Raw genomic sequence first — 57,671 nt, 5'->3', positions numbered from 1 at the left:
GGCCTTGGTGTCCAGCGGCGTTCGATTTCGCGCGCCACTGCTGCACCGGCATTCCCCATCAACTCAAAAAACGACACTCCGGCAGCGACCGATAGCCGATCAGCCTCCGCCATCTGTTGGACCGTCAGCAAGGCAGTCTCGTGACTCGTCCGAACGGGTTCGCAATTCGATGTATTCATGCTTTACCACTCTTTCAGATCGAACTGAAAATGATCGCAGGCCGGATACCGCCAGGGGCGTCGAGAGCCCGCGCCTGCGAGGTAAATCAAGTTAGGCGTCTTGCCTGCTTATGAGTAGCCTCGGAAACTACCTAGGCAGATTTTGCAAGCGAGATATCCAAAAACGACCGCTTGTCGGAGACCCGTGGCGACCTCCATCGGTACGGAAAGACTTGCGGCTCAGCAAAAGCGGGTCAAGGTCCAGCCGGTCCGCTGTGGATACGACTGACAAACTCGTTGACCCTCGCGGCTCTGCAACAGTGGACATTGCGTCGCCACCAAAGGGGTGTAGGATCCAAAGACGCGTTCCTTTGGAATGCATTGCTGCGGAAAGTCACAATGCCTGTTCGCCTTCCACTCAACGTTGGAACGGCCAAGCCCAAGGTGATTACATCATCTCCTTCAGCCGGCGCTGCAATGCTGGTCTCAGAAGAGCGATCGGCCTCTCACGAATCGTCTGAATCCCTTGACCGGATGCGCTCGCTGAACGACGAGTTGATCGCGATGAACGTTCAGCTTCGTGCCTCGCTCGAGCAACAACGGGCGGCCTCGTGGGTTTCTCTGAACGTGCTGTACAGCCTGGACATCGCGACCATCCTGTTGGACGCCAATCTGAATATTCGCCTGTTCACACCCGCCAGCCAGTCATTGTTCAGCATCCTTGCCGGGGACATCGGGCGACCGTTGGCTGACCTGTGTCCGCTCGCCACTGATGCCAACCTCCTGGACGATGCCAGGACCGTCTTGCGCGAGATGACGGTTCTGGAGCGAGAAGTCGAGTCGTGCCGCGGGGTAAGCTTTACCCGTCGGATTTCGCCCTATAAGACACAAGATGGCTTGGTTGACGGTGTGGTCATCACCTTTACCGATATCAGCGACAAAAAGCAGGTCACTCAGGCGCTTGAGCAAGCCACGCAGAAAGCGGAAAAGGCCAGCGCTACCCGCTCACGCTTTCTCGCCGCCGCCAGTCATGATCTGCGCCAGCCACTACAGACACTCAAATTATTGCAAGGATTGTTGCTGGGGATTCTCAAGGATGAGCAACCCCGCAAACTAACGGTCAGGATTGGCGAAACCGTGGGCGCCATGTCGGGAATGTTGAATGCTCTTCTGGACATCAACCACATTGAAACCGGCACCGTATTGGCAAATCCCGTCAGTTTTCGACTCAGTGACCTGCTGGATCGACTCGTCGATGAGTTCAGCTACAAGGCCTGCGCCAAAGGCTTGAAGCTGAAGTTCGTGCCCTGTCATCTTTCGGTGGAAAGCGATCCGCGCCTGTTGGAGCAAATGTTGCGCAATGTGCTCTCCAACGCACTGAAGTACACCCATGAAGGTCGAGTGCTTCTGGGCTGTCGCCGCCATGGCGGATGGCTCAGCATTGAGGTCTGGGATACCGGCATAGGCATTGAGCCATTGGAGCAGGCGTTGCTTTTGGAGAGTCACGCGCCTATCGACAATACCGGCTTTGAGAACGGTTCAGGTTTGCTTATCGTTAAACGCTTATGCGCCTTGTTGGGGCACCAACTACGGGTGCAATCGAATGTTGCAAAGGGCTCGACATTCTCCATTGATGTCGCCTTGTCCCGTGAAAGCGCGGCGCCGAGAGGAATCGCTCAAGGAGTTGCATCAGAGCAGAATAACAGCGTTCCCCACCGAGGAATGATCCTGATTGTCGAAGATGACGCCGAACTGCTGGAGTTGCTGGCGGACCTGCTCAAATCCGCAGGCTATCAGGTGGCAACGGCAAGTGATGGGGTTAAAGCCTTTGAGAGCATTACCCATGGCGGCGTACAGCCCGATCTGATACTGGCGGACTTCAATCTGCCTGGACCGATCAATGGCTTGCAAATGATTTCCCAGTTGCGCAAAAAGCTTCGTCGCAACATGCCGGCCATTGTCCTGACGGGTGATATTTCACGACAGACTTCACGCGATGTGGCGTTTGAGCACTGTATCCAGCTCAATAAGCCCGCAAAGCTCAAGGAGATCACGTTCGTCATTGCCTCCCTGCTTGCGCAACTGCGCAGGGCTGTTGTCGAGGATGAGCCGCTCGATGCCGTCGAGCCCAGTGACGAAAGCACGCCGGTTATCTGGGTCGTCGACGACGACGATCTGTTTCGCGATACGATCCGAGGCGTACTTGAGTCCAGCGACTATCGGGTCCAGGACTATGCCTCATGCGAGGCCTTTCTCGAGGGCTACTCACCAGGCCCAAGGGCTTGTTTGCTGATGAATGCTCATCTGCCGGGAATGACAGGTCTTGAGCTCCTGCATCGATTGAGACGCAATGCTGAGGACTTGCCCGTCGTCATGATCAGCGGTAGCAGCGATGTTGCCGTCGCCGTCGATGCCATGAAGGCCGGCGCGTCGGACTTTATTGAAAAGCCATTTGGTCTTGGCGAGGTGCTTCAAAGCGTGGCGCGAGCCTTGGAGCACTCACGTGACGCGAATAAAAAGCTGGCCTGGACTCAGGAGGCCACTCATTGCATCGGCAACCTGACCCTCCGGCAGCGACAGATCATGGACATGGTACTGGCGGGCCATCCGAGTAAAAACATCGCGGTAGAACTCGGAATCAGTCAGCGTACCGTGGAAAATCACCGTGCTTCGATCATGACCCGCACTCATTCCAGATCCATTCCTGCACTGGCTCGTATTGCGCTTGCAGCCAATTCTCAGACTTCTGCCAAGCCTGCCTCCGATGTGAGCAGACCCTATAGATCCTAGCTCTCCCTGTGGTTGGCTGACGTATCTATGTTCGCTGACGCACAGACATCAACCCAGGCCAGGAACGACACTCCCAGATTACGCCCAAGCCCACGGCTGGCGGTGTTCGTCCTTGGTTCATCATCACTTGTCCAAGGCATGTATGCCAAGGAAACCATGGATAACCATTGGACCTTACGATTGCTTCGGCGCTGGAGATACCCTGCCCTTCAGTTTCAACGCTGGATAGAGTCTCGCCGCACCTTCTCCTACGAACCCATGTTGCGTTCGGAGTTGTTCAGCGCCGAGCAGATGGCCAGTCACGGGGCCCAGCTCGCCCGACAGCACCATCTGAACCTTCGTTCATCGAAAGAAGCCTTGCTCGCGCGACTGGCCGACAACGAAGCGACACTGGCCAGCACTTGTCGAGCCCTTACAACGGCGCCCATCTCCACCCGTAGAGCAACGCCGGCGGCTGAATGGCTGCTGGACAATTACTACTTGGTGGAAGAGCAGATCCGCACCACCAAAACTCACCTGCCGCGCGGTTACGCCCGTGAATTACCGAGCCTGGCCGATGGGCCATCGGCGGGGCTGCCGAGGGTGTACGACATCGCGCTGGAAACCATCGCCCACGGGGACGGGCGCGTCGATGCCGAGAGCCTGAGTCGGTTTGTCGGGTGTTATCAGAAGGTGACGCCCCTGACCCTCGGTGAGCTCTGGGCAATCCCGATCATGCTACGCCTGGCGCTGATCGAGAATCTGCGGCGGGTGGCGTCACGGGTGATGTCCAACTGGGTGGATCGCAACCTGGCCAACGACTGGGCCGATCATCTGATTGAAATCGCTGAGCGCGATGCTAAAAGTGTCGTGCTGACGGTGGCAGACATGGCCCGCTCCGAGCCGCCCATGACCTCCCCCTTCGTGGCCGAACTGGCACGTCGACTCCAAGGGCAGAATGCCGCGCTTATCCTGCCATTGGCCTGGGTTGAGCAGATGCTCGGCGAATCGGGATTGAATATTGAACGCCAGGTACAGATCGACGCCCAGAAGCAAGCAGCAGACCAGGTGTCGATCAGCAATAGCATCGCCAGCTTGCGGCTGCTGTCCGCAACCGACTGGAAAGCGTTCGTCGAGAGCCTGAGCCATGTCGAACAACAACTGCTCACCGACCCTTGCGGCGTCTACCCCCGAATGGATTTCTCGACCCGTGATCAATACCGGCATGTGATCGAGCGTCTGGCCAAAAGGGCCGACCACACGGAAGAAAGCATCGCACACACCGCGATCACCCTGGCCAACACCCGCGTTCTACCGCCGCTTCAGGATGACAGGGCCGGGCATGTGGGTTACTACCTCGTGGGGCCGGGGCTCAAGGTGCTGGAGCAGCGAATCGATGCTCGCATGCCCTTGGGCGAGCGCTGTCAGCGATGGCTGCTCGGAGCCCCCCTGACCTTTTTTCTCGGTCCGGTCATCGGGATCACAGCACTTCTGGCCTGGCCATTTGTTGGCGAACTCTATCGCGACGAACTACCCGACTATTCGGTGGCATTGCTCTCCCTTCCCGTTTTGCTGATCTGCAGCCGACTGGCAATCGGACTGGTCAACGGGCTGGTGACAATGACATTGCGCCCCAACGTGTTGCCTCGACTGGACTACAGCACAGGTATTCCAGCAGAGGCCCGCACCTTGGTGGTCATTCCCACCCTGATGGCCAACGCAGCCGACATTGAAGAACTGGCTGATAGCCTGGAAGTGCGTTTTCTGGCGAATCGCGACGCCCATCTGCATTTTGCCTTGCTGACGGACTTCATGGATTGCGCGACTGAGACCACGCCGCAGGACGATGCCCTTCTCGCCCAGGCCCAGGGATTGATCGGCGCGCTGAACCGCAAATACCCGGAACCCCATGCAGACAGATTCTTTCTGTTGCACCGACCCAGGCGCTGGAACCAGGTCGATCAAATCTGGATGGGATATGAGCGCAAGCGCGGCAAACTCGCTGAGCTCAATGCGCTGCTGCGCGGACAGGGGCTGGATCGGTTTTCGCTGATCGTCGGGAATATCCAGGCCCTTTACCCGGTGCGCTACGTGATCACCCTCGATACGGATACCCAACTCCCCCGTGATGTTGCCCGCCAATGCGTCGGTGCGATGGAGCATCCGTTGAACCATCCGCAGTTCGACCCTCACGATGGGCGCATTCACGGTGGTTATGCGATTCTACAACCCCGGGTGGGCATCAGTTTGCCGAGCACCGCCCGCTCAGCCTATGCCCGCCTGTTCGGCAGCGAAGCGGGGGTCGATCCTTATACCCGTGCGGTGTCGGATGTCTATCAGGATCTTTTCCTGCACGGTTCTTTCATCGGTAAAGGCATTTATGCCGTCGATGCCTTCGAACAGGCGCTGCAAGACTGCTTCCCGGAAAACCATATCCTCAGCCATGACCTGATCGAGGGGTGTTATGCCCGGTCGGGACTGCTGAGTGATGTGCAGTTGTTCGAGGAATACCCTGCCCGCTATACCGCGGATGTCAAACGTCGACATCGCTGGATTCGTGGGGACTGGCAACTGCTGCCCTGGTTGATGCCCTGGACCCCCAAAGCCTCGGGGGGACATGTGCGTAACCGCCTGTGTGCGGTGGCCCGCTGGAAAATTTTTGACAACCTGCGACGCAGTCTGGAGCCTGCAGCATTACTGGCTCTTCTGCTCTGGGGCTGGCTGGGATCGACACAATCGTTGTCCTGGACGCTGGCGGTACTGATGCTGGTCCTGATTCAGCCGCTGTCGAGCGCGGTGCAGGAATTGATGCACAAAACCACTGACGTGCCGGTTGAACAGCATCTGGTCGCCGCCGTAAGGCTCTGCGGCCAGCATCTGGCTCGAGCGATGCTGCCCCTGATCTGGCTGCCATTCGAAGCCCTCTACAGTCTGGATGCCGTGGCACGCACCTTGTGGCGCATGCTGGTGAGCCAGCGCAGGCTATTGCAATGGCAACCGTCTCGCGAGGTCGAGCGTAACCCTCATCACAGCTTGCAGGACCTGTATCGGGAAATGTGGATTGCTCCCGTGCTCGCTATCGGGGTATCGGCGCTGTTGCTGGCAACACCGGAAGTCCTTGCTCTGGCTTCGCCATTTATCCTGTCATGGCTGGTGGCCCCAGCCGTGGCCTGGTGGATCAGCCGCTCTTCGTCCCGTGCGCAGTTCCAGCCCTCGCTCCAGGAGTTACGGTTCCTGCGAGCGCTGGCCCGCAGAACCTGGGCGTTCTTCGATCAGTATGTTGGCCCGGCCGACCATTGGCTCCCGCCGGACAACGTTCAGGAAGCGCCGCGCTTTATCATTGCCCATCGTACTTCACCGACGAACATGGGCATGGCACTGCTCTCCCACCTGGCCGCTCATGACTTCGGCTATCTGAGCAGCACCCGGCTGCTGGAGCGGCTGGATCAGTCACTGACCACCATGATGGGACTGGATCGTTATCAGCGGCACTTCTATAACTGGTACGACACCCAGACGCTAAAGCCGTTGCCGGCGTTGTACGTCTCGACCGTCGATAGCGGCAACCTGGCGGCCCTGCTGCTCACCTTACGCCCAGGGCTGTTGGCGCTGGCCGATGTCCCGGTGTTCCATGAGCGCTTGTTCGACGGGCTGAACGATACTCTGGGGGTACTGCAAGACACACTCATCGCGGCAGGGCTCGATGACCCCTCGGTCAATATCCTGAGGGAAGATTCCTTGCTGGCCATGGCCCGGGCGATAGCCCAGCCAGATCAGCTACGCAGCCTCCTGCTGGAGACGCTTGAACAGACCATTCAGGTGGTGGCTACCCCGCGTTCAGTGACGACGGATGACTGCGAGTTCTGGTATGAGAGCACGCAGGCTCAGTGCATCGACCTGCTCACTGAAATCCGGCGTTTCGAGCTTCCCGATACGGCGCAGAATGCGCCTTTCACGCAGACCCGCCTGCGCCAGCTCGCGCAACTCGACGTTACGCAGTGGTTACCTGAGCACCAAGCCCGGGTCATGGCGGTGCGTGTTCTTGCTGTAGAACGTATCGCCACTCTGACGCGACTGGCCGACAGCGTCGCGCATCTGGCGGACATGGACTTCAGCTTCCTCTACGACAAGCATCGCGATCTCTTCGTCATCGGCTACAACGCCGACGAACGCAAACTCGACGCCGGCTACTACGATTTGCTGGCTTCTGAAGTGCGCCTGACCACATTCCTGGCGATCGCCCAGGGGCAGATTCCCCAGGAAGGCTGGTTTACCCTTGGTCGCCTGCTGACCAGCAACGGTGGCACGCCAGTGCTTTTGTCCTGGTCCGGATCGATGTTCGAGTACTTGATGCCCCTGCTCGTGATGCCCAATTATGAGGGGGCCCTGCTCGACCAGACCTGCCGCGCGGCGGTTGCCCTGCAGATTGAATACGGTCATCAGCTAGGCATTCCCTGGGGCATCTCCGAATCGGGCTACAACACCCTCGACGGCCACTTCAATTACCAATATCGGGCCTTCGGTGTACCGGGGCTGGGCCTCAAGCGCGGCCTGGGTGAAGACACGGTGATCGCACCTTATGCGACGGTACTGGCGCTGATGGTCGACCCCGGTGCTGCCTGCCGGAACCTGGAACGGCTCGCCGAACTGGGCCTGGCCGGGCGCTTTGGCCTGCATGAGGCCGTCGACTTCACCGAGGCGCGCCTGCCGCGAGGAAAGGGTTTTGCGATCGTTCAATCGTTCATGGCGCACCATCAAGGCATGAGCCTGCTGGCCTTGACCAGTGTGTTACTGGATCGCCCCATGCAACGCCGCTTCGAGTCCGATCCACAGTTCCAGGCCACTACCCTGCTCCTTCAAGAGCGCGTACCGAAAACCGCCGCTCAGTACCTGCATGCCTCCACTGCGCCAGCAGCCGATGAAGCCGCACGACTGCATGAAACCAAACTGCGAGTCTTCACCGACCCCAATCGCAAGCGGCCCGCCGTGCAGTTGCTGTCCAACGGCCGTTATCATGTGATGGTCAGCAGTGGCGGTGGCGGTTACAGCCGTTGCAACGAGTTGGCGATCACCCGCTGGCGCGAGGACGTTACCTGTGACAACTGGGGGATGTTCTGTTATTTGCGCAATGTCGAGAACGACGTCTTCTGGTCAGCGGCCCATCAGCCGACGCTGAGTCGGACCGAGAGCCAGGAAGCGATTTTCACCGATGCCCGGGCCGAGTTCAGGGTCCGTGAGCAGGACTTCGACACCCACACTGAAATCGTCGTTTCCCCAGAGGACGATATCGAGCTGCGCCGACTGCACATCACCAACCGAGCCCGGCTACGTCGCTGCATCGAGCTCACCAGTTATGCCGAGGTGGTGCTGGCTCCGGCTATCAGCGACGCCATGCACCCGGCCTTCAGCAACCTGTTCGTGCAGACAGAGCTGTTGCAACCTTTGCAAGCCGTTCTGTGTACCCGTCGACCTCGATCTGCCGAGGAAGCCACCCCCTGGATGTGTCATCTGTTGGCAGCCCATGGCGCGCACATCGATGAGATTTCCTACGAAACCGACCGCGCCCGCTTTATCGGTCGAGGTCGTACGGTGGTCGCACCGGCGGCCATGGGCGCGGATGTGCAGCGACTGTCCAACAGTGCCGGCTCGGTGCTCGACCCCATCGTTGCGATTCGCTGCCGCATTACCCTGGAGCCGGGACAGACGGCGACCATCGATCTGGTGACCGGAATGGCCGACAGCCGTGAGCACTGTATACAGCTGATCAGCAAGTACCGTGACCGGCATTTGGCGGATCGGGTATTCGACCTGGCCTGGACCCATAGCCAGGTGCTGTTGCGGCAGTTGAACGCCTCCCTCACCGACGCCCGGCTGTTCGAACAAATGGCCGCGTCGATCATTTACGCAAGCCCTTCATTGCGGGCTGAAACCAGCGTGTTAATTGCCAATCGCCGCAGTCAGTCCGGGTTATGGGGGCAGGCGATTTCGGGCGACCTGCCGATTGTGCTGCTGCAAATCTCGGAGTTGACCAACATCGAGCTGGTACAACAACTGATCAAGGCACATGCGTATTGGCGGCAGAAAGGCCTGTCGGTCGACCTGGTGATCTGGAACGAAGACCAGGTCGGTTACCGCCAGCAATTACAGGACCTGATCATGGGCCTGGTGACCTCAGGTAGTGAAGCGAGCCTGGTGGATCGTCCGGGCGGTATCTTCGTGCGACCGGCTCAACAGCTGTCCAGCGAAGACCGTACCTTGATGCTCTCGGTCGCCCGGCTGGTGCTGAACGACGACAAGGGCACCCTGGTCGAGCAGGTCCAGCGCCGGCACGCAGCGCCCCCTCTACTACCGCAACTCGAACCCCTGCAGCCACGTGCTGAACGCCCAGCCACGATGACTGCGCAACAGACCGCCGGGGCGTTGATACTGAGTACGCCTTATGGTGGTTTCTCCCCCGACGGTAACGAATATGTGATCACGTTGATACCTGGCCGGCCGACGCCCGCGCCATGGGCCAACGTTTTGGCTAATGACCAGTTCGGCACTGTGATTTCCGAAAGTGGGGGCGCCTACACCTGGAGTGAAAATGCCCACGAATACCGTTTGAGTCCCTGGAACAACGATCCGGTCAGTGACAGCAGCGGTGAAGCGATCTACCTGCGTGACGAAGAGACCGGACATTTCTGGTCGCCGACTCCGTTGCCCTGCCCTGGCAGTGGCCTGTACCGCACGCGTCACGGCTTCGGTTACAGCGTTTTCGAACACGAGGAAGATGGCATCCACTCTGAGTTGTGGGTCTATGTGGCGCTGCACGCGCCGATCAAATTCTCGCGTTTGAACATTCGTAATACCAGCGGTCGACCGCGGCGGATATCGGCCACCTGCTACGTGGAGTGGGTCCTGGGGGATCTGCGCAGTAAAACAGCCATGCATGTGGTGACCGAAACGGATCCGTTCAGCGGTGCCTTGTTTGCCCGCAACGCCTATTCGATCGAGTTTTCCAGTCGCGTAGCGTTTATTGACACCGACTCTCCCCAGCGCAGCTTCACCGCCGACCGTTCGGAGTTTATCGGCCGCAATGGTTTCTTGAGTGCCCCTGCCGGCTTGAAACATGCGCGTTTGTCTGGTCGCTGCGGCGGTGGTTTTGACCCCTGTGGGGCGATGCAGGTGGCTTTGGACTTGGCTGACGGTGAAAGCCAGGATGTGGTGTTCCGCCTGGGTGCCGAACAAAATGACAAGTCGGCATCCCGGCTCGTACAGAAATACCGAGGTCTCAGGGCGGCCGCGATCGAACTGGAGGCCGTGCGTGTCCACTGGCGCACCCTCTTGAGGGTGATTCAGATTCAGACCCCGGACCCCGCGATAGACGTACTGGTCAACGGCTGGCTGATGTATCAGGTCATCGCCTGTCGCTTTCAGGCGCGCAGTGGTTACTATCAGTCCGGAGGCGCTATCGGCTTTCGCGACCAGTTGCAGGACAGCATGGCGATGATCCATGCCGACCCGACGGCAGCGCGTAAGCACTTGTTGCTCTGTGCCGCCCATCAATACCCCGAAGGTGATGTTCAGCACTGGTGGCACCCACCGCAGAATCGCGGTGTACGCACCGCGTGCTCCGACGATTTCCTGTGGCTGGTGCTGGCGACCAGCCGTTATGTCATGGTCACGGGTGACAAGAGCGTGCTCGATGAGAGTATCGGGTACATCGAGGGGCGGCCGCTGAACACCGGTGAAGAGTCCTATTACGACTTGCCAGGCAGTTCTGCGCTCAGGGACAGCCTCTACCAGCATTGTGTGCGCGCCATCGAGCATAGCCTCGAACGGGGAACTCACGGTCTGCCCTTGATGGGGACGGGCGACTGGAATGACGGGATGAACCGGGTGGGTGACAGGGGCTTGGGCGAAAGTGTCTGGCTGGGCTTCTTCAGCTACGACGTGCTGCAGCAATTTGCCGAGACCGCGCGGGTTCATGAGGATGCAGATTTTTCCCTGCGTTGCAGGGAGCATGCCGCAGCCCTGGCGACGAGTCTGGAAAGTCAGGGCTGGGATGGTGCCTGGTACCGTCGTGCCTATTTCGATGACGGGCAAGTTCTAGGCTCGGCGAGCAATGACGAGTGCCGGATCGACTCCATCGCGCAAAGCTGGTCAGTGCTTTCGGGCGCCGCCAGCCATCAACGACAACGCACGGCGATGGCCGCCCTGGACCAGCATCTGGTCAAACGGGATATAGGGGTGGTGCTGTTGCTCGACCCACCGTTCGACAAGGGGAAGCTCGACCCTGGCTACATTAAAGGTTACGTCCCCGGGATCCGTGAAAACGGTGGCCAATACACGCACGCCGCCGTGTGGGCGAGCATGGCCTATGCGCGCTTGGGAGATGCCCCAAAAGCCTGGGAACTGCTGGACATGATCAATCCGGTCAACCGGCGTAGTGCCGCCCGGATCGAAACCTACAAGGTTGAACCTTATGTGATGGCCGCTGATGTTTATGGCACTGCGCCCTACGCCGGCCGGGGTGGCTGGACCTGGTACACCGGTTCGGCGGGCTGGATGTACCGCCTGATCGTCGAGTCATTGCTGGGACTGGTACGCACCGGCAGTCTGTTGCGCATCGAGCCCGTATTACCCGCAGATTGGGCCGGTTATACCCTGCACTACTGGTTCGGCGCGACGCTTTATCACATCGAGGTCAGTCAACAGGATGCAGGGATCAACAGCCTCAGCCTGAATGGCCTGCGGCTGGCCGATTCTGTACTGGAGTTGCACGACGATGGTGGTGAACATCAGGTGCTGGCCAACTGTTCCCGAGTCACTCCGCCCTCTGCTCTTGGCTCACCTACGGAGGTTGAGTCGTTCAAATGAAACATGACGCCTGCGATCCGTCTCTGCGTCGATTGAGCAGCTATTCTTTTCCCCTGTGCCATTGACTCCATTCATACGGACTGGCCTTACGCCGTGCCGGAATATGACCGAAGGTTGATAACCCATGTCGACAGAATCGAAATGCCCCTTCAATCACGCGGCCGGTGGCGGTACGTCAAACCGCGACTGGTGGCCGAATCAGTTGAATCTGAGCATTCTCCACCAGCATTCCTCCTTGTCCGACCCCATGGACAAGGACTTCAACTACGCCGAAGCCTTCAAGAGCCTGGACCTGGCGGCCGTGAAGAACGACTTGCGGGCGCTGATGACCGACTCCCAGGACTGGTGGCCGGCGGATTTCGGCCACTATGGCCCGCTGTTCATCCGCATGGCCTGGCATAGCGCCGGCACCTACCGCACCGGTGACGGTCGCGGCGGCGCTGGTGCCGGACAACAACGCTTTGCCCCACTCAACAGCTGGCCGGACAACGTCAGCCTGGACAAGGCGCGCCGCCTTATCTGGCCGATCAAGCAGAAATACGGCCGAAAAATTTCCTGGGCCGACCTGATCGTTCTCACCGGCAACGTGGCCCTGGAGTCGATGAACTTCAAGACCTTCGGTTTCTCCGGCGGACGCCAGGACGTCTGGGAGCCGGAGGTGGATGTCTACTGGGGGGCCGAGACCACCTGGCTGGGCGGCGATAGCCGCTATGGCAGGAGCCCGCCAGGCGACGGCGTGCTCGTCGCCCAGGCGGATCTGCACGGCAGCGAGCAGGATCGCATCGGCGGTCAAGGTCGCCAGCTGGAGAATCCGCTGGCGGCCGTGCAGATGGGCCTGATCTATGTGAACCCGGAAGGCCCCGAAGGCGAGCCCGATCCTGTGGCGTCAGCCAAGGATATCCGCGAGACATTCGCGCGCATGGCGATGAATGACGAAGAAACCGTGGCCCTCATCGCCGGCGGCCATGCCTTTGGCAAGACCCACGGTGCCGGACCGGCGTCCAATGTAGGACCCGAGCCGGAGGCTGCCGGCCTCGAAGAGCAGGGTTTCGGCTGGAGGAACAGCTTCGGCACGGGCAAAGGTGCCGATGCGATCAGCAGTGGTCTGGAGGTCACCTGGACATCGACCCCCACCCGGTGGAGCAACCAGTACCTGGAGAACCTGTTCGGCCACGAATGGGAGCTGACCAAAAGCCCGGCGGGCGCTCACCAGTGGGCTCCCAGGAATGGTGCGGGGGCTGGCACTGTTCCGGACGCCCACGACCCGGCGAAACGCCATGCCCCAAGCATGCTGACCTCAGACCTGGCGCTGCGCTTCGACCCGATCTATGAGCCGATTGCCCGGCGGTTCCTGAATAATCCCGAGCAGTTGACGGAGGCTTTCGCCCGCGCCTGGTTCAAGCTGACCCATCGTGACATGGGGCCACTTGCCCGTTACCTGGGCCCGGAAATGCCGGCAGAAGAACTGCTGTGGCAAGACCCGATTCCGACGTTGGATCACCCCCTGGTGGATGAACAGGACATCGCATTACTCAAAAGCAAAATCCTCGCGTCGGGACTGTCGGTGGCGCAATGTGTGACCACGGCCTGGGCGTCGGCTTCCACCTTCCGTGGCTCCGACAAACGCGGCGGTGCCAACGGTGCACGCCTGCGTCTGGCTCCGCAGAAGGATTGGCAGGCCAATCAACCGGAGCAACTGGCGCATGTCCTGAACACCCTCGAAAGGCTCCAGGACGAATTCAACCGCGCGCAGTCCGGCGGCAAAAAGATCTCCTTGGCGGACCTGATCATATTGGCTGGCGCCGCCGCCATCGAACAAGCCGCGAAGCATGCCGGTCACAGCCTGACAGTGCCGTTCACGCCGGGACGCATGGATGCCTCGCAGGCGCAGACGGATGTTGAATCCTTCGGCGTTCTCGAACCCATTGCCGATGGCTTTCGCAATTATCTCAAGGGACGATATAGCGTGTCGGCAGAAGCGCTGCTGGTGGACAAGGCCCAATTGCTGAACCTGACCGCACCGCAGATGACGGTACTCGTCGGGGGCTTGCGGGTGTTGAACACCAACGTTGGGCAGAGCCCACATGGCGTCTTCACGACGCGGCCGGAAACCTTGACCAACGACTTCTTCCGCAACCTGCTGGACATGAGCACCGAGTGGAAGCCTGTGTCGGCCGACAACGATCTGTATGAAGGGCGTGACCGCACAACGGGCGCCCTCAAATGGACCGGTACCCGTGTCGATCTGGTCTTCGGCTCCAATGCCCAACTGCGGGCCCTGGCTGAAGTCTATGCCAGTGCTGATGCGCAAGAGAAGTTCATCAACGACTTCGTCGCGACCTGGAACAAAGTGATGAATCTGGATCGCTTCGACCTGGCCTGATGCCTCTGGCCAAAAAGCAGGACACCTCCCTGGCGGAGGTGTTCTGCTTTACAGAATGATCAGGCGGTTGAGGTCCACACCTCTGCCTGGTAGATCGGGGTGCCTGGGTCAATGCCCTGATAACGCGTTCCATCGTGCGATGATCGCCACCTCGGGGTGGTGGGCATCGTAGGTGAGAATGCTCAGCGATGCCGTATCCAGTGGAAAATACTGCGCTGCAACCACCGGTAAACCCACCCATCGCATGGCCAGGACGGAAGAAAACTGACCATGGGAGAACAGCGCAATATTGCCGTCCAGCTCCTTCAGTCGGGCAATGAGCCGGTCAGCACGGTCGGCAATTTGCACTGGGCTTTCACCGTGCGGACAGCCGTCGCGGAAGAGATTCCAGCCCGGTCGCTGCTTGAGAATATCGACTGAACGCTGTCCTTCGTAATCACCGTAGTCCCATTCCACCAGGTCCGGGACGATCACGGCAGAAGCTCCCTGCCCTGCCAATGCACAGGTTTGTTGCGCGCGTTTTAGCGGGCTGGTCAGGACATGACTGAAGGGGATATCCCGCAGTTGCGGTGCAAGTGTCTTCGCCTCCTCCTCGCCATGTGCCGTCAACGGGATATCCGTGCGACCCGTATGCTGGCGGGAAAGCGCCCATTCGGTTTCGCCGTGTCTCATCAGATAAATATGAACGGGATCTTTCATACGGCCGGCCTTTCCTCAGTGGCGTCGTATTCACCCCGGCATGCTGCGTGGTTGCATTTGAGCCGGTGTAACAGCGCCTGCTGTGCGGCCGCTACATTGGCCGTCTCGCCGCGCCAGATCTCCAACGCCGGTTGCTGAACGGCACGCGCAAAGGAAAACGCCAAAGCCCAGGGCAACCGTGACTTGAACTGCAGATTCATGGCATTCAATCGTGCCGAGGCCAACTCTGCCGATTGCCCCCCTGACAAGAATGTAATGCCCTGGACAGCGGCAGGCACGGTTCGCAACAGACAGTTCACCGTTGCATCGGCCACCGCGGCCAGTGTTGTCGGTGTACTGCAAGCCAAGCCGGGAAGCACCATATTGGGCTTCAATATCATCCCTTCCAGCAGTACGCGTTGGGCGTGCAGTTGCTGGAAGACGATGCGCAGGACCTGCTCCGTTACGGCAGCGCATCGTTGCAGGCTATGTTCACCGTCCATCAGCACTTCCGGCTCGACGATGGGCACCAGGCCCGCCTCCTGGCACAACGCGGCATACCGGGCCAGGGCCTGGGCGTTGGCCTCGATGCAACCGGCGCTGGGAATGCCTTCACCCACGGTGATCACCGCACGCCACTTGGCAAACCGGGCGCCCATCTGAAAGTATTCCTTGAGCCGGCTGCGCAACCCATCCAGGCCCTCGGTGATTTTTTCTCCTGGATGAGCCGCCAGGTCTGTTGCACCGATATCCACCTTGATGCCCGGAATAACGCCCGCGTTGCTCAGGGCATCAGTGAATGAGAGGCCCTCCCCGGTTCGCTGGCGGATGGTTTCATCGTAGAGAATCGCACCATTGATGTAGTCACCCACCCCCGGCGTGGTCACGATAAGCTCCCGATAGAGCCGCCGGGCCTCCTCGGTCTGCGGGATACCCAGCGGGGCAAAGCGTCGGTTGCATGTGGGAGTGCTTTCGTCCATGGCCAGCAACCCTTTATGGTCGGCGACCAGCTTCCTGGTGGTGTCTATCAGTGCTTGCGCATTCATGTTCAACTCCTTGTCAACAACGGAATCAGCAGGGTCCTATGCCCCATCGCCATGTAGCTCAGGATTGCCCTTGCCTGAGTGCGCGATAGCGGCGGATCAGCGCATTGGTCGAGCTGTCATGGGTGAGCAAGGGATCGGCATCGGCGGTCAATTCGGCGAGTGTTTTCTGCGCCATCGACTTGCCGAGCTCGACGCCCCACTGATCGAATGAATCGATGTTCCAGATCGCGCCTTGCGTAAAGACGCTGTGCTCATACAGTGCGATAAGGCTCCCCAGCGTTTGCGGCGTCAATCGTTCGGCCAGCAGGGTGTTGCTGGGGTGGTTGCCTTCAAAAATACGATGGGGCACTTGCCAGCCAGGTATTCCCGTCGCTTTGACTTCAGCCTCTGTTCTACCGAAAGCCAGCGCTTCAGTCTGGGCAAACAGGTTGGCCATCAGCAGATCGTGATGCGGTGGCAAGCTGTTCAAGGCCTGGCAGAAACCGATAAAGTCGCACGGAATCAGCTGCGTCCCCTGATGGATAAGCTGATAGAACGAATGCTGGCCATTGGTGCCCGGCTCACCCCAATAGACCGGGCCCGTTGGATAGTCGACACGAGCGCCCTCCCGCGTGACCTGTTTGCCATTGCTCTCCATGGTCAGCTGCTGCAGATAGGCAGGAAAGCGCTTCAGGTATTGCTCATAGGGCAGCACCGCAACGGTTTGGGCGGCAAAGAAGTTGTTGTACCACACGGCGAGCAACCCCATCAGGACCGGCAGATTGTGCTCGAACGGGGTGCTGCGAAAATGCTGGTCCATGGCATGAAAGCCGGACAGCATGGCGCGGAAGTTTTCCGCTCCGACGGCCACCATAGTCGACAAACCAATCGCCGAATCCATCGAATAGCGACCACCATCCCAATCCCATAAGCCAAACATATGCTGGGTATCGATACCAAATTGGGCCACGGCCTCGGCATTGGTGGACACTGCCACGAAATGCCGGGTGATTGCCCGCTCATCTCCGAGCTTGCCCAGCAGCCAGGTGCGTGCGGTTTGGGCGTTGGTCAAGGTCTCGAGTGTCTTGAAGGTTTTCGAGCAGACAATGAACAGGGTTTCCGCGGGATCGAGATCCCGTGTCGCCTCGGCAAAGTCCGTCCCGTCGACATTCGAAACGAAGCGGAAGGTCAAATCGCGCTGGGAGTAATGGCGCAACGCTTCATAGGCCATCACCGGCCCGAGATCAGAGCCACCAATGCCGATATTCACCACGTTGCGGATCGGCCGGCCTGTAAAGCCCAGCCATTCACCCGCGCGAATCTTGTGGGCGAAGTCGGCCATTTTATCGAGCACCGCATGGACTTCCTGCACGACATCGATGCCATCGACGACAATTTGCTCGCTCCTGGGGGCGCGCAGTGCGACGTGAAGGACGGCGCGCTGCTCCGTCACATTGATTTTCTCACCCGTGAACATCGCTTCGATACGTTCACGCAAACCCCGCGCTTCAGCCAGTTGCAGCAGCAAATCAAGGGTTTCGTCGGTGATACGGTTTTTTGAGTAATCCAGGTAAAGACCACACGCCTGCGCGCTGAAACGCTCGCCACGGCTGGGGTCGTCGTCAAACAGTTGCCGCAGGTGCAGGGTGTGCACCGCCTGAAAATGCATCTGTAGCGCTTTCCAGGCTGGGCACTGTGTCAGAGATGACGAGCAGACGGCTTTTGACTCTCTCATGACTTGCTCACTCGGTCGGCTGCGCCGACGGCGGGTTTCCGTCGGCTGATCACAGTGTAGAAGAGGACCGAAGCGCCAGGCTGTTGGTTCAATTGCTGATGAGCTGCCCCTCCTCCAGGCTAGGGAGAGGGAGGAAATAGTTATAACCCGATTGAAAATAATCAAGTCTGCTTCGTTCTATACACCCACATTGACAGCCCTTTGATATCACCCTTTACTCTGGCTTGCGTAGCGTCACTTGTATATAAGAAGTCAGCACATGAGCGATGTGTGCCGGACCGGACCCGTTCGGCCGTACAAAGGGAAATGTACGATGGAACACTACGAAGAAAAAAACAGAGTGTCTTCCCTGCCTTTCTGGGTACTCTCCGCAAGACAACTCTGCGACCTGGAGTTGATCGTCAATGAAGCCTTTTCCCCACTGACGGGCTTCCTCGGACGGGAAGATTATCTCAGTGTTGTTCATCACATGAGATTGAGTTCGGGCGCCCTTTGGCCAATGCCCATCACCTTGGATATCCCGCAGGTATTGGCCGATCAACTGGTACTGGGGGGCGAGTTGGCTCTACGTGATCCGGAAGGCGTCACGTTAGCCGTGCTGGTCATTGACTCAATCTACCAGCCGGACCATCACCTCGAAGCACTGAATGTTTTTGGTACCCAGGACAAAGGTCATCCCGGTGTGGCGGCCTTGTATCGTCAACATGCTTTTAATGTCGGCGGCATCATCAAACAAGTAGATTCGGTGACGCACTATGATTTTTCTGATTTGCGCTTGTCACCCCAGCAGGTCAAACGCGAAATAGCCCGTCGTGGCTGGGAAGCCGTTGTCGCCTTTCAAACACGTAATCCGATGCATTGTGCCCATGTTGAATTAACCCTCCGCGCCATGAAACAAGCCAATGCGGCCTTGTTGCTACAACCCGTGGTGGGGCTGACCAAACCGGATGATATCGATTACTACACCCGTGTCAGATGCTACAAACATGCCTTGAAGTCTTACCCCGCCGATGCCGTCCTGCTGTCATTGCTGCCGCTGGCCATGCGCATGGGCGGCCCCCGGGAAGCCGTTTGGCACGCACTGATTCGCAAGAACTTTGGTGCGACGCATTTTATCGTTGGTCGTGATCATGCGGGCCCTGGCAACGATAGGCACGGCAACGCGTTTTACGCCCCCTATGCCGCCCAGGAAATGGCGTTGGCACATGCGCAGGAAATCGGCCTGCAGATCCTGGCCTTCGAGGAAATGTTGTATCTCAAGGAGGAGCGGCGTTACGCACCTGCCTCAGAGGTACCACAGGGGGCCGCCGTGCTGAGCCTGTCGGGAACCACCGTCAGGGAAAAGCTGGCCAGCGGCGCGGAAATTCCCGAATGGTTCAGCACGCCGGATATCGTCGCCGAACTGCGTCGTTCATATCGTCCGAAACAACAGCAAGGCTTTGTACTCTTCTTTACTGGATTGTCTGGCGCTGGCAAGTCAACGATTGCCAATGGCGTTGCCGTGCGACTGCGGGAGGACGGGAGACGAACCGTGAGCGTGCTGGACGGCGATGTGGTTCGACATAGCCTCTGCAAGGGGCTGGGGTTTTCAAAAGAGGACCGTGAGGCCAATGTCGAACGTATCGGTTTTGTCGCGATCGAGATCGCCCGGGCCGGGGGTGTTGCCCTGTGCGCCTGTATTTCCCCCTATGCGAGCACACGCCAGGTCTGTCGGGAGTTGGCCACCAGCCACAAGACGGCCTTTTTCGAAATATACATAGCGGCGGATCTGGAAGTTTGTGAAAGGCGTGACCGAAAGGGTTTGTATGCCAAGGCCCGGGCCGGCAAGCTACCGGGGATGACGGGTATTGATGCCCCCTACGAAGCACCGCTCTATCCAGACTTACGAATTGATACTGCCTGTTTGAGTGCGGCCCAGGCGGTGGAGTTGATCATTGCCACCCTGGTCGAACTGGACTATCTCCCCTCCTCTCTCCTTCATGAACCCTGAACCACAACAGCCTTGTATACACCCAAGTCGGTCAAGCCCGCTGTGTTCCCAAGGAGAATGATGTGAACATCACCCCTGAACCTGTGTCCATTGGCAATGCGCGTCCGCGGCCCATATTGATGATTCCGCTGCGTCGGTGCGGTAGTCACGCACTGCGGCTACGCCTCAATCTTAATCCACGGTTCTATTCACCTTATCCGTTGCATATCGCCGACTTTATGCCGATTGTCCCCCTGTACGGTGATATTGCCGATGACAATAACTACTTTCGCATGGTGGTCGATGTAGTCGGTTTGCAGGCAGCCAGCATCGTCAAATGGCCTGGCAGCGCTTTTGACCCGATCGATATTTTCGAACGGGTTCGCCACGAGCCGCGAAGCGTACATCGCATTACCTGGGAGTTGCTGTTGTGTGCCGCGGAACAGCAACACGCACACGTAGTGATGGACAAGTCTCTCGACGATGTGCACTGCGCCCATGAACTCATGCAGCTTTTTCCACAGATGCGACTGCTCAATGTTGTACGAGACCCGCGGGCCCAGGTCGCTTCGATGAATCGCGCGATCATTCATGACTTTGACACCTTGATCAATGCACAAACCTGGGTGGCTGCACATCGAGCGGCCCAATCCTTGATCGAGCAATACCCAGAGCGCGTCCTGACCATTCGCTATGAAGACTTTCTTCTTGATGAGGAAACGATACTCAGGCAGATATGCAATTTTTTCGACATTGAATTCCTGGACAAAATGCTGGATATCTCCGAGTCACAGGAAGCCCGGCAGATTTCAAAGATGTCGGCGCTGTGGTCATCAAACTGCTGCTCGCCGATCACCGGCAACATTGATAAGTTCAAGGGGCAACTGAAAACCCACGAAATCGAAATGATCGAGACCCTGGCCAAGGCGTTCATGTTGCGATATGGGTATGAGCCTATGACGGCCGCCAACTTTGCCTTTGACACTCATATGTCGGTGGCCGCCACTGAGCGCTCAGGTGAGGCCAAGGAGCTTGCCTGGCGAGCGTTGGAACAGGAAAACTTCCAGGACTACATCCTGCGCCAGTACCGTGCGGATTACCTGGCCTCAGTGCGTAGCCGGCTCGAACGCAGTCGATAAGGCAGCCGGCCCGGCAAAAATGTCCAACCTCGCGCAACATCCTCGATAAGTAGTCGGCATAATCACCGCCATACCACCTCAAGCAAGAGATCCCCATGGCAAACCACGACCTTACGTTCCTCCCCGACCCCGACGCGGATTCCATCTCCTCCGACGTCGCCGGTTTCGGCGGCATACTGGTCTCCACCCAGATCCCTACTCGCGCCGACGGTAGCCTGGAGCTGGGCGACATCACCCTGCAAAGCGAATGCACCCTGCAGGCGCTCAAAGTGGCACTGGAAAAAGCCGGCAGCTCCATGGACCGGGTCCTGCACCTGACCATCTACCTCACTGACATCGCTGATCGCCCTGCTTTCAACGAAGTCTACAAACGTTTCTTCGCCAAACCCTGGCCGGTGCGCGCCGCCGTTGGCGTGGCCGCCCTGGCAGTTGAAGGCATGCGGGTGGAAGTCACCGCGATGGCCGCCAAGGCCTGAGTTCGCGGCGTTATCCGGCGGCCCCCCTCAGCGAGTGGTCGCCGACCGCCGGCATAAGGTGCCGGTCAGGCGTTTCGCCGCTACAATGCACGCCTTGACCGTGAAGCCTGACTAAAAAAACATGTCCCTACCCAAGCATCACCTGGAATTGCTCAGCCCCGCCCGCGACGTAGCCATCGCCCGCGAGGCCATCCTGCATGGCGCCGATGCCGTGTACATCGGCGGTCCGAGCTTCGGCGCGCGCCACAATGCCTGCAACGAAGTGAGCGATATCGCCGAATTGGTGGAGTTCGCCCGTCGTTACCATGCCCGGGTGTTCACCACGATCAATACGATCTTGCACGACAACGAGCTGGAGCCGGCCCGCAAGCTGATCCACCAGCTCTACGATGCCGGCGTCGACGCCTTGATCGTCCAGGACCTGGGGGTGATGGAGCTGGATATTCCGCCCATCGAACTGCACGCCAGCACCCAGACTGACATCCGCACCCTGGCGCGGGCGAAGTTCCTCGACCAGGCCGGCTTTTCGCAACTGGTACTGGCCCGCGAGCTGAACCTGCAAGAAATCCGTGCCATCGCCGACGAAACCGAGGCGGCAGTCGAGTTCTTTATCCACGGCGCGTTGTGCGTGGCGTTCTCCGGCCAGTGCAATATTTCCCACGCGCAGAATGGTCGTAGCGCCAACCGTGGCGACTGCTCCCAGGCCTGCCGCCTGCCCTACACCCTGAAAGATGACCAAGGCCGTGTGGTTGCCTTTGAGAAACACCTGTTGTCGATGAAGGACAACAACCAGAGCGCCAACATTCGCGCCCTGGTCGAAGCCGGCGTGCGCTCGTTCAAGATCGAGGGGCGCTACAAGGACATGGGCTATGTGAAGAACATCACGGCCTACTACCGCCAGCGCCTGGACGATGTCCTCGAGGATCGCCCGGACCTGGCCCCCGCTTCCAGTGGCCGTACCGCGCACTTCTTCCTGCCCGATCCGGAAAAAACCTTCCATCGTGGCAGCACCGACTATTTTGTCAGCGACCGCAAGATCGACATTGGCGCCTTCGACACCCCAACGTTCACCGGCCTGCCGGTGGGTGTGGTGGAGAAAGTCGGCAAGCGCGATATGCAGGTAGTGACCCATGAGCCGCTGTCCAACGGCGACGGCCTCAATGTACAGGTCAAGCGTGAGGTGGTGGGCTTCCGTGCCAACATCGCCGAAGCCAAGGGCGAGTTTGAAGAAGATGGCGAGAAGCGCTACCGCTATCGCGTCGAGCCCAACGAGATGCCGGCCGGGCTGTACAACCTGCGGCCGAACCATCCGCTGAACCGTAACCTGGACCACAACTGGCAGCAGGCCTTGCTCAAGACTTCCGCGGAGCGCCGGATCGGCCTTTCGTGGGTCGCTCGTCTGCGCGAAGAGCGCCTGGAACTGACCGCCACCAGCGAAGAAGGCGTCAGCGCCAGCGTCGCCCTGGACGGTCCGTTCGGTCTGGCCAACAAACCGGAACAGGCCCTGGAACAACTGCAGGACCTGCTCGGCCAACTGGGCACCACCCAGTACCACGCCACCGATATCAAGCTGGATGCGCCACAGGCGTATTTCATTCCTAATTCGCAGCTCAAGACCTTGCGCCGTGAAGTGATCGAAGCGCTGACCGTGGCCCGTATTGCCGCCCACCCACGGGGCAGCCGCAAGGCCGAGACCACGCCGCCGCCGGTGTACCCGGATTCGCACCTGTCGTTCCTGGCCAACGTCTACAACCAGAAGGCCCGCGACTTCTATCACCGCCACGGCGTCAAGCTGATCGACGCAGCCTTCGAGGCCCACGAGGAGACAGGTGAAGTGCCGGTGATGATCACCAAGCACTGCCTGCGCTTCTCCTTCAATCTCTGCCCCAAGCAGGCCAAGGGTGTGACGGGCGTGCGCACCAAGGTCGCGCCGATGCAGCTGATCCACGGTGACGAGGTGCTGACGCTGAAGTTCGACTGCAAGCCTTGCGAGATGCACGTGATCGGCAAGATCAAGGGACACATTCTTGACCTGCCGCTACCGGGCAGCGGCGTGCAGCAGGTTGTCGGGCATATCAGTCCTGAAGATCTGCTCAAGACGATTCATCGTGCACCTCACTGAGGGTTGAGGGGCTGACAAATGGACTGAAATGGGGCTTGAGTTACTGGCCAGGCCAGCCTGACCACCCACTATACAAATATCGCTCTGGCAACGTCGGCCGTTGTGAATGCCAGTCTTTCACCGGCGGTCCAGTTGACCGATGCCCCTGCGGTATTGTTGCGAATGGCGGTCACCGCGGCCTGTTGTGCTGCTAGTGTATTGCCCCAGACCGCGAGGGTGGCGGGCTCTGCCGGCAGTGCGGGTTGGTTCCGTGCTGATCGGCGTCCAGCAGCCGCCGCGAACGCTGCCAAAGCCAACTGTCTGGTAAGCTGCGCCGCCGTTTCGTAAGCCGCATGGGCATTCCTCACCCAGTGATTGACCATCATGAGCTTCCAGCGGTTTCTGTCGATCGCGGGCATGGCGTTAATCGTTTCATCGAAGAAAGTCGCGACTCCCTGCATAGCCGTCATCAATCCTGCAATGCGCAGCTCTTTGTCGGTACTGTTAGCCGCGAGGTAGTCCGCGATAGATCCGGCACCTGCGCCAGAGCTCGCCGTCACCGCCCAGACCTGAAAGCGGGTCGGGATATTTGGGCCGGTCCAGTGAATCAATCGATCGTTTTGATTGAACAGCTGCTGGTCGGCCACATAGTTGTCGCCGACGACGGCATAATGGATTTCGACAACCATCACGTCACCGCCGCGGCTGTACAGTGCCCCCTCCATGTCGCGCCATGCGCCGCCCGCGACACCTTGCCAGAGTTCGTATTGCGGTACGATATTTTCAGGGTCATCGCAACCACCCAGTTCGAGCGCCATGATATGCCCCTTCGCAAAGGGCGTACCGGCGGTATTGAATCCCGACTGACAGTTCGGGGGTGGGGGCCGCCCTCCCGTTGCTTGCGGGTGAATCACACCGACCAGATACCTCGGCCGTCCGGCGATACTGTGAATAAAGCAATTGTTCGAGATTTGGGCCAGACCGTGTCCGCTATGAAGAGGCATGTGAATTTCACGTACTGGAAAAGAGCATGTTCGATTCTTGAAGTTTTTCAGCGCCCAGTTCCTTGCCCCGACTCAATGACAGACGGGCAACGGGGCTCGTGATAAAATCAAGGCCTTGTTCTTACGGTAAATAGAACCTTCCAGGGGCTTTACATGGGCTGTCCCCAAGTCTGTTCCGGCGCTACCCTGCAATGCACCTTCGGCCTGGCGCCCGGTGTGCTCAACGTACTGCCGCAGAACCGCACCCTGGTGTCTGGTATGCCTGCAGCGAATCTCATGGACCATATTCCCCTGGTCAACATCATGCCCTTCGGCATGTGCCAGAGCCTGGCCAACCCCATGGTGGTGGCCGCTACGGCGGCGGCACTCGGGGTGCTGGTGCCCATGCCCTGTATACCCGTGACCGTCGCGCCCTGGATACCCGGTGGTGCACCGACCATGCTGCTGGGGCCGATGCCCGCGCTGGATGCCAACAGCACGCTGATGTGCAACTGGGCGGGGGTGATCAAGATCCTCTTCCCGGGCCAGGTGCAGATGCTGATTCCCTGATCAGGCATCGGGCGGCTGCCGCCATTTCAACCACCAGGCTTTCCAGCGCGCCATGGGTTTTCCCGATTCTTCCAGTGGCCGTCCATCCGCAGCATAGGATTGTGCGCCGTCCTGCGGTTGGCCTTTGTCGTATTCAATGCGCGCCGCCAGTTGACCATTGCCATGGAACCGCTGGTAAAGCCCCTGCAATTGCCCCTGCTGATAGTGTTCGCGAGACGCCAGCGTGCCATCTTCGAAGTAACTGAGGACCTGCCCGTGGAGCAAGCCCGCTCGGTACTGCGCCTCACGGATCAACGCGCCTTGCGGGTTATGGAACACTGCCTGGCCGTCGAGTTTGTCCTTGCGAAAATTCAGTCGCGCCGAAGGCTGGCCGTTCGGGTGATAAATCACCATCGGCCCCTCCAGCGTGCCCTGGCTATAGCTGAGTACTGCCTGCGGGCGGCCGCTCTCGGTCACCCGCGCCGGGCCTTCCAACTGGCCACCGATCAGGGTGGCGTTGAGTTGGCTGTCGCCGCTGACGACTTCAACCTTGGCTGGTTTGTCCATATCCCCTCCTCAGTTGACTTTGACCAGGCCGCCCTTGATGGTCAGCATCGCGCCGCCATCAACGGTCTGAGAAGCACCACCCTTGTTCATCAGGCTGACCCCGGCATCGTTGGTCAGCGTGGTACCGGCCTTGTTTTCCAGTGACGTCCCGGCTTTGTTGCTCAAGGCCGTACCCGCCTGATTGCTCAGGGCCATGCCCGCCTTGGCACTGAGATTGGCGTCGCTCTTGGCAGTGAAGTCGCCGCCACTTTGCAGGGTCAGGGTGCCGGTCACCTTGATGGTGAGGTTGCCGTCCACGGTCAGTTGGTAGTTGCCGCTGACCGTGTGGCTGTAGTTGCCAGTGGTGGTGTGGGTCTGGTCGCCGCCGACCTTGAGTATGCGATCGCCCTTGACGTCGAGGGTGTCGCTGCCGGTCTGCAGGGTCACCGTGCGCTTGCCCTTTTCCAGGGTGACGGTTTCATCGCCTTCCTTGACCGTGCGCGTACGGGCGTTCTGTACCGTAAGGGTTTCGTCGTGGCCGACGGTGGCCGTGGTGTCGTTGAGCACATTGAACTTGAGGTCCTTCTGCGCCTGGAGAAAGACCTCTTCCGCGTCTTTCTTGTCCTCGAAACGCAGTTCGTTGAAGCCCTCGCCGCCCTTGGAAGACTGGGTCTTGATCCCGGACTGGGTCTGGTTGGCCGGCAAGGCATAGGGCAGCGTGTTTTCACCGTTGTAGATACAGGCCGTGACCAGCGGACGGTCCGGATCGCCGTCGATAAAGGTCACCACCACTTCCTGGCCGATACGCGGGATGAACTGCATGCCGAAGCCCTTGCCGGTCCAGCCCTGGGCGACACGGACCCAGCATGAGCTGTTCTCGTTCTTTTCACCCTCGCGGTCCCAGGTGAACTGGACCTTTATCCGCCCGTATTCGTCGGTCCAGATGTCCTCGCCGTCCTTGCCCACCACCCTGGCCGTCTGGGTATGCATGGTCGGCTTCGGGGTCAGGCGCAGGGGTCGATAGTTGACGCTCTTGGGAACCGCCTCGAAGCGATTGCGATAGTGTTCATGGCTGGCCTCATGGCTGACCGAGGTCAACAGCCACTCGATATTCGCGCTTTTGTCGTCATGCCCGGTCAGGGTGAAGGTGTAGCCGGGCTGCAACCAGCGGCAATCGCTTTCACCGATCAGCCGTAGCGCCTGGGTGCGCAAGGCGTCCATGCGCTGTTTGCCCAGGGCATCGCCCCGCGCCTTGGCGGTGTAGCCACCGGGGTGTTCATAGACCGACAGCGGCCCCGACTCGGCCTCGGCCCGACCGTACAACGAAGTGGTGGGGGTGACGAACTGATAGTCGGTGGCACTGTAGACCCCGGACACCGCTTGCTGGCTGATTTGCGCCGAGCGGATGCCCTGCAACTCCCGATTGCCGATCTGCTGGCCGAGGTAGGCAATGCTGGCACCGTTCGGGCAGGTGACAAAGGCGCTGTTGCTGTCCGCCAGTATCAGGGTATGGCGTCCTTCGGCATGGCTGAAAAACCAGAAGATCCCCTCCTCTTCCAGCAACCGGCAGACAAAGGCGAAATCGGTCTCGCCGTACTGGATGCAGTATTCGCGCGGCTCGTAGGTGCCGGACAGCTTCAACTCGTAGTCGCTGAAGCCATGGGCCTTGAAGATACTGGTGACGATATCGCTGGTGGGCAGGTTCTGGTACACCCGGTTGTTGCTGGCCAGGGTCAGCCACCAGAGCCAGGGACGCAATTGCAGGCTGTAGCGCTCGGCGGTGGCATCGGCCGGTAGCTGGCGAATCTGCGCGCAAAGCCCATCCACGGGACGCTTCAGCGCGTCGTTATGCAGGGTCAGGGTCACATGGGTGGCCACGGCGCTGGCCATGGCCACCGTCTCGGTGCTGTAGCCGGTGACGCTGAACTCGCCCAGCTGATTCAGGGACTCTTCGCCGCTCAGGGTTTCGGGGAACAACGGCGCCATGACCGCACCGCTCAACGACAGCGTGGTGTTGGTATCAGTGGGACGGGGCATGGTTTTCCTTGAAGATCATCTTTGACTACCTGTGTTCATTCCAGCACCCATTGCGCCAGCTGTCCTGCCACCTGCGCCATCAGTACATGTTCCACATCCCGCGCGCCGGCTGTACTGCAACGGGCCAGCACGGCCTTGACGATGCCGTCATCGTAGTCGAAACGTTTGCCGGTGGCCGCCAGGTAGCGAGCACGCAGTTTCTCCAGTTTGGCCAGGACAATCCCTTCCAGGGTCATCTCATCAAGGGCGCGATACGGTACCACGGTCATGCGCGCCAGAAAGGCCGGGCGAAACGCCTGCAACAGCACAGTGTGCAATTGCTGGTTGAAGGCTTCGGCGGTTTGTTGCTCGGCGGCGCTGTCGAGGATCAGTTCGGCACCGACGTTGCTGGTTGCCAGCATCACGGTGTTCTTGAAGTCGACCACCAGGCCGCTGCCGTCCTCCATCAGGCCTTTGTCGAACACGTTGTAGAAGGCTTCGAGCACGTCCGGATGGGCTTTTTCGATTTCGTCCAGCAAGACCACGCTGTAGGGCTTGCGTCGCACCGCCTCGGTCAGCACGCCGCCGCTGCCATAACCGACGTAGCCCGGCGGCGCGCCCTTGAGTTGGCTGACGGTGTGGGCTTCCTGGTATTCGGAGAGGTTGATGCTGATCAGGTTACGCTCGCCACCGTACAGCGCATCGGCCAGGGCGTAGGCGGTTTCGGTCTTGCCCACGCCAGTGGGGCCCAACAGCAGGAACACCCCGACCGGCTTTTGCGGGTCGGTGAGCCCGGCGCGATAAGCCTGCAGCCGTTGGGCGATGGCACCAAGAGCGGCCGCCTGCCCCATCACCCGCTGGCCAAGACGTTCGGCCAGGGTGCGCAAGGCATAGGCTTCGTCGGCGAGCACCTTGCCTTGTGGAATCCCGGTCCAGGCGGCAATCACCGCGGCGATCACTTTCGAGTCGACCTGTTCCGGCACCAGCGGATCGTCTTCGCGAATCGCGTTCAAGCCACTTTCCAGGCGCACCAGTTCGCTGGCCAGTTGTTCGAGACGGTTGTCCAGTTCCTCGTCATCCCGGTTCGGATCGACACTTTCGTTGAGCGTGAGCATCTCGCGGCGGGCCCTGAGCAACTCGGTCACCGCCTCGCGCTCCTTGTGCCAACGGGTTTCCAGTTCGACGATGGCCTGGCGATCTTCCTGTTCCTGAAGTTCGAGCGGCCGGATACGCAGGTCATGATCATGCCCGATGGCCTGTTCGCGGCGCAGGCGTTGCAGTTCGTCGAGCGTCGCCGCCTGGCGATGCCGCAGGCTTTCCAGGGCCGGCGGTACGTCGTGCTGGGCCAGTGCCACCCGGGCACAGGCGGTGTCGAGCACGCTGATGGCCTTGTCCGGCAATTGCCGACCGGAGATGTAGCGTTGACTGAGTTTCACCGCATCCTGGATCGCCACGTCGAGCACTTCGACGCCATGGTGCTGCTCCAGCTTGCCGGCCACGGCGCGTAACATCTGCACGGCGGTCTGTTCGTCCGGCTCTTCGACCTGGACCAGTTGGAAGCGTCGCGTCAGTGCCGGGTCTCTCTCGAAATATTTCTTGTACTCAAGCCAGGTGGTGGCCGCCAGGGTCCGCAGCTCACCACGGGCCAACGCCGGCTTGAGCAGATTGGCCGCATCGTTCTGCCCTTCGGCGGCGCCGGCACCGATCAGCGTATGGGCCTCGTCGATAAACAGGATGACCTTGCCGGCGGCGTTACGGACGCCTTCGATCACGCCCTTGAGGCGCTGTTCGAATTCACCTTTGACCCCGGCTCCGGCTTGCAGCAGCCCGAGATCCAGTACCCGCAGGCTGACGTCCTGCAATGGCGGCGGGACATCGCCCTGGGCAATGCGCAGCGCCAGGCCCTCTACCACCGCGGTCTTGCCGACCCCGGGCGCGCCCACCAGGATCGGATTGTTCTGCCGACGGCGCAGGAGGATGTCGATGCACTGACGGATCTCCGCATCGCGGCCGATGATCGGGTCGATGCGCCCCTGGCGGGCGTCCTCCGTCAGGTCCTGGGTGTATTGCTCGAGCAATGAAGCGTCAGCACCGTGGGCTCGCGACGAAGCTTTTCCGGGGCGGGCCGGCAGGCCGGTTTCGCAGGAGTGCTCGGTCAAGGCCATGAACTGAGTGCGCAACGGGTCGCGGGCAATCCCGAGCAATGACGGAATGCTGCCTTGCAACAGGGCCCGATATTCGTCGCGGTCGAGCAGCGCCAGCAACAGCAGCCCGGAGCGCACACCGGTGGCACCGAACACGCTGGCCTGGACCACGGCGTCCTCGATCAGGGCCAGCAATTGTTTGGACAGGGTCGGTGTACGGGTGTTGCCGGTCTTGAACAGCTCCAGGGCGAGATTGATTTCGCTCGCCAGGCGATCGCGCTCCAACCCCAGCGCCGGCAGCAGGCAGGCCAGGTCGCCGCCTTCGATCTCCAGCAGCTCCAGCATCAGGTGTTCGATTTCGACAAAGTGCTGGTTACGCTGCCAGCTGCGCTGGGCGGCCCGCTCCATGGCGTCCCGGCACTGGTGGTTCAAGCGTGAGATCAGCACGGCGATTTCCATCTCAGGTACTTCCCTCTTCGTGCAAGCGCAGGTCGATCCGGAAATCTCCCGTGCGCGCGACACGGTTCAACCGGGTCCCCTGGCCCAGCGCGGCAGGCTGCTGATGGCCGAGCGTCAGTATTGCGCTGCTGGTGACGTGCACGGATACCGTACAGCGCAACTGCGCGCCGAAATAGAACGCCACCAGCGCCGCCAACTGCTGGTGAGCCTCCTGGCCCGGCATGAAGCGCTCGGCCATCCTGGGCTCCTGGGGGCCGAGGCGGATATGAATACCGGCATGCTCATCCCAGGCCCGTGTCCCGCACAAAGCGTTGCGACCCAGGGTCAGGTTACGGCCCTTGCGGCCCAGCACGCTCTGGTCACTGGAGGCAATCTGTTGCCAGGCGCCCTGGTAGCCGTGCAGTTGCACGGGCAGATCGAAGTAGTGCTTGAGCAGGTTCTGGAACCCGGCCAGGGACCGTCGCCGGTTGGCCAGCAATCCGGCGCGGGCGATCAGGGCTCTTTCCGGTAGCACAGTCAGTTGCTCCACGGAGCTGGACGACAGCCCGCACAAGGCGCGCAACTGCTGGTACACCGGGCTGAGCGCCGGCTGGCGGTAAGGCAAGGCCACTCGCTGGCGCTGTTGTACCCGATACATCAGGCTCAGCAAGCGGTGCTGGAACAGATCGAGAAAGGCCACCGTGCCGTGATCGCGGTTGCGCGCCCTCTGCTGCAACCACTCCTGATAGGCATAGGGCAACGGACCGTCCGGACCGCCGAGGCCGAACACCTGGGTGTGCAAGGTCAGTCTGGCCCCCGGCACTTTCACATTGGGGACCAGGCGCAGGCTGCTGATCTCGCTCGGCGCGAACTCCGGCAACAGCGGCCCGCGCAGGCGCACCACCTCGCGCTCGGGATCACTGCCGGTGCCCAGCGAGTCGACCGTCTGTTGCGCGCGCAGGCGCGCCAACTCTCCTTCGAGGTCACTGCCGCTGCCCAGGGAATCAGCAGCCTGCTGCTCGCGTTCCAGAATCAGCAACGCTTGCAGCAATTCGAAACGCTGGGGGACCTGGCGCAGTAGCGCGCCTAGAGAGCCAGGATTGGGTTGCTGCTCGGACTCCATTGCTTGATCTCCTTATCGCCCTCTACCAGCACGGTGCGAACAAAACAGTTGGCGTTGGCATACAGCGCGAAAAAATGCGCCAGTACCCCGGAGAACAGCACCCGGCTGCTGCCGGAAAACTTGCTCGGATCGAGTTCCAGGTGAACCTCCAGGCCGTTGCGCCAGCCGCGCCAGGCATCCTTGCCGACACGGCCGACAACCCGTTCGGTTTTCAGCGAGAGAATGCCATTGATCTGCAAGCGAGCCGAGGGTTCGTCGCGCAGATTGTGCAGAATCAGCATTTCCTTGAGGGCCTCCAGCGCATGGGGGCCTTCGGTCAACGACAGGTGATTGAGGTTGAGCTGCGAGATCAGGCGCCAGCGTGACGCCCCCTCAAGGTCAGGCAGCGACTGCGGCGTGGGACTTCTCAGCAAGGCAATGGTGGCCACCGGACCGCTGCGCTCGAATTTCAAGGAACTGCCGGTCAACAGGTTTTGCGCCATGTGCCGGTTGGTACACCAGACCTGCGCGGTAAAGGTTTCATCCGGCGATGCCGAGCGTGGCTGGAACTGGCTGTCCACCAGGCTCAGGATCATGTCAGTGCCGGCCCGTGAGTGACCGGGGGCGCTGATCCGCCGGGCGTGCCAGAACAGGCCGTCCTGCCCTTGCCCATGCTGGTAGCCATAGTACGGCGGCACGGTCTGGAAGCCGTTGGCGGTACCGGCCACCAGCTTGCGGATGCTGTGTATTTCGACACTGTTGTCACGGTGTGAATCGGCCACCAGGCGATATTCGCTTTGCGTGCCATCCGGACGCAGGGTCTCGGCGGTACGGGAAAACAGGTTGATGACCGGCGTACAGCCCAGGGCGATGTCTTCGCGTTGCAGGCTGATACGGCTCTCGGGGGCACGGTCGAAGGCAACATAGACCTCGAGCAAGTCCGTGGCCTGCGGTGGGATCTTCAGCGCGAGATCAAAAAAGGCGAACTTCTCCGGGAAGGCAAAATACTCCACCAACAGGTGCAGCCCGGGGTGCACGCCGTCTTCTTCCGGCAACAGCCGTTGGTTGTCGTCATAGCCGGCGGGCAAAGGCCGGGCATTGATTGGCTGGCCGAGACTGCCGGGCAGGCCGCAGACAATATCCAGGCTATGGGCGGCCAACAGATCATAGAGCTGTGAGCGATTACCCGCAGGTCCCGACAGGTGAATGCGCAAGGTCTGGATCGGCAGTTCGGTCCAGGGCTTTCCATTGTTGCATTTCAACACCAGGCGCAGTGCCGCCTCGGCATTGGCGATTCCGGTGACCGACTGCGCGGCGCTGCCTTCGATCAGGCTGACGTCCTGGACCTCCAGGGGCCATAGGGTGACATCGGCGCAGGTGCGAAAATACAGGCTGTCGAGTTGTTCCTTCTCCGGGGCCTTGAACACCTGGGTGCCACGCGGCAGGTGGTAGCCGGCGGCCAGGCTGCCTTTGCTCGGGTCCGGCCCGAACTGCACGATGGCACAGGACGGCATCGGCCGCAGTGCCATCGGATACAACTGTTCCAGCAAAGCGTCACTGAATTCGGAGTAACCGTCGTCGAGCCGGCGTTGCAAACGCGCCGCGAGCAAGGCGAAGCTTTCGATCAGGCGTTCGACATGGGGGTCCTGGGAACCGCTGGACGATAGCTTCAGGCTGCCGGCCAGGCTCGGATGGTTTTCGACGAAATCGCTGCCGGCGCGGTGCAGCCAGGTCAACTCGCGCTGGTAGTAATCCAGCAGTCGGGCATCAATCGAATCACTCATGCCTGACCTCGAAGCCGCTCTCACCCAGCTCCAGGACAAACGACATGTTCGGAGCCGCTTCCAGGCCCCGGACATGCCCCATCACTCTCACCGTCATGCGTGTACGCTGCCCCGGCAGCGCCTGTACATCGACGTCTTCCAGCGCCAGGCGCGGCTCGAAACGGATAATGGCACTCCGTATATCGCGAATCAGGATGCGATGATCCTCTTCGCGGTCGGCATACAGGGTGCTCCAGTCGCTCATCCCGTAATCGATGATGGTCGGGGCGAATCCATGGGCCCGTTCGGTGCGCCGGGTATTGAGCAGGCGCTCCAGCTCAAGGCGAATGGACTCGACGATCCGCAGCGGATCACGGGCATCGAAGTAGCCCTCCGTGTCCCCCGCCAGGAGGTCGAACAGCGCAACACGCATGAAAATCTCCAACCGTATGAAAACAGGCGATCAACCCTTGATGAGTTTGTTCGCCGCCAGGTCCCAGGTGGAGGCTGCGGTGCCTTCCTTGGTGCCGTCGTCTTTCTGGGCGGTCAGTTCCCACTTGATCTTGGTGAAGTTCAGCGACAGGGTTTCCACTGGTTTGCCACCGGCGCCGCCGCTGACACTGACGTTGGAGACCACCACGTTGGTCAGGGTGTAGATGATGAACGGCATCAGCTGGCCGTTGCTCTCGGCGGCGTTACGGCCGACGGTGACCTTGACCTCGGCGATCGGTTTACCGCCGCAGCAGTACTCGTTGATGCTCGGGGTGGCGGAGTCGACGAATTTGGTCAGGGTGAACTCGCCGATATGCGGCTTGCCGGAGGTACGCTCCGAGTTGCTGACGTCGTTGGTGACTTGCATGGCCACGTTGTGGCTGTAGGACATGACTTCGATCTTGTCGGCATAGCCTTCCAGCAGGGAGTCGCCTTTGATCGTGGTGCCCAGGTCGAGAATAATTGCATCCATGGGGTGTTGTTCCTTGCACGACTAGCAGAATTGGAGGGCCCGCCGGGTTACGGCGGGCTGCATGGCATGGATCAGGCCGCGACAGGCGCCGGCAACGCGGCGACCAGGCGGATCGAAGCCGTCAGCTCTTCGAGCTGGAAGTGCGGCCGCAAGAACACCGTGGCGGTGTAACTGCCGGGACGTCCAGGCACATCGCTGACATCGACCCGGGCTTCACGCAGCGGATACTGCGCCTTGATTTCCTGGGGAGCGTTGTCGTTGATCAGCACGTAGTCGGCGATCCAGTTGTTGAGGTAGGTCTGCACGTTGTCGCGAGTCGCGAAGCTGCCGACCTTGTCGCGCAGGATCACCTTCAGGTAATGGGCAAAGCGCGAGGCGGCCAGGATGTACGGCAGCATGCCGGAGATCCGTGCGTTCGCGTTGGCCTCGAAGGTGTTGTAGGTCTGCGGCTTGTTGGTGGTCTGGCCACCGAAAAATACCGCGACGTTGCTGTTCTTGCGGTGACACAAGGCGATGAAGCCCAGCGAATCGAGTTCCTTTTCCCGGCGATCGGTGATCGCCACTTCGGTCGGGCACTTGATCGCCAGGTCGCCGACCTGGGTATTGAACTGGTACACCGGCAAGTCGCTGACGGTACCGCCGCCTTCCGTTCCGCGAATCGCGGCACACCAACGGTACTGCGCAAAGGCGTTGGTGATACGTTGGGTCAGCAGCCAGGCGGCGTTGCCCCAGAGGAACTTCGCCGAATCGGGCTCGACCATCTTTTGCGCATCGACATCCGCGCTCTCAGGCGGTACGCCGGAGGCTTTGGCCGCCGCAACGGCAGCAATGGCCGCTGCCGCCGCCGTCGCCCCGGCGGTGGTGTTGACGTCCTCGACGAAGGTCGACATCCCCGGTACCGGATTGTTCAGCGGATCGTACGGCAGGCGTGACAGGTAATGCGGCAGGACCATGGCCACATAACGCGAGTCCTCGGTCTTGCGGAACGCGTTCCACTCGATCAGTGCGCCGCTTTCGAAGACCTTGCTCAGGTCACGTGGCACGCCCAGGTCGGCGAAGGTCTTGAGGTCGAACAGGGCCGGACTGGCCGCCGTGATCAGCGGCGCATGGGCCGCCGCGGCGACGCCCGACAGGTTGGTGAGCATCTTGACGTCGACACTGTTGCGACCAAATTCGTAGTCGCCCATCAGCAGACTGAACGGGCTGCCACCCAGGGTGCCGTACTCCTCCTCGTAGACCTTCTTGAACAGCACGCTCTGGTCGAAATCGATGGCTTTCTCCAGGTCTTGCTGCAATTCGCTCTTGGTGACGTTGAGCAGGCGCAGCTTCAAGGATTCGCCGGTTTCGGTGTTCATCACCAACTGGTGCAGGCCACGCCAGGAGGCTTCCAGGGCCTGGAACGACGGGTCGTGCAGCACCAGGTTGAGCTGGGCGTTGATCAGCGTGTCGAGATCGGCGATACGCTTGCTGATGGTGGTCAGCATGTTCTCGTCGGCCTGGACATTCTTTTCGCCCACTTCATCGGCGAAGACGCTGAGCATCTGCTCGGCATACTTCTTCTGGACGCCATCCTGGGCACCCAGGATCATCGCCTGGACGATGCTCTCAAGCAGTGGCGTTGGTGCTGTTTGATCGGCGCTGGCCGTGGGTGCGGGTGCGTCCGCTGCCGGTGTAGCGGCGGGCGTCAAAGCTGGGTCATTGGTAGGCATCGCGGTTCCTCCATGGAGGGGAGCTGATCAACTAGGATTTGGTAGGGTCGACAGCCGGTGCGGGGGGCACGGGATTGTTCGGGTCCACAGGCGCCGTGGCGGGGTCAGTCTTGGCCGGATCTACAATCGCCGCGGGATCAGCTTTGACAGGATCGACAACCGCCGCCGGGTCGGTCTTGGCAGGATCGACAATCGTCGCCGGGTCCGTTACTGGCGGTGCAAGAGCCTTTTGCAGGTCCGCCTTGAAGGCCAGGACCGCGGCGTCATCGTGCAGCCTGGCAATCAGGCTCTGGTCCAGGTCGTCATTGCCATCGAGCTTGATCAGCAGGTCCTGCAGCTTCTGGCGTTTGTTGTAGAGGTCTTTGAGTCCATCGATCTGGGAAACGATGTTTTCCGGGCTGAAATCTTCGATGGTCTTGAAGGACAGCTCGGCCCACAGACCGTCTTTTGATGTATCGAGGAGGTTTGCGACTTTGAACTTTTGCTGCGGGTTGATCCGGCTCAGCACCGTATCGAAGCTGTCCCGGTCAATGTCGACAAAACCACGCGAAGACAGCGGGTCGGGCTTGTTCGGCTGGTTGTTGCCGGAGAGGTCGGACAGGATGCCCACTACCAGCGGCAGTTCCTCTTTGGTGAAAGCGTCACCGATTTCGACGTCATAAGTGATTTGTACGCGCGGGGGGCGGTTACGACCCAAGTACTTCTGCTTGCTTTCCTGATTAGCGGCCATGCCCTTCTCCTTCTGGCGCGCCTACCGAACGGCAACGCGCTCCTGGTGGTATAAACCTTTTCCGACAGCCTTGGTGCGAATTTTCTGTAGGAAAATCGACTGTGCAAAACCTTAGAAGAGGTCTATAAGACAAGCAAGAAATATCTGGCAAAACCTATATTTGAATCCTATGAAGCGAATTAAGTTCCTCGGTAGCAGCTGCGCGCTAGCTTTTTTCATGATATTTCAGATAAGTGGTTGCAGCCTGTTCGCGCCCAAGGTCGCGCTGCAGAAAGTCATAGTCGATGTCGAGCCCAAAGCCAACAGCGACACACCACTGCCCCTGGACTTTGTCGCCGTCGCCGATCCGCAATTGCTCGAGCGTCTCAAGGGCACGCCGGCCAACCAGTGGTTCGCCCAGCGTGAGCAGCTGCGTCGCGATTTCCCCCAGGGTTTCAACGTCTGGAGCCTGGAAGTGGTTCCCGGGAAACTGGTGACGTTCGCGAGCAATCCCCTGCAAGGTGAAAAGGCTGAAGGCGTGTTGTTGTTCGCTGGCTACAGTACACCGGGCGCACACCGATTACTGCTCGACAAACAACCGGATATTTGGCTCAAGGTCGGCGCCCGCGAGATGCGTCTGCTCGATGCCCAAGGCCAGTGAAAACCGTATTCCAGGAAGGCTAGGAGTGAAGGATGCGCGCTATACCGGATGCAATACCGGATGCGATCTGCTGGAGTGAGGGCATGCATCTGCTGCCACAGCATTTCCAGTTGCAGGGCCTGCATGCCGAGGGCGTAAGTGCCCGGCTCGCGGCCAATGCCAGGCCCTGGTACTGGGGTGTTCAGTACATCGAATCAGAGGTGCTGGACAGCGGCACGATCACCATCAAGGCCCTCGAGGCCGTGATGCCCGATGGCCTGATAGTCGATCTGGATGCCGTCAAGGATAAAGAGCACTACCCGCTCGAACTCAAACTGACTGCCGATGATTTCCAGAAGCAGAGCACCCTCATGGTTTACCTGGCGGTCGATCCTCTGTGGCGTGCGGGGCTGCTCGGCGAGGTCAGCGGCCGGCTGCGTTCACTCAATATCAAGGCCGTGGACCTGAACGGCAGCGACGCCCCGACGCCTGACACCGTGTGTGTCTGGCGCCCCATCGTGCGCCTGGTCACGGAAAACCAGCTCTCCGACTCGATCTGCCTGCCACTGATGCGTATGAGCCATTCGGGTGGTGTGTTCAGCCAACTCGACTATGTGGCGCCCTGCCCTGTGCTGGCAGCGGACTCGATGATCGGTGAACGGATCGGCAAGGCCTGCCTGCTGGCCCGCAGCAAATGCGACTTTCTCAAAGGCCGCTGGCGCCTGGCGCAGGACGCCGGCAAGACCCTGGAGGGCGCCGAACTGCGTGGGCAATTGCTCGCGATCGGCTCCCGGCTGCCGGAATTGCAGGCCACGCTGGATACCGGTGTGGCTTCGCCGATGGCACTCTACCTGCAGTTGACCGGTCTGGTTGGCGCTCTGTATGGATTGCAGCCGGAAGAGACGCTGCCGCGTTTCAGCCCCTTGCTGTTCGACGATATGCTGCCGGGCTTCGCCCAGGTGCTTGACTGGATCGAAGGCCAGCTCAACAACATTCGCGCGAGCTACACTCGACGCAGCTTCGACTACAAGGACAAGCATTTTTCCATTGCCCTGCTGGACCGGCAGACGCCGATCCAACAGTTGGTCATCGGCCTGCGCATGCCTTCCGGCGCCACGCCACAGGCGGCAGGGGATTGGCTGCAAAACGCATTCAGGGCCTCCCGGGCACAATTGCCGCCCCTGATCCAGCAACGTTCCCATGGGTTGGCGTTCAACGTGCTGGGGCGCAATGACCAGGTCGCCTACGGCGTTGCCGAAGATATTCGCCTGTTCACCTTGCAGGCCGCGGGTGATTGGTTCTCACCTGATGCCGACCTGTGCCTGTACATGCCTCCGGGCAGTGCAAGGGTCGAACCTGTTGAGATCATGATATTCGACGCCACTCGGGACTGAACCGGATCAGGGATTGATGAGCGATGTTGGATAATGACGCACTGCCGACGCTCGACACCTTCGAGGCGGCGCCCCTGAGCAGCGCCTTCAACCGGGCCTGGAATGAATGGCTGGTGTTCTGGCAGGCCCTGCCACATACCACCGAGGCCAAGGTCCAGGTCGTGCAAGTGGCCGAGCAAGTCAGTCAGATTGCCCGGCGGCTATGGCGCAGTACCTTCGCCGCCGTCGGCGATGCCCAGGGCCAGCAAGCCAAGGCGACGCTCTTCGCCTTCGTCGGGCTGGTCGACGAACACCTGTTGTTCGAAGACTGGCCAGGGCAATCCATCTGGCAGGACCTGCCGATGGAAACCCGCATGTTCGGCACGCGTTCGGCCGGCGACCGGATTCCGGTTGCCATCAAGAAACTCCTGGAAACCCGCGACCCGGCCCTGCGCGACCTGGGCAGCGTCTACCTGTACTGCCTGATCCTCGGTTTCCAGGGGAGGCTGCGCAACGGCAGCGGCCCGGCCCTGCACGAAAAATGGCGGCGCAGCTTGTTCACCTTCATCCGCCAGCGCAGCGCCACACCCAACGACATTGCCCAGCAACTGCAAGGCCCGAGCGCCATCGCACCGCAACAGCTGCCGGTACGCCGCAGCCTGCCCGACGGTTACCGGCTGGGCCTGGCCCTGGGGTTGGGATTTTTGCTGTTGCTCGCCATCAGCCAGGGGTTCTGGTTGAACATTCAATACCGGGTGCAGCCTGCGCTTGAGCAGGATCGGCAAACACTGGTCACGGAGCTCAAGCGCTGATGGCTTACCTGGGTGAAATACTCGCGGTCCTGCTCTTGCTGGTGGTGGTCGCGGCACTGTTGTGGAAGTACTCCGCGCGACTGAACGGCGCCAACCGCAGTTTCTATGCCGCGGTGAGCGAGTGGGAACAGGCGCTGGGCGTGCACGACCGTTATGAGACACCGTGGGTGCTGATGCTCGGCGATGCGCCGCAGATCGAAGCGCTGCTCAGCGGCTGGGGATTGACCGCCACGGCGCAACCGGCCTGGTTTGGACGTTGGTGGTATGGTCCCGACGGCGCGGTCCTGGTGGTCCCTGCGCCCCTGTTCAGCCATAGCGAGCGCGCCAGCGTGCAGCTCAAGCTCTGGCGCCAGCTCCTGGAGTTGCTGCTGCAGGCTCGGGCCAATCGGCCGGCGGATGGCATTATCTGGCTCTGCGACCTGGAGCAGCTGGCGCCCGATCAGGATACCGCCGCGGCCGGCTTGGCAGTCCGACGCAAGTTCATCGATCTGCAGCAGCGCCTCGGCCTGAGCCTGCCGGTGTATATGCTCCTGAGTGGTTTCGAGAGTCTGCCCGGCACCCCCCAATTGCTCGAGGTGCTGCCAACCGCAGCGAAAGACGCACCCTTTGGCTGGACCTCGCCCTACACGGCGCAAACCCCTTGGCACCCGGACTGGATCAACCAGGGCCTGGGCCTGGTCGAACAGACCCTGGCCGACCTGCTGGTGGAAATCGGTACCTTGCGCGGCCAGGTAGACGCCGAGTTGTATCTGCTGCCCCGGCAATTGCAAGCCTTGCACGACCCCCTGCGTTCGTTGTGCGATCCGGTGTTCCAGGGCAATGCCATGGGCGAAGCGCCGCGCTTGCGCGGCATCTATTTCAGTGCCCAGGCCAGTCCAGCTGCGCCGGCGGCCGATGCCGACCCCTTTGCCGCAGGCCCGGCGCCAATCCCCACACCGCCGCTATTCACTACGCGCCTGTGGCGGCAACGGATCATCGCTGAGCAAGGCCTGGCACAACCCATCACCCGTATCCTGCAATTGCGCCAACGCTGGCAGCGCCTGGTGGCACTGGCCGTGGGCGTGATCGGGCTGGTCTGGGTGATCGGCATGCTCTGGGCCTGGCATGGCCGTGGCGATGCCGCGACACAGTTGAGTACTTTGCTGCACGAGGACCAGGCGCATAACCCGGTGACCGTCGATGACGACGCCGCGCGCGAGCGCATCGCCAGTTTCTGGCGCCTGCTCCAGGCCGCGCCGCGTTGGCATATGAGTACCTCGATCCTGCCCGGTTCGTGGTTCTCCTCACTGGACCAGCAACTGGCGCAGGAACTGCGTACCCGGGCCCGGGTGCAGTTGTTCACGCCGCTCAAAGGCAAGCTGCAGGACGAGATCACTAGCCTGATTACACCTCGCGTGGCGACGCGTCCGAGGATCGGCAGCAGCAACAATGAAGAGGCCTACCGGCAAGCCATGCAGGTGCTCGACCAGGCCCTGGCGGTGGAGCGACACAACAAACGCTTCGCCCAGAGCCTGCAAGGCGACCAACGCCCACTGGACGATGCCATCGCCCTGGCCAACGAGTTGTTCGGATTCAATTTCCAGACCAAGGCCCTGCCGCTGAGCAATGACTACAACAGCCTGCTGGCCACGGCAGAAGTGCCGCTGGCCAGTCCGGTGCAACTGGACCCGATCAAGCCGCAGATTGCCAAGCGCTACGTCGATGCCATGAATCTGTGGCTCGACAGCCTGTTCGCCAGTTCCGATTTCAGTGCCACCGCCGGCGCCGTGAACAGCCAACTGCGAGCCTTGCAGGGCGGCCAGCGCAACAGCCTCGCCGAGCTTGAAGAACTGGACACTTCCATTTCCCAACTGCGCCAGCTGCTGACCCTGACCAATGCGGCCTGGAGCCAGGGCACCGGCGCGCAGTTGGCGCCCGGCTATCAGGAAGGACTCGAAAAAGCCCGGCAAAGTGCATTGATCGGCAGCGTCGCCGTCGACCAGGTCGAGCGTTATGCCGACAACTCGAAACGGACCTTCCACGACCGCTGGCTGGAACAGGGTGACGAGGAACAGGGTATTTTGCGGCAACAAAGCAGCGGTGCCCTGGAGTTGCAAGCCAACGTCGACAAACTCGGGCAGGTGGTCGCGGCGCTGTTGCACCAGGACTTCAGCCAGATGGCCCTGAACCAGGACGATGCCCCACCGCTGAGCGGCCAGGGGCTGCGTGAGCTGGACAGCGGCAAGCTGGATGCGGCGCTGCACTATCACGACAGCTACCAGCTCTGGCTGCAACAGAGCGTGGCGGAACTGCCCGCGCCCTACCGCAAGGCCATGATCAGCGCCGCCCGCTCGGCGACCGCCGCCGCCATGTGGCAAAGCCTGAACAACGTCTCCAGCCTGAGCGGCAGCAAACCCCCGAGTGTCGATAGCGGCACGACCTTCAACCTGCCCGCCGACAAGGCCCTGCAAGTGCTGCAAGTGTTCAGCGACATCGGCGACTCTCGCCAGATCGAGCTATTGCGGCAAGAGTTGAATGCTCGCGCGCTGAACGACCTGCGCCGTGCCTCGAACGAGATCGCCGCCCTGCCGCTGTTCCGCCAGCCCATCGACTTCAGTCAATGGGACGGTACCCGCAACCTGTCGCTGCGCAGCTTCCGGGAAAGTGATCCGCAGGCACTGAAACTGGCCTTGAGCCAACAGTTCACGCTGATCGGCGACTCGCTGGGCACTGCACGTCCGGCCATCGAGTGGCTTGACCAGCAGCGTGACCGACTCTCGACCAGCGACAATGGGACCCTCGACAGCTTTGTCGACATGAGTGCCGAACTCAAGAAGTACGGCGACCAGAACCCGGCGAGCTCGCCACTGCAATACCAGCAGATGGTCCTGCGCGATTTCAATGACATGGACCTGGGTAACTGCGCCAAGATCCTCACCGATTCCATCCTGCCGATGGGGCAAGGCAATATCGCCCTGCTCGCCCGCAGCGCCCATGACCGGGCGCAGCAACGCTGCGACAGTTTGCAGAATTACACTGCCGCAGTGGCCTGGAAGCACCTGGGCGATTACTTCAGTACCTACCTGGCCGGGCGTTTTCCCTTCAGCGGCGACGACACCCAGGTTGATGCGAACCCCGACCGGGTCCGTGAATTCCTCGACCTGATCGACAAGAACCTGCCCAGCGCCTTCAGCGGCCTTGAAAACAACCGCTCGCCACAATCGTCCGCCGCCGCCGAGTTCCTGTTCAACCTGCAAAATGCCCGGGCCTGGCTCGGGCCGTTGCTGCTGCGGGACAAGGATGGCGTGCGCGGCCTGGACCTGGAAATCCGTTGGCGTACCGACCGCGAGGAAGAACGTGGCGCCGACCAGGTGATTGACTGGAACCTCGCCACCGGCCCACGGGAAGTCGGCTATCCGGCCGAAAACCTCAGCCACGCCAATTGGACCGTCGGCGAACCTGTCCGCCTGGCCCTGCGTTGGGCCAAGGGCAGTAGCCAACGGCCGCTGGACGATCCGAAACAACCGGCGCTGGCCGTGACCGACGTGCAAGCCAGCTGGTCATACGAAGGCACCTGGGCCTTGCTTCGATTTATCCATGCCAACCAGGCCGGCAATCACTTTGCGACCCAGGATGAGGGGGACCGGCCGCTGGCGTTGCAACTGCCGTTGCGTTCGCCTCTGCCGGGCAATGCCAACGCCCTGATGTTCCTGCGCCTGTCGCTCAAGGCGGTTGGCGGCAAGCAGCCGTTGACCCTGAGCACCTTGCCGACGCGCGTGCCGGCCTCGCCCTATGGGTCGGTCTTCCCGCTGCCAGTGGCCAGTACCGAGATCCCGCAATGACTATCGACACACCCTCCCTCGATCAACTGCGCCTGCGCTTACCGGGCCTGATCGATCCCCTGCCCGGCGCCGATCCGGCCGGTATCAGCTTGCGCTCGGCGCCCGAGATCGACGTATTGCGCGAGGCCCGTCGTGAAGACGATGCCAGCCTGCCCACCGGGGTCTGGCAGACCGACCTCAAGCGCGCCGACTGGTCGACGGTGGAGAACCTGGCCAGCGACCTGCTGAACAAGCAGAGCAAGGACCTGCTGGTGGCGACCTGGCTGGGAGAGGCCTGGTTGCAGCGCTATCAATTGCCCGGCGTGTGTGTGGCACTGGAACTGGTGGTCGGGCTTTGCGAGCGTTATGGGCAGACCCTCTACCCCCGGGGCGACGACGCCAGCTGGCTGGCCTCGCCACTGGGTCTGCTGGTGCGCCAGTACAGTCTGTTGCTGAATATTCGCCTGCCCTTGCTGGGTGGCGCGGCGCGGGGGTTCGAAAGCCTGACGCTGGAGCAGTGGATGCGCGCGCAGAAACAGCTGCTGAACAAAAGTGAAGAGCGCAAGGTCAAGGCTCTGGCGCAGGAGTCGCAAGACCTGCTGCGTGACTGGCGCGAGGCCGTGCTGCGGGTTCCAGTCGATCAGCTCGACGCGCGGTTACAGTTGTTCAATGCCTGCTTGCAGAACGTTGAGCGGCTGAACCGCTGGGGCGACAGCCAGTTGGGTGGCGACGCGCCGAGCTTCGCCGCGTTGCAGAACATCCTCGATCTACATGTTCAAGCTTTGCGGGAGTTTATCGCCATGCACCCGGAACCGCTGCCTGTGCAAGTCAGCCTGCCGCCTGAACCGACGATCGAGGAGCCTGTTGCCGCGACTACGGCGCCCCTGCCGCTGTCGGCGCCGGAGTCACGCCAGGCCGCCTACCGACAGTTGAAGGTTATTTCCGACTATCTGAAACGGGTCGAGCCCCACAGCCCGGTGCCCTACCTGATCAACCGGGCGGTCGATTGGGGGAACATGGAGCTGCCGGAACTGCTTGGCGAACTGATCAAGGCAGACCCCGATATCCAGCGGATCTGGAGGCTGCTCGGGGTCCTGCCTTGAGTGCAGCACCTACATTCCGTGCATGTCGCCGTGATCGGCCATGCTGTTCAGTGCCCGGGCCTTGGCCTTGACTTCGATGGATTCCTTGACGCCCTTGGCGTTTTCCACCACCAGGGTCAGCGGCACTTCATCGCCCTCCTTCACCTGCCCCACCAGGTCGATCAGCATCACGTGATAACCCTCGGGCTCGATGGCCACGGTCTTGCCCGCCGGCAACGGCACGAATGCCACCGGCTGCATGCTCATCACGTCGTTGTCCATCTTCGACTGGTGGATCTGCACGATCTTGGCCACCGGCGATTTCGCCTCCAGCAGCTTGGCGTCGTCACTCGAGGTGATCCGCATAAAGGCCCCGGTCGAAGGCTGGCCGGGTACGGTGGCGCGTACCCAGGCATCATCCACGCGGGTTTCGGCAAAGGCCGGGACACTCAGCAGTGCGAGCAGGGACAACATCAGGACGTTCAAGGGTTTCATGGCTGCAACCTTATAAATTCGAGTATTCATCAGCAGACTTCCATCACTGTGAGCAAGTCTTCGGCGCACTGTTTGGCCGACAGCGATGGCGACAGCCCCAGGCGCAATACGCCCCGCGTGTCATAGACAAAACTGGTCGCCGAATGGGACAGCGTGTAGGTCGAGCCGCTGGGGATCTTCTCGTAGAACACCTTGAATTCCTTGGCGGTGGCCGCGGTTTCTTCCAGCGTGCCGTAGAGCGCGACAAAGCTCGGGTCGAAGGCCTTTACATAGGCATCGAGCACCTTGGGCGTATCGCGTTCCGGGTCCAGGGTGATGAAGATCACCTGCAGCCGGTCGCCATCCACGCCCATCAGCTTCTTGGCCTGTACCGCCCTGGCCAGCGCGGTCGGGCAGACGGCCGGGCACTGGGTGAAGCCGAAAAACACCATCGGCATCATGCCGCGGTAGCTGGACAGCGTTTTGACGTTGCCGGCGGTGTCCTTCAGTTTGAAGGTTCGCCCGAGGATCTCGTCGCTCAGGTCCTTGCCGTATTTGTACGACAGGCCGTTGGAGCTGTCGCAACCGGCCAGCGCACCGAGGCCGAGCAGGCCAAGGCCGGCAACGACCTGGCGGCGAGTCAGCAATTCATTCATGTTCTGTAGTCCTTCGTATGGAGCGATGTCGCGGCCTTGCGCTGGCGGATAAATGCACATGGACGCCCATCAGGGCGTAGGGCTTATCGGCAGCAGGCCGTCTCGACAATGATCGGTGCGGCGGATCAGACGCTGGCCTGGGGCGGTGCGCGAGAGCGGGCCCCCGGGAAAACCGGGGCCGAGGCTTGTTCGGGAGTGAAGTGATTGTGCGCAAAACTGCTCGGGATCAGTGCCAGGCGAGGCGCGAGGGCATGGGAGTCGCTCAGGGCCGGGTGCTGGAACAGCAGCGAGCAATAACCGCATTTCTCCCAGATCATCGTCCCGTGATGATCTGCCGGGCCGGAATCCGACTGCGCGGCCAAGCCCTGGCCCGGTACCGCGCCGCAGATATCTTCGAGCGCGGGGCCGGCGCTGTGGGCCAGGCTGAGCCCCTGTCCGATCAGCGGGCCGACGAAGACCAGCAGCATGGCCAGCAAGCTGAGCCAGGCACCAGTGCGGCGGCGGCCGGACGGTCGAAGGGACGGGATGGGTTTCATGGGCGCAGAATGTAACACCGTCGCTGTGGCCAGTGGTGCGACAAAATGGCACATCGGGTGCCGCACCACGGGTCCAGTGCCTACGCCAGCTTGACGTTCATGGTGATCCGCGCCGTGAACACCTGCACGCCCTCCTCGTCACGAATATCCACCAAGACGATCTTGTCTCCCGCCGTCGACCAGTCGACGGCACTGCCATCGGCCACGGCGTGCACGTCGGTCTTGGCCTTGGCCAGGTATTCAACGCTCATGCCTTTGGGAATCCAGCGCGCGCCCTCGGGAATCGACACATCGGTCATCACTCCGGCCGCCAGTTCCGCGGCGTTGCACAGGGCAATGGCATGGACGGTGCCCAGGTGATTGGTGATTTCCCGACGAAACGGCACCCGCACCTGCGAATGCCCTGCCCGCAGCTCGCTGATCAAGGGATTGATGGTGCTGAAGTAAGGGGCCATCTGGCAGGCCATCTGACTGAATTTTTCCGGACCTACGCTGGTGAACATGCTCAGGAACTGGCTCATCGGGTGTACCTCGGTGGGTGTCTTGTTTTGAATACAGAATATTATTCTGTAAAAGAACAGTATTCTGTTAATCGAAAATCTGTCAAGCTCACGCCTCTGTTTCATACGATTACTGCCCTGCCACCGGACTTCAGGTTGTTGCTTGCATGGAAAACCTCGATCTTCTCGAACGCTGTTACCCGGGCCGTCGGGCCGAACTGAAACGCGCGATCCTGGCGCAGGCCCTGTCCAGCTTTAACGAGCACGGGATCGAAGCCACGACCATCGAAACCATCCGCGCCGAGTGCGACACCAGCGTGGGGGCGATCTATCACCACTTCGGCAACAAGGAGGGGCTGGTGGCGGCGCTGTTCTTCGCCGCGCTGGAAGACCAGGCCGGCTTGCGTGAGCGCTATCTTTCGGCTGCCGAGACATTGCAGGACGGTGTGCAGGCGCTGGTGTACAGCTATGTCGACTGGGTCGACGCGCAACCGCAATGGGCGCGATTCCAGTTCCAGGCGCGCTTTGTCGTGGCCCAGGGGCCCCACGCCACGGAGCTAGCCACCCGCAACAAGGCGCGTAACCGGCAGTTGCGCGAATGGCTGGGCGAGCCGGACCATGCCGACGGCCTCAGGAATGTTCCGGCCGAGCTATTGCTGTCGTTGATTGTCGGGCAGGCGGAGAATTACTGCCGGGCCTGGTTATCCGGGCGGGTCCAGAGTCGCCCCGCGACCTTCCGGAGCGAGTTGGCCGAAGCGGCCTGGCGCTCGCTGCAGATCTAGCCGGGGATGTTCGGGAAAGTGGCGGAAGGCAGCCGGAGTCGAACCTGCCCGGGAACGGATGCCGTCCCCAACCGGGTTTGAAGCCCGGCCGCGCCACCGGGCGCGATTGCCTTCCTTGAAATCCTTATGCCTGGCCAAGCCCTGCTCCTACAGGTTTTGCGGCGCACTCCGGGCCAGTGCGTTGTCAGCACGAATAAAGCGCAAGTTGCCGACACGTCGGGTCAGGCCGATGCGGTCGAAAAACTCCAATATCTGAATACAGCGTTTACGCCCCAACCCCAGCCGATCACGAAAGGCGATCACCTGTACCGTCGGATTATCCGCCGCCAATTGCACCAGCATAGCCGCCAATTGCCGGACTGCAGCCTCCGTGTAAAAACGGTCATGCACCACCTGGTACACCTGCCCCAGCCTGGCCAGTTTGCGCAGCAGCAAACGTACGGCGTCTTCATCCTGCCCGGTCGACGATGCCAGGGCGCGTACCCACGGAGGATCGATTGCGCCCTGCTCCAGCAGCGGTTGCAGTTGTTGCCACAAGCGCTCGTCGTCTTCGCTCAAGCGCACCTGATGGTCGGGCAGATGCAGCCAGGGACCACTTGCCACAATCGTGGCGTCGGCGAGCAACGCGTCCAGCAGGCTGATAAACGCCGGCCGCTCCAGCGCCAAGGCGGCAAAGCGCCGCAGTCGATCACGGTCCGGGCCCAGTTGATCGGGCTCCAGGCTGTGAAAACGCGCCAGTTGCGCGAGCAAGGCGTCCTTCAGGGCTTGCCAACCCGCACTGCTGAACAGCCGCGAACCTTGTCGCGTGGCGATCACATTGATATCGGCCGGCAGCGTCCAACTGTCGCGTAGACGATTGAAATGGCGCTCCAGGCGTTGCGGATCAAGACCACCGGCGCCGCCGGCGAGCAAGGTCGGCAATAATGTCTCCAGGCTTTGGGCCTGCGCCAAGGCCTGCAACTGCGCCAGACGCTCGGGGCTGCGCCGCTGGCGGGTGGGCGCAAAGGGATCCAGCACCCGACCGCCACCGAGGGTCCGCTGGGCGCTTTGATCACGCAACACCAGGCGATCCCCGTGCACGGCCTGCAAGGGCACATGGGTCAGCAACTGGGCAAAGGCCCGGCCTCCCGACGCCAATTGCGTGGTATCCAGCAAAGCCACCCGACCCAGTACATCCTGGGTGCCCAAGTGAATGTGGACCGAACTGAAGTGTTCGAACCGGCGGGTTTCACTGGCCAGCAGTTGCAGCTCGATATCCAGACGCTGGGTCGGCGCGTGCAGCCACTCGGACAGTAACCAGTGACCGCGATGAATCTGCTCGAGCGCCAGGCGTTCGGCACTCAGGTTCAGCGCTACCCGCTGCCCGGCAAAGGCCTCGCTCGCCGGTTGGTTCTGCGCGTGCAGGCCACGAACCCGCACTGCCTTGCCGGTGGGCCCAAGAGCCAGGACATCACCGGTTCCGACGCGGCCGGACAAGGCCGTGCCGGTGACCACGATGCCGCTGCCCGGCACATTGAAGGCGCGGTCAATCGCCAGGCGAAAGCCGCTACCTTCGTCACTGCGGCGGCGGACCTCGCCCTGGGCTTCGAGCAACGCCTGGCGCAGTGTCTCGATGCCCTCGCCGGTGACACTGGAAACCTCGATAAGGGGTGCCTGGGCATAAGAGCCGGATGCCAACAATGCCTGGATCTCGGTACGCACCTGGGCCCTGCGCTCAGGTTCCACCCGGTCGCATTTGCTGATCGCTACCAGCGCCCGGGGAATGCCCAGTAGCTCGACAATCGCCAGGTGCTCGCGGGTCTGGGGCATCACCCCGTCGTCGGCGGCCACCACCAGCAACACCAGGTCGATCCCCTGGGCGCCGGCCAGCATGTTATGGATAAACCGCTCATGGCCGGGCACATCGATAAATCCGGTCAGGGCAGTACCGTGTTCCAACGGCGCATAGAGGTAACCCAGGTCGATGGTGATACCGCGTTCGCGCTCCTCCCGGCGTTTGTCGCCGGCCTGTCCGGTCAGCGCCTGGAGTAGACGGGTCTTGCCATGGTCGATATGCCCCGCCGTGCCGACGATCACCCCGTCCGACTCCCCAGCGGCCCAATCCCCGTCGTCCCGTTCTCCGGAATATCCGCCGACCCGCTTTTCGTAGGAGCAAGCTTGCTCGCGATGAACGATGACGCGGTCCCAGGGCTCAACCTCCCAAGCTGCGCCACCCAGGCCTCCTCATCGTCCAACTGACGCAGATCCAGCCACAAGGCATCGTCATCGATGCGCCCCAACACCGGAATCGGCAAGCTGCGCAACGCCGCCTCCAGTCCATGCAGACTGCGCCCGCGCAGGCGTTTCGAGGTATTGGCCCGCAGGCACAAAGCCGCGCTGGGCAACCGCGCCACCGGTTGGCTGCCGCTGCCGATCATGCCCAGCGCCGGTATCGCCAAGACGCTCCAGCCCTCCCCCAATACCCCGGCCAACAGCGGGCGCAAGCGTTCAGCCTGGGCGAGGATCTCCGCTTGAGGCCGGGTCAGCAGACGCAAGCTGGGCAAACGCTCGGCCAAGCGATCCGGGTTACGGTACAGCCCCAGTACCGCTTCGAGCGCCGCGAGAGTCAGCTTGTCGACCCGTAACGCCCGTTTCAACGGGTTCTTCTTGATCTTCGCGATCAGCTCCTTGCGCCCGACAATCAACCCGGCCTGGGGCCCACCGAGCAATTTGTCGCCGCTGAAGGTGACAATATCGGCGCCGTCTTCCAGCGCCTGGCGCACCGTGGGTTCGGCGGGCAGTCCCCAGCGAGTGAGATCGAGCAGGCTGCCGCTGCCCAGGTCTTCCAGCAGCGGCAGCCCATTCCGATGGGCGATCTGCGCCAACTCGGCGGTGGGCACCTGGGCGGTAAAGCCCTGGATGTTGTAGTTGCTGGCGTGCACGCGCATCAACAGTCCGCTGCGTGGGCCGATGGCGGCTTCATAGTCACGGGCATGGGTGCGATTGGTGGTGCCCACTTCATGCAGGCGGACACCGGCGCGGGCCATGATATCGGGGATGCGAAAGGCCCCGCCGATCTCGATCAACTCGCCCCGGGAGATAATGCCTTCCTTGCGTTGCCCGAGGCTGTTGAGGGCCAGCAGCACGGCGGCGGCATTGTTGTTGACCACGGTAACGGCTTCGGCACCGGTCAGTTCACGAATCAGGCCTTCGATCAGATCGTCACGGTCGCCACGCTTGCCGCTGTGCAGGTCGAATTCGAGGTTGAGCGGGTAACGGGCGGCGGTTTGCACGGCCTCTATGGCTTCTTCGGGCAGCAGCGCCCGACCGAGATTGGTGTGCAGCACCGTGCCGGTCAGGTTGAACACCCGTTGCACACGGCTGCGGTGCTGGTTGAACAGACGTTCGCCGGCTCGGCCCGCTAGCACCGACGGCGTCAGTTCGTTGGCCGTGAGTTGGCCCAAGCGGACCAGGTCGCGCAGTTCGTCGAGCAACTGCCGCAGTGTCGCCAGTAAGGCATCGCGACCGTAGCGCTCGGCCAGGGGTTGGCAAGCGGGGTCGCGCAACAGACTATCGATGGAGGGCAGGCGTGGCGGAACGGCGACAAGGCTCGAGGACATCAGCGGTTTCCTGAAGACGCGATGCGGAAACCTTAGTGTAGACGCCGCGCTCGCTCCTTGATGGATGGGCACGACGGCGGTTTTTGGGGGGAGCCGGCTTGCCCGCGAAGAGGCCAGTAAGTCTTGCCTTGGCTATCCGGCCGCCATCGCCAGGACCTAATCGCCTCCCGGGGCCAGCAACAGGTTCGGCGCCTGACGCAGGTAACCTTCCTGATCGAGGCGAATATCCAGCGCAAGACTGGTGATATCGGCTGACAGCGCCTCGGCCTCGGCATCCTCTTCCAGATAGAGCAGCTTGAGATAGCTGTTGCAGCCGGGGCAGATTTCCGCCCTCAGCGGCGCATGACCGGCCCCATGGCCGTCATCCCCCTGGCTCAGGTATTTGAGCCCCTTGCTCTGTTCGCAGTAGATGCACTTGACCCGCACCACATGCCATTCGCAGGCACACAACGAACACACCAGGTAGCGCAGGCCGTTGAACTTACCCCGGTGGCGGATCACCCCGGCCATGGCCGGCGAACCGCAGGCCGGGCATTGGCTCAGGCTGTCGCAGGGTTTCAGGGCAAGGTTCGGCACGGTCAGCAACCAATGGCTCCAGGCCGCCTGCAACGCCGCACCGAGAAACGGCACCAAGGCTGCCGGCAGGCCGGCGTACTGGCCGCCGAGCAAGGCCAGTGCCCAGACCTTGCGCTGTCCGGCCCGGGTGTCCTGCAAGGTGCTGATGGCCTGTCGCACGGCGGGGATACTGCTGACATAACCCGACAACAAGGCATCCAGCCAGGGCAGCCAAAGATCTTCGCGCACCAGGCTGTCGGCGGCCAGTGGCGGCAAACCATGCGCCAGGCACAGCCGCTGGCGCTCAGGGTCGGGGGACGCGCTTGTCGGTGGTTGCTCCAGCAGTTGCTGCTGCACCCGGCAAAGTCCGGCCACCAGGCCGATGTACTCGGCCAGCGGATGCCCCACCGCCAGTCGCTCCAATCGGGCTGCCCGCAGGGCGAACAGGTTCGAGGGTGGCAGGTGCAGAAACGGTGGTGAACTGGCCGAGGCCTCGATCTGTCCAGGTTCCAATATCGTGCTCAAGCGCTTATCCCTTTTTCCGTGGCTCGGCGGTCGAGGTCTCGTTCCGGGTCACCTCGCGATACCACAACTCATGGTGTTTGCGCGCCCAGGCGCGGCTGACCCAGCCATGCAGCATGGCCCCGACCGAGCCCTTGATCCAGATACCGGCATAAATATGCACGATGATGCTCAACACCAGCACGAACGCCGCCAGCGCATGGAGCAATACCGCCAGGCGAATGCTGCCGATACCGAAATACTGGCTGAAATACGCCCGCCAGATCACCACTCCGCTGAACAGCAAGACCAGCATGCAGGCCAGCAGTGTCCAGAACAGCAGTTTCTGCCCGGGGTTGTACTTGCCGATCGGCGGTACGCCCTCCTCCTCGTTGCGGATCACCCGTTCCACCCGCTTGAGCCACAGGCGATCGTTGGCGATAAAGAAGTTGGCCCGCCAGAAACGGATCACCAGCCCGAGGAACAGCACGAACATCAACAGGCCCATGAACGGATGCAGGATGCGGGTCCAGGGGCCACCGCCGAACAGTTGGCTGAGCCAGAACAACGACGGGTGAAACAGCGCCAGCCCCGACAGACCGGCCATAAAGAACAGGATCGCCACCAGCCAGTGGTTGGTGCGCTGGTTGGCGGTATAACGCAGGATAGGCTTGTCGCTCATGGCCGTGGCTCCTCACCGGTTTTCGGATCAAAGACATGCACGCTCGGGTCGACCTGATGGACGCTGCTGTCCGGGGGCGCCGGATGGTCGTCCTCCTCCACCCGTTGCGGGCCGATGCGCACGTAGTGGAAAAAGCCCGCCAGCACCGCTACGCCCATCGCCAGCAGGCCCAGGGGCTTGCTGATGCCTTTCCACAATTCGACAAAGGGGCTGATGCTCGGCTGGTTCGGCAGGCCGGCGTACAGTGACGGCTGGTCGGCATGGTGCAGCACGTACATCACATGGGTGCCACCGACCCCGGCCGGGTCGTACAAGCCGGCCTGGTCGAAGCCGCGGGACTTGAGGTCGACGATACGCTCGGCGGCGTGCTCCTTCATGTCCTCCTTGCTGCCGAAGACAATCGCCCCGGTCGGGCAGGTTTTCACGCAGGCCGGCTCCAGCCCCACCGCCACCCGGTCCGAACACAGCGTGCACTTGTAGGCCTTGTGATCCTTCTGCGAGATGCGCGGGATATCGAAGGGGCAACCGGTGATGCAATAACCGCAACCGATGCAATGGTCCTGGTTGAAATCGACGATGCCATTGGCGTGCTTGATGATCGCCCCCGGGCTGGGGCAGGCCTTCAGGCAGCCGGGGTCGGCGCAGTGCATGCAACCGTCCTTGCGGATCAGCCACTCCAGGTTGCCGGCGGCAGTTTCATGCTCGGTGAAGCGCATCAGGGTCCAGCTTTCGGCACTCAGGTCCTGGGGGTTGTCGTAGGTGCCATGGTTATGGCCGACCTCGTCGCGCAGCTCGTTCCATTCCGAACACGCCACCTGGCAAGCCTTGCAGCCGATGCACTTGGTGGTGTCGATCAGTTTGGCGACTTCTTCCTGCTGGCGCACGGAGGGCGGCAAGGTGGTGGTCGCCGAACGGGCAATGATGTCTTGGCTGGCCATCAGATTTTCTCCACGTTGACCAGGAACGACTTGGATTCCGGGGTCTGTGAATTACCATCGCCGAGGAACGGCACCAGGGTGTTGGTCAGGTAGCCGTGCCGCGCCACTCCGGTGAATCCCCAGTGCAGCGGGATGCCGATATGGTGCACGACCTGGTTGTTGACCTGCAGCGGTCGAATCCGCTTGGTCACCACCGCCACCGCTTCGATATGCCCACGCTTGGAGCTGACCCGCACCCGATCGCCGGCAGCAATGCCTTTTTCCTTGGCCAGGACCTCGCCGATCTCGACGAACTGCTCGGGCTGGACAATGGCGTTGAGCTTGCAGTGCTTGCTCCAGAAGTGGAAATGCTCGGTCAGCCGGTAAGTGGTGGCGGCATAGGGGAAGTCCTTGGCCAGCCCCAGGGAGTCCCAGACCGAATCGAAGATCCGCGCCGCCGGGTTGCTGGTGACCTTCTTGTTGTCCGGGTGCAGCGGGTTGATGCCGATGGGGGTTTCGAACGGCTCGTAGTGTTCCGGGAACGGCCCTTCGGCCATCTTGTCGACGGCAAAGAACCGCGCCACGCCCTCGGGGTTCATGATGAACGGGTTCATTCCGGCTTCCGGCGGTACATCAGGCTTGTAGTCGGGCACATCGGTGCCGCCCCAGGCCTTGCCGTTCCACCACACCAGGCGTTTTTCCGGCGACCAGGGCTTGCCCTGGGTGTCGGCGGACGCGCGGTTGTAGAGGATGCGCCGGTTCATCGGCCAGGCCCAGGCCCAACCGAGGTGCTGTTTCATGCCGTAGGGATCGCTGTTGTCGCGCCGGGCCATCTGGTTGCCCTGCTCGGTCCAGCTGCCGCAGAAGATCCAGCAGCCCGAAGCGGTGCTGCCGTCGTCCTTGAGCTGGGCGAACCCGGCCAGTTGCTGGCCGGCCTTCATCGCAGTCCCCGTGGCATCGGTGAAGTCCGCGCTGGCGTAGCCGTTGATTTCCCGGGCCAGCTCCTCCGGCGACGGTTCATCGGCGATCTTGTAGGGCCAGCTCAACTTGAGGATCGGCTCGGGGAAGGCACCGCCATCGGCCTGATAACGTTGGCGAAGACGCAGGAACAATTCGCTCATGATCTTCACGTCGGTGCGGGTTTCCCCCGGCCCCTCGGCGCCTTTCCAGTGCCATTGCAGCCAGCGGCTGCTGTTGGTCAGCGAGCCGTCTTCCTCGGCGAAGCAGGTGGTAGGAAAACGAATGACTTCGGTCTGGATACTGCCGGTGTCGACATCGTTGTAAGGCCCGGCGTTGCGCCAGAACTCCGAGGTTTCGGTGGCCAGCGGGTCCATCACCACCAGCCACTTGAGTTTGCCCAGCGCCGTGGTCACCCGGTTCTTGTCAGGCAACGCGGCAATCGGGTTGAAACCCTGGCAGATATAGCCGTTGACCTGGCCTTTGCCCATCCGGTCGAACATGCGCAGGATGTCGTAGCCGGGGTTGTCGAGCTTGGGCAGCCAGTCGTAGCCCCAGTGGTTTTCGGCCGTGGCATTGGCGCCGTACCAGGCCTTCATCAGGCTGACATGGAACTTGCCGTAGTTCTGCCAGTAGGACAACTGGCCGGGACGCAAGGGCTTGAGGGCACGCTTGGCGATATAGGTGTCGTAGTCCTGCTCGGCATCGGAGGCCAGGGTCAGGTAGCCGGGCAGTGAATTGGACAACAGCCCGAGGTCCGTCAGCCCCTGGATATTCGAGTGACCGCGCAAGGCATTGACCCCGCCGCCGGGCATGCCGACATTGCCCAGCAACAGCTGGACCATGGCGGCGCTGCGAATGATCTGCGAGCCGATGGAGTGCTGGGTCCAGCCCAGGGCATAGAGAATCGTCATGGTCTTGCCCGGTTGCGAGCAGGTGGCGATCTCGTCCCAGATCTTGCGCATGGCGTCCTGGGGCATGCCGCAGGTCTGGCTCGCCAGTTCCAGGCTGTAGCGGCTGTAATGCACTTTCATCAACTGGTAGACGCAACGCGGATTCTGCAGGCTCGGGTCGACCTTGGCGAAACCATCCTCGCCCAGTTCATAACCCCAGGAGGACTTGTCGGTATAGGTGCGGCTGGCCGCATCGTAGCCGCTGAACAGCCCGTCCTCGAAGCCGAAGCCGGCTTTGACGATAAACGACACATCGGTGTAGTTGCGCACGTATTCGTGCTGGATCTTGTCCTCGGTCAGCAGGAAGTTGATCAGCCCGCCCATGAAGGCGATATCGCTGCCGGTACGGATCGGCGCGTAATAGTCGGCCACCGAAGCGGTCCGGGTAAAACGCGGGTCGACCACGATCAGGCGCGCCTGGTTATGGGCCTTGGCTTCGGTCACCCATTTGAAGCCGCACGGATGCGCTTCAGCGGCATTGCCACCCATCACCAGGATCAGATTCGCGTTGGCGATATCGGTCCAGGTGTTGGTCATGGCGCCACGGCCGTACGTCGGGGCAAGACTTGCCACCGTCGGGCCGTGTCAGACACGTGCCTGGTTGTCGAACCCCAGCATGCCGAGACTGCGAATGACCTTGTGGGTCAGGTAACCGGCTTCGTTGGACGCCGCCGAAGCCGCGAGAAAGCCGGTGGTCAGCCAACGGTTGACCGTCTGTCCCTGGGCGTTTTTCTCGATGAAGTTGGCGTCGCGGTCGGCCTTGATCAGGTCGCTGACGCGGTCCAGCGCTTCATCCCAGGAAACCCGGGTCCATTCCTGGCTGCCCGGCTTGCGCACCTGCGGGTACTTGAGGCGGTCAGGACTATGGATGAAGTCCAGCAGGCCGGCGCCTTTGGGACACAGGGTGCCGCGATTGACCGGATGGTCGGCATCGCCCTCGATATGGATGATGTCCTGGGCCACGTTCTTGGCGGTATCACCCTGGCTGTACATGATCAGCCCGCAACCGACCGAGCAATACGGGCAGGTGTTGCGGGTTTCATGGGTATGGGTGAGTTTGAAGTGGCGCACTTGCTCGGCAAAGGCGGGCGTCGGGGCCATGCCCAACGCGGCCAGGCTCGAGCCTCCAAGGCCGATGGCGGCGACCTTGAAGAACTGACGACGGTTGAGATCCATCGCGTACTCCCGATCAGGTGAAGGTCCCGGACAGGTGCCGGGCTCTTTGAAACGATCACGGTGGCGGCACAATTGCCGTCAGTTTCACTCTAGCCATGATTGGCGATTGTGCGACGTGACCTGATCATCGGTATTGGCGAGCGCTCAGGAGAGCTCGTGCAGCGCCTTGAGCAGTGGCACGCCGAGCTGGAATTCGGAAAATTCGACGTTCAATCCCCCGCGCTCCGGCGTGCAGCAGAACGGTCCCACCTGATAGGAGGCCGCCACCGGAAACGCCGCCAGTCGCACCAGCGGCCAGTGCTCGCCATCCACGGACACCTGGATACGCAATACCCCCAGCACCACGCTGACCCGCATCCAGAAATCCGTCGGCTCACCGGGAAACAGGCCGGTGGCCCAGTCGGATTGATTGGCGGTCAGCACGCTGCTGAGCATCGGCGCGCCGTCGCTGATCTCGAGGCCGGTCTTGACCCAGTGCTGCGGGTCCAGCCGCACCATCAGGCCGGCCTGGTCATACAGCTTGGAGAACTGTCCCTGGACCCGGACCTGGGCGCTGAAGTCGCCCTCGCTCTGCCGGTAAAGGAAGTGCCCGGAATCACGGGTGAAACCATAGTGGGTCTCACGCCAGAAGTCGCTATTACGGTCCGTGCAGACCCACAGCCGGTCCCCCTCATGACGCCATGTCTCGGGTTCGTTCAGCCAGTTCATCTGCTCAAACATGGGCGCTCCAATGCACGAGGTGGCCCGCGATTGATGTCACGCGCCCCGGGGTAGCCGCCGGCGTCGGCGGCCAGGATCAGTAAGCTATTTGCCGACAACCTTGGCCGTCACCGGCACGCCCTGCTGGCGAATCGAGCGCTGGGTCTGCAGCACGCGCTCCAGCGCCTGCTCGGCTTCGCGGTCCTGCATTGGCGCATGAATGGCTGCCGACACCAGGCTGATCAGCTTGGCCATGACTTCGGCATCCGTGGCCGGCCGCCCCAGGCTCATGGCCTGCATCAGGAAACGCAGTTCGGTCCCGGCAATCACCCCGGAAATCGCCTTGAGGGCGAATTGCAGGCGCACCCCGACTTCATTGCGCGGCATATCCGGCAGCGCCAGGGCGAAGGCCTTGAAGAAACGCTCGAAAACCGGCTGGTAATGCTCCTTGAGGTACTCCTGGATAAAGGGCGAGGTGTCGCTGTAGACCCGCCCCAGGAAGCGAATGAAGGAGCGGCTTTCATCACCGTCGCCGCTGCGTTCCAGGCCCATGGCCGGGGCGAACAGGACCCCCAGCAGGGTCTCGCAGTCCAGCGGGCCGTCCGCCTCCTCTTCGCATTTGGCCAGGAGTTCCAGGCGCTGTTCGTTGAGCGGTCCCAGGCGCTGCATGAGCAAAGCGGTCATCAGGGAATCCTTGTCCCCGAAGTGGTAGTTCACCGCGGCAAGATTGACCTGGGCACGCTCCGTGATCTGGCGCAA

Annotated in this window: 38 protein-coding genes, 1 tRNA gene and 2 pseudogenes (2 of these 41 cut by a window edge); 14 read left to right on the top strand and 27 right to left on the bottom strand. The window is 61.3% G+C overall.

The genetic code is table 11. The features are described from left to right. Positions 1-179: the 5' end (the start) of an NAD(P)H-hydrate dehydratase gene (locus CWE01_RS24880; protein ID WP_100943196.1), read on the bottom strand. 1,309 nt of this gene lie to the left of the window's left edge; only the first 179 of its 1,488 coding nucleotides appear in the window; the start codon lies at positions 177-179; the stop codon falls past the left edge of the window. A 378-nt stretch (positions 180-557) separates the two neighbouring features. Between CWE01_RS24880 and CWE01_RS24875 the strand changes: the two genes are divergently transcribed. From CWE01_RS24875 to katG, 3 genes are all read left to right on the top strand, one after another. After that, a complete protein-coding gene (locus CWE01_RS24875) occupies positions 558-2,948 on the top strand; it encodes a response regulator (protein WP_100943195.1) in 2,391 nt (796 codons plus the stop codon). Between the two features lie 156 nt (positions 2,949-3,104). Then, a complete protein-coding gene (locus CWE01_RS24870; RefSeq protein ID WP_100943194.1) occupies positions 3,105-11,789 on the top strand; it encodes a glycoside hydrolase family 94 protein in 8,685 nt (2,894 codons plus the stop codon). 124 nt (positions 11,790-11,913) lie between these two features. Continuing rightward, on the top strand, positions 11,914-14,172 hold the full coding sequence (gene katG / locus CWE01_RS24865; protein ID WP_100943193.1) for a catalase/peroxidase HPI: 2,259 nt from the start codon (positions 11,914-11,916) through the stop codon (positions 14,170-14,172). A 108-nt stretch (positions 14,173-14,280) separates the two neighbouring features. Here the strand turns inward: katG and CWE01_RS24860 are convergent, their stop codons facing one another. From CWE01_RS24860 to pgi, 3 genes are read right to left on the bottom strand one after another with little or no spacing between them, the layout of a single operon-like run. Then, positions 14,281-14,871, bottom strand: a complete 591-nt coding sequence (locus tag CWE01_RS24860) for a histidine phosphatase family protein (protein WP_100943192.1) — start codon at positions 14,869-14,871, stop codon at positions 14,281-14,283. Next, positions 14,868-15,896 carry a class I fructose-bisphosphate aldolase gene (locus CWE01_RS24855; RefSeq protein WP_100943191.1) on the bottom strand — a complete coding sequence of 343 codons (1,029 nt, stop codon included), beginning with the start codon at positions 15,894-15,896 and terminating at the stop codon, positions 14,868-14,870. Before CWE01_RS24855 ends, CWE01_RS24860 begins: the two co-directional genes overlap by 4 nt. A 58-nt stretch (positions 15,897-15,954) precedes the next feature. Continuing rightward, positions 15,955-17,610, bottom strand: a complete 1,656-nt coding sequence (gene pgi / locus CWE01_RS24850) for a glucose-6-phosphate isomerase (protein WP_100943190.1) — start codon at positions 17,608-17,610, stop codon at positions 15,955-15,957. 313 nt (positions 17,611-17,923) lie between these two features. On the opposite strand from pgi, the gene CWE01_RS24845 reads away from it, so the two are divergent. The 4 genes from CWE01_RS24845 to CWE01_RS24830 all read left to right on the top strand — a co-directional run bounded on the left by CWE01_RS24845 (position 17,924) and on the right by CWE01_RS24830 (position 23,316). Continuing rightward, positions 17,924-19,600, top strand: coding sequence for a bifunctional sulfate adenylyltransferase/adenylylsulfate kinase (locus CWE01_RS24845; protein WP_157815271.1), 1,677 nt, complete (start codon positions 17,924-17,926; stop codon positions 19,598-19,600). A 62-nt stretch (positions 19,601-19,662) separates the two neighbouring features. Beyond that, the gene (locus tag CWE01_RS24840) at positions 19,663-20,718 is read left to right on the top strand and encodes a sulfotransferase (RefSeq protein ID WP_218274297.1); all 1,056 of its coding nucleotides are present in this window, start codon (positions 19,663-19,665) and stop codon (positions 20,716-20,718) included. Between the two features lie 95 nt (positions 20,719-20,813). Beyond that, positions 20,814-21,194: a RidA family protein gene (locus CWE01_RS24835; RefSeq protein WP_100943188.1), complete on the top strand. Its 381-nt coding sequence runs from the start codon at positions 20,814-20,816 to the stop codon at positions 21,192-21,194. Positions 21,195-21,315: 121 nt separating this feature from the next. Then, complete coding sequence (locus tag CWE01_RS24830) at positions 21,316-23,316, top strand: U32 family peptidase (protein WP_100943187.1); 2,001 nt, start codon at positions 21,316-21,318, stop codon at positions 23,314-23,316. Between the two features lie 68 nt (positions 23,317-23,384). Here the strand turns inward: CWE01_RS24830 and CWE01_RS24825 are convergent, their stop codons facing one another. After that, positions 23,385-24,113, bottom strand: coding sequence for a hypothetical protein (locus CWE01_RS24825; protein WP_100943186.1), 729 nt, complete (start codon positions 24,111-24,113; stop codon positions 23,385-23,387). Between the two features lie 339 nt (positions 24,114-24,452). On the opposite strand from CWE01_RS24825, the gene CWE01_RS24820 reads away from it, so the two are divergent. After that, entirely contained in the window at positions 24,453-24,848 is a 396-nt protein-coding gene (locus CWE01_RS24820) for a DUF4280 domain-containing protein (RefSeq protein WP_100943185.1), read from the top strand. On the opposite strand, the gene CWE01_RS24815 is transcribed toward CWE01_RS24820, so the two are convergent. The 9 genes and pseudogenes from CWE01_RS24815 to tssB form a co-directional block, all read right to left on the bottom strand. After that, positions 24,849-25,394, bottom strand: coding sequence for a toxin-antitoxin system YwqK family antitoxin (locus CWE01_RS24815; protein WP_100943184.1), 546 nt, complete (start codon positions 25,392-25,394; stop codon positions 24,849-24,851). Between the two features lie 9 nt (positions 25,395-25,403). After that, positions 25,404-27,410, bottom strand: coding sequence for a type VI secretion system tip protein VgrG (gene tssI / locus CWE01_RS24810; RefSeq protein ID WP_100943183.1), 2,007 nt, complete (start codon positions 27,408-27,410; stop codon positions 25,404-25,406). A 35-nt stretch (positions 27,411-27,445) separates the two neighbouring features. Beyond that, positions 27,446-29,992, bottom strand: coding sequence for a type VI secretion system ATPase TssH (gene tssH / locus CWE01_RS24805; protein ID WP_100943182.1), 2,547 nt, complete (start codon positions 29,990-29,992; stop codon positions 27,446-27,448). 1 nt (position 29,993) lies between these two features. Next, positions 29,994-31,094, bottom strand: a complete 1,101-nt coding sequence (tssG, locus tag CWE01_RS24800; RefSeq protein WP_100943181.1) for a type VI secretion system baseplate subunit TssG — start codon at positions 31,092-31,094, stop codon at positions 29,994-29,996. Further along, positions 31,058-32,857 carry a type VI secretion system baseplate subunit TssF gene (tssF, locus tag CWE01_RS24795; RefSeq protein ID WP_100943180.1) on the bottom strand — a complete coding sequence of 600 codons (1,800 nt, stop codon included), beginning with the start codon at positions 32,855-32,857 and terminating at the stop codon, positions 31,058-31,060. The genes tssG and tssF overlap by 37 nt, the downstream gene beginning before the upstream one ends. Further along, positions 32,850-33,269 (bottom strand): type VI secretion system baseplate subunit TssE, encoded by a 420-nt coding sequence (gene tssE / locus CWE01_RS24790; RefSeq protein ID WP_100943179.1) that lies wholly within the window; start codon positions 33,267-33,269, stop codon positions 32,850-32,852. The genes tssF and tssE overlap by 8 nt, the downstream gene beginning before the upstream one ends. Before the next feature lie 30 nt (positions 33,270-33,299). Further along, complete coding sequence (locus tag CWE01_RS24785) at positions 33,300-33,800, bottom strand: Hcp family type VI secretion system effector (protein WP_100943178.1); 501 nt, start codon at positions 33,798-33,800, stop codon at positions 33,300-33,302. Between the two features lie 71 nt (positions 33,801-33,871). Next, positions 33,872-35,509: a type VI secretion system contractile sheath large subunit gene (gene tssC / locus CWE01_RS24780; RefSeq protein ID WP_157815270.1), complete on the bottom strand. Its 1,638-nt coding sequence runs from the start codon at positions 35,507-35,509 to the stop codon at positions 33,872-33,874. A gap of 160 nt (positions 35,510-35,669) precedes the next feature. Further along, positions 35,670-36,239, bottom strand: a pseudogene (gene tssB, locus CWE01_RS24775) (type VI secretion system contractile sheath small subunit); the annotation flags it as partial. 217 nt (positions 36,240-36,456) lie between these two features. Here tssB and CWE01_RS24770 point away from each other — a divergent pair. The 5 genes from CWE01_RS24770 to tssA are packed head-to-tail and all read left to right on the top strand — an operon-like array spanning position 36,457 to position 43,946. Continuing rightward, positions 36,457-36,879, top strand: coding sequence for a type VI secretion protein (locus tag CWE01_RS24770; RefSeq protein ID WP_256346971.1), 423 nt, complete (start codon positions 36,457-36,459; stop codon positions 36,877-36,879). 32 nt (positions 36,880-36,911) lie between these two features. Beyond that, positions 36,912-38,252: a type VI secretion system baseplate subunit TssK gene (gene tssK / locus CWE01_RS24765; RefSeq protein ID WP_100943175.1), complete on the top strand. Its 1,341-nt coding sequence runs from the start codon at positions 36,912-36,914 to the stop codon at positions 38,250-38,252. Positions 38,253-38,275: 23 nt separating this feature from the next. Continuing rightward, positions 38,276-39,043, top strand: coding sequence for a DotU/TssL family secretion system protein (locus tag CWE01_RS24760; RefSeq protein ID WP_100943174.1), 768 nt, complete (start codon positions 38,276-38,278; stop codon positions 39,041-39,043). Continuing rightward, positions 39,043-42,864: a type VI secretion system protein gene (locus CWE01_RS24755; RefSeq protein ID WP_100943173.1), complete on the top strand. Its 3,822-nt coding sequence runs from the start codon at positions 39,043-39,045 to the stop codon at positions 42,862-42,864. The genes CWE01_RS24760 and CWE01_RS24755 overlap by 1 nt, the downstream gene beginning before the upstream one ends. After that, positions 42,861-43,946, top strand: a complete 1,086-nt coding sequence (gene tssA, locus CWE01_RS24750) for a type VI secretion system protein TssA (protein WP_100943172.1) — start codon at positions 42,861-42,863, stop codon at positions 43,944-43,946. The genes CWE01_RS24755 and tssA overlap by 4 nt, the downstream gene beginning before the upstream one ends. Before the next feature lie 9 nt (positions 43,947-43,955). On the opposite strand, the gene CWE01_RS24745 is transcribed toward tssA, so the two are convergent. From CWE01_RS24745 to CWE01_RS24730, 4 genes are all read right to left on the bottom strand, one after another. Beyond that, positions 43,956-44,420: a copper chaperone PCu(A)C gene (locus CWE01_RS24745; protein ID WP_100943171.1), complete on the bottom strand. Its 465-nt coding sequence runs from the start codon at positions 44,418-44,420 to the stop codon at positions 43,956-43,958. A gap of 29 nt (positions 44,421-44,449) precedes the next feature. After that, positions 44,450-45,055, bottom strand: a complete 606-nt coding sequence (locus CWE01_RS24740; protein ID WP_100943170.1) for an SCO family protein — start codon at positions 45,053-45,055, stop codon at positions 44,450-44,452. Between the two features lie 125 nt (positions 45,056-45,180). Further along, entirely contained in the window at positions 45,181-45,591 is a 411-nt protein-coding gene (locus CWE01_RS24735) for a DUF2946 domain-containing protein (protein WP_100943169.1), read from the bottom strand. A gap of 80 nt (positions 45,592-45,671) precedes the next feature. After that, positions 45,672-46,112: a hotdog fold domain-containing protein gene (locus tag CWE01_RS24730; RefSeq protein WP_100943168.1), complete on the bottom strand. Its 441-nt coding sequence runs from the start codon at positions 46,110-46,112 to the stop codon at positions 45,672-45,674. A 146-nt stretch (positions 46,113-46,258) separates the two neighbouring features. Between CWE01_RS24730 and CWE01_RS24725 the strand changes: the two genes are divergently transcribed. Continuing rightward, positions 46,259-46,873, top strand: a complete 615-nt coding sequence (locus tag CWE01_RS24725; protein WP_100943167.1) for a TetR/AcrR family transcriptional regulator — start codon at positions 46,259-46,261, stop codon at positions 46,871-46,873. A 19-nt stretch (positions 46,874-46,892) separates the two neighbouring features. Here CWE01_RS24725 and CWE01_RS24720 read toward each other — a convergent pair. From CWE01_RS24720 to CWE01_RS24675, 9 genes and pseudogenes are all read right to left on the bottom strand, one after another. Then, positions 46,893-46,988 (bottom strand) — tRNA-Sec (locus CWE01_RS24720). A gap of 32 nt (positions 46,989-47,020) precedes the next feature. Beyond that, positions 47,021-48,949, bottom strand: coding sequence for a selenocysteine-specific translation elongation factor (selB, locus tag CWE01_RS24715; protein ID WP_100943166.1), 1,929 nt, complete (start codon positions 48,947-48,949; stop codon positions 47,021-47,023). A gap of 116 nt (positions 48,950-49,065) precedes the next feature. Further along, a pseudogene (gene selA, locus CWE01_RS24710) lies at positions 49,066-50,472 on the bottom strand (L-seryl-tRNA(Sec) selenium transferase); the annotation flags it as partial. A gap of 156 nt (positions 50,473-50,628) precedes the next feature. Continuing rightward, entirely contained in the window at positions 50,629-51,552 is a 924-nt protein-coding gene (fdhE, locus tag CWE01_RS24705) for a formate dehydrogenase accessory protein FdhE (RefSeq protein WP_100943165.1), read from the bottom strand. A gap of 4 nt (positions 51,553-51,556) precedes the next feature. After that, positions 51,557-52,210, bottom strand: a complete 654-nt coding sequence (locus CWE01_RS24700) for a formate dehydrogenase subunit gamma (RefSeq protein WP_100943164.1) — start codon at positions 52,208-52,210, stop codon at positions 51,557-51,559. Continuing rightward, positions 52,207-53,148 (bottom strand): formate dehydrogenase subunit beta, encoded by a 942-nt coding sequence (gene fdxH, locus CWE01_RS24695; RefSeq protein WP_100943163.1) that lies wholly within the window; start codon positions 53,146-53,148, stop codon positions 52,207-52,209. The genes CWE01_RS24700 and fdxH overlap by 4 nt, the downstream gene beginning before the upstream one ends. Then, positions 53,148-56,213, bottom strand: a complete 3,066-nt coding sequence (gene fdnG, locus CWE01_RS24690; RefSeq protein WP_157815268.1) for a formate dehydrogenase-N subunit alpha — start codon at positions 56,211-56,213, stop codon at positions 53,148-53,150. Before fdnG ends, fdxH begins: the two co-directional genes overlap by 1 nt. Positions 56,214-56,357: 144 nt before the next feature. Next, entirely contained in the window at positions 56,358-56,933 is a 576-nt protein-coding gene (locus CWE01_RS24680) for a DUF1349 domain-containing protein (RefSeq protein ID WP_100943160.1), read from the bottom strand. Between the two features lie 84 nt (positions 56,934-57,017). Beyond that, positions 57,018-57,671: the 3' portion of a TetR/AcrR family transcriptional regulator gene (locus tag CWE01_RS24675; RefSeq protein ID WP_100943159.1), read on the bottom strand. Its footprint extends 99 nt past the window's final position; only the last 654 of its 753 coding nucleotides appear in the window; its start codon lies beyond the right edge, outside the window; its stop codon occupies positions 57,018-57,020.

It is taken from the genome of Pseudomonas sp. QS1027 (genome assembly GCF_002814235.1).
Taxonomy (GTDB): domain Bacteria; phylum Pseudomonadota; class Gammaproteobacteria; order Pseudomonadales; family Pseudomonadaceae; genus Aquipseudomonas.
Note: the sequence above shows the minus strand (reverse complement) of the source record. Positions and strands in the feature narration are given on the sequence as shown.

Excerpts from the sequence above, each read along its gene's own strand:
- CWE01_RS24745 (WP_100943171.1), bottom strand. The coding sequence starts at position 44,420 with ATGAAACCCTTGAACGTCCTGATGTTGTCCCTGCTCGCACTGCTGAGT.
- CWE01_RS24870 (WP_100943194.1), top strand. The coding sequence starts at position 3,105 with ATGGATAACCATTGGACCTTACGATTGCTTCGGCGCTGGAGATACCCT.
- CWE01_RS24700 (WP_100943164.1), bottom strand. The coding sequence starts at position 52,210 with ATGAGCGACAAGCCTATCCTGCGTTATACCGCCAACCAGCGCACCAAC.
- CWE01_RS24730 (WP_100943168.1), bottom strand. The coding sequence starts at position 46,112 with ATGAGCCAGTTCCTGAGCATGTTCACCAGCGTAGGTCCGGAAAAATTC.
- tssH (WP_100943182.1), bottom strand. The coding sequence starts at position 29,992 with ATGGAAATCGCCGTGCTGATCTCACGCTTGAACCACCAGTGCCGGGAC.
- CWE01_RS24735 (WP_100943169.1), bottom strand. The coding sequence starts at position 45,591 with ATGAAACCCATCCCGTCCCTTCGACCGTCCGGCCGCCGCCGCACTGGT.
- tssE (WP_100943179.1), bottom strand. The coding sequence starts at position 33,269 with ATGCGTGTTGCGCTGTTCGACCTCCTGGCGGGGGACACGGAGGGCTAC.
- tssG (WP_100943181.1), bottom strand. The coding sequence starts at position 31,094 with ATGGAGTCCGAGCAGCAACCCAATCCTGGCTCTCTAGGCGCGCTACTG.
- CWE01_RS24770 (WP_256346971.1), top strand. The coding sequence starts at position 36,457 with ATGATATTTCAGATAAGTGGTTGCAGCCTGTTCGCGCCCAAGGTCGCG.
- tssF (WP_100943180.1), bottom strand. The coding sequence starts at position 32,857 with ATGAGTGATTCGATTGATGCCCGACTGCTGGATTACTACCAGCGCGAG.
- CWE01_RS24815 (WP_100943184.1), bottom strand. The coding sequence starts at position 25,394 with ATGGACAAACCAGCCAAGGTTGAAGTCGTCAGCGGCGACAGCCAACTC.
- CWE01_RS24835 (WP_100943188.1), top strand. The coding sequence starts at position 20,814 with ATGGCAAACCACGACCTTACGTTCCTCCCCGACCCCGACGCGGATTCC.
- CWE01_RS24680 (WP_100943160.1), bottom strand. The coding sequence starts at position 56,933 with ATGTTTGAGCAGATGAACTGGCTGAACGAACCCGAGACATGGCGTCAT.
- tssI (WP_100943183.1), bottom strand. The coding sequence starts at position 27,410 with ATGCCCCGTCCCACTGATACCAACACCACGCTGTCGTTGAGCGGTGCG.
- CWE01_RS24845 (WP_157815271.1), top strand. The coding sequence starts at position 17,924 with ATGGAACACTACGAAGAAAAAAACAGAGTGTCTTCCCTGCCTTTCTGG.
- pgi (WP_100943190.1), bottom strand. The coding sequence starts at position 17,610 with ATGAGAGAGTCAAAAGCCGTCTGCTCGTCATCTCTGACACAGTGCCCA.
- katG (WP_100943193.1), top strand. The coding sequence starts at position 11,914 with ATGTCGACAGAATCGAAATGCCCCTTCAATCACGCGGCCGGTGGCGGT.
- CWE01_RS24740 (WP_100943170.1), bottom strand. The coding sequence starts at position 45,055 with ATGAATGAATTGCTGACTCGCCGCCAGGTCGTTGCCGGCCTTGGCCTG.
- tssK (WP_100943175.1), top strand. The coding sequence starts at position 36,912 with ATGCGCGCTATACCGGATGCAATACCGGATGCGATCTGCTGGAGTGAG.
- fdxH (WP_100943163.1), bottom strand. The coding sequence starts at position 53,148 with ATGGCCAGCCAAGACATCATTGCCCGTTCGGCGACCACCACCTTGCCG.
- CWE01_RS24825 (WP_100943186.1), bottom strand. The coding sequence starts at position 24,113 with ATGGCGCTCGAACTGGGTGGTTGCGATGACCCTGAAAATATCGTACCG.
- CWE01_RS24830 (WP_100943187.1), top strand. The coding sequence starts at position 21,316 with ATGTCCCTACCCAAGCATCACCTGGAATTGCTCAGCCCCGCCCGCGAC.
- CWE01_RS24785 (WP_100943178.1), bottom strand. The coding sequence starts at position 33,800 with ATGGATGCAATTATTCTCGACCTGGGCACCACGATCAAAGGCGACTCC.
- CWE01_RS24755 (WP_100943173.1), top strand. The coding sequence starts at position 39,043 with ATGGCTTACCTGGGTGAAATACTCGCGGTCCTGCTCTTGCTGGTGGTG.
- tssC (WP_157815270.1), bottom strand. The coding sequence starts at position 35,509 with ATGCCTACCAATGACCCAGCTTTGACGCCCGCCGCTACACCGGCAGCG.
- CWE01_RS24860 (WP_100943192.1), bottom strand. The coding sequence starts at position 14,871 with ATGAAAGATCCCGTTCATATTTATCTGATGAGACACGGCGAAACCGAA.
- CWE01_RS24725 (WP_100943167.1), top strand. The coding sequence starts at position 46,259 with ATGGAAAACCTCGATCTTCTCGAACGCTGTTACCCGGGCCGTCGGGCC.
- CWE01_RS24820 (WP_100943185.1), top strand. The coding sequence starts at position 24,453 with ATGGGCTGTCCCCAAGTCTGTTCCGGCGCTACCCTGCAATGCACCTTC.
- CWE01_RS24760 (WP_100943174.1), top strand. The coding sequence starts at position 38,276 with ATGTTGGATAATGACGCACTGCCGACGCTCGACACCTTCGAGGCGGCG.
- tssA (WP_100943172.1), top strand. The coding sequence starts at position 42,861 with ATGACTATCGACACACCCTCCCTCGATCAACTGCGCCTGCGCTTACCG.
- CWE01_RS24855 (WP_100943191.1), bottom strand. The coding sequence starts at position 15,896 with ATGAATGCGCAAGCACTGATAGACACCACCAGGAAGCTGGTCGCCGAC.
- CWE01_RS24875 (WP_100943195.1), top strand. The coding sequence starts at position 558 with ATGCCTGTTCGCCTTCCACTCAACGTTGGAACGGCCAAGCCCAAGGTG.